Below are 56,248 nucleotides of genomic sequence, written 5' to 3' on the forward strand. Positions count from 1 at the left end.
GGAGTTCGTCATCGGCACTCTTGACGTACGCCAGCCCGTCGATGTCCAGCTCGAAGACCTCGGGTGCGTACTGCGCGCAGATGCCGTCGCCCGTGCACAGGTCCTGGTCGATCCAGACCTCGAGAGCCTCATCGCCGGTGCTGCCGGTGCTCATCCTTGTGCCTGCCGTTCCTGCGCTCGATATCGGAATAGTGCCACCCACGAAGGGTGTTGACCTTCCTGACCATACAACCGGCGGCTTTCCGATGTTGATGGGTGGGTATTCCCCAGGCGTGAGGGAGTGCGCAAGGGTGAAGATCGGACACACCCCGACACGTCTTTGTGATCTAGGGGTTTCAACCCGCACCGGCCCAGGTAGGGTCAGGAAGCGTCCAGCTCCCCCTGGAGGAGGTGAGGACCGTGGCAGCCCACGACGACGACATCAACCGCGGCACCCGGGCCGGTCGAGGTTCCGATGACCCGTCCGCTCAGGTCGCGTATCTAGAGCAGGAAATCGCCGTCCTGCGCCGCAAGCTCGCTGACTCTCCGCGCCATACTCGGATTCTTGAGGAGCGGATCGTCGAGCTGCAGACCAACCTGGCCGGCGTGACCGCTCAGAACGAGCGGCTCTCCAACACGCTCCGTGAGGCGCGCGATCAGATCGTGGCCCTCAAGGAGGAGGTCGACCGGCTGGCACAGCCACCGGCGGGTTTCGGTGTCTTTCTGCAGGCGAACGAGGACGGTACGGCCGACATCTTCACCGGCGGACGCAAACTGCGGGTGAACGTCAGTCCAAGCGTCGAACTCGAAGAGCTCAGGCGCGGCCAGGAGCTCATGCTCAACGAAGCGCTCAACGTGGTCGAGGCCATGGAGTTCGAGCGCGCCGGCGACATCGTCACGCTCAAGGAGATCCTCGAGGACGGCGAGCGCGCCCTCGTCGTCGGGCACACCGACGAGGAGCGGGTCGTACGGCTCGCGGAGCCGCTGCTCGACACCACCATCCGCGCGGGCGACGCGCTCCTGCTGGAGCCGCGCTCCGGCTATGTCTACGAGGTGGTGCCCAAGAGCGAGGTCGAGGAACTCGTCCTCGAAGAGGTCCCGGACATCGACTACACCAAGATCGGTGGACTCGGCGGCCAGATCGAGCTCATCCGGGACGCGGTCGAACTCCCTTATCTCTACCCCGACCTGTTCAAGGAGCACGAACTGCGCCCGCCCAAGGGCGTTCTGCTCTACGGCCCGCCCGGCTGCGGCAAGACGCTGATCGCGAAGGCCGTCGCCAACTCGCTGGCCAAGAAGGTCGCCGAGGTGACGGGCAAGCCCCAGGGGAAGAGCTACTTCCTCAACATCAAGGGCCCGGAGCTCCTCAACAAGTACGTCGGCGAGACGGAGCGGCACATCCGCCTCGTCTTCCAGCGCGCCCGGGAGAAGGCGAGCGAAGGCACCCCCGTCATCGTCTTCTTCGACGAGATGGACTCGCTCTTCCGCACCCGCGGCAGCGGCGTCAGCTCGGACGTGGAGAACACCATCGTTCCGCAGCTGCTCTCCGAGATCGACGGTGTCGAGGGCCTGGAGAACGTCATCGTCATCGGTGCCTCGAACCGCGAGGACATGATCGACCCGGCGATCCTCCGCCCCGGCCGTCTCGACGTGAAGATCAAGATCGAGCGTCCGGACGCCGAGGCCGCGAAGGACATCTTCTCGAAGTACCTGACGCCCAACCTCCCGCTGCACGTGGACGATCTGAGCGAGCACGGCGACAGCAGGGACGCCGCGGTGGACGCGATGATCCAGTCCGTCGTGGAGCAGATGTACGCGGAGTCGGAGGAGAACCGCTTCCTCGAGGTCACCTACGCCAACGGTGACAAGGAAGTGCTCTACTTCAAGGACTTCAACTCCGGTGCCATGATCGAGAACATCGTGGGCCGGGCCAAGAAGATGGCGATCAAGGCCTTCCTCGACCAGAACCAGCGGGGCCTGCGCGTCTCCCACCTTCTCGCCGCCTGCGTCGACGAGTTCAAGGAGAACGAGGACCTGCCCAACACCACCAACCCCGACGACTGGGCCCGCATCTCCGGCAAGAAGGGCGAGCGGATCGTCTACATCCGCACCCTCGTCACCGGGAAGCAGGGCGCGGACACCGGCCGGTCCATCGACACGGTGGCCAACACCGGCCAGTACCTGTAGAGCAGTCACCGTCCGGCTGCGGAGCCGGCGGATCCGCCGCGAGCGGGCCGCCGGGATCCGCAGCCGGACTGTTTAGCAGTCCGAGTGACGTCCGAGAGCAGTCCGAGGACGAGTCCGAGAAGTCCGCCGAGTGATCTCCACACGTCCGCTCGCGCGATTTAGGCTCTGTACCGGGAAGCTCCCCACCTCCGCGGCCCCGGCCGCGGGCGGCGGGGAACGCAGCGGAAGCGGGCCGGTCGTGCGGCGGGACTTGAGCGGTGACCCGGCCGCGGGCCGCCGCCGGGCAAGGAGGGCCGCATGACCGTACGGCGAGTAATGGGCATCGAGACCGAGTACGGGATCTCCGTGCCGGGACATCCGGGCGCCAACGCCATGCTCACCTCGTCCCAGGTCGTCAACGCGTACGCGGCGGCGATGCACCGGGCGCGCCGCGCCCGCTGGGACTTCGAGGAGGAGAACCCGCTGCGGGACGCCCGCGGCTTCGACCTCGCGCGCGAGGCCGCCGACGCCAGCCAGCTCACGGACGAGGACATCGGCCTGGCCAACGTCATCCTCACCAACGGCGCCCGGCTCTACGTCGACCACGCGCACCCCGAGTACAGCGCCCCCGAGGTCACCAACCCGATGGACGCGGTGCTGTGGGACAAGGCGGGCGAGCGGATCATGGCGGAGGCCGCGGAGCGGGCCGCCGAGGTTCCCGGTACCCAGCCGATCCACCTCTACAAGAACAACACCGACAACAAGGGCGCCTCGTACGGGACGCACGAGAACTACCTGATGAAGCGGGAGACCGCCTTCTCGGACATCGTGCGGCACCTGACGCCGTTCTTCGTCTCCCGGCAGGTCGTCTGCGGCGCCGGCCGGGTCGGGCTCGGGCAGGACGGCAGCGAGCACGGCTTCCAGCTGAGCCAGCGGGCCGATTACTTCGAGGTCGAGGTGGGCCTGGAGACGACGCTCAAGCGCCCGATCATCAACACCCGCGACGAGCCGCACGCCGACGCGGAGAAGTACCGGCGCCTGCACGTCATCATCGGTGACGCGAACCTCTCCGAAGTGTCCACCTATCTCAAGCTGGGCACCACCGCGCTGGTCCTGTCGATGATCGAGGACGGCTTCATCGCCGTCGATCTCGCCGTCGACCAGCCCGTACGCACCCTCCACCAGGTCTCGCACGACCCGGGGCTCGGCCGGCTGATCACGCTGCGCAGCGGGCGGACACTCACCGCTGTCCAGTTGCAGATGGAGTACTGCGAGCTGGCCAGGAAGTACGTCGAGGAGCGCTGGGGCGCGGACGCGGACGCCCAGACCCAGGACGTCCTCACCCGCTGGGAAGACGTCCTCACGCGCCTGGAGACCGACCCGATGAGCCTCTCCGGGGAGCTGGACTGGGTCGCCAAGCGGGAGCTGATGGAGGGCTACCGGCGCCGGGACGGCCTCGAATGGGACGCGCCGCGGCTGCACTTGGTCGACCTCCAGTACGCGGACGTACGCCGCGACAAGGGGCTCTACAACCGGCTGGCCGAGCGCGGGAAGATCCAGCGGCTGCTGTCCGAGGAGGACGTCCGCCGGGCCGTGGGCAAGCCGCCGGAGGACACCAGGGCGTACTTCCGCGGCCGCTGCCTGGAGCAGTACGCGGACGACGTCGCCGCCGCGAGCTGGGACTCGGTGATCTTCGACCTGCCGGGCCGCGACTCCCTCCAGCGCGTGCCCACCCTGGAGCCGCTGCGGGGCACCAGGGACCACGTCAAGGCGCTGCTGGACCGCTGTCGCACGGCCGAGGAACTGGTGCGGGTGCTTTCCGGCCACTGAGGGGCAGCGCGCGCACCGGGCGGTACCGATCCGGGGCCGGATCGGGGGCTATCGCGTCCCCCGCGGGGGAATCATCGCTATGGCTTCCGGACGTTGAAGCAGGTGCAGGGAAGTACCGGAAAGTACGGAGCCGAAGTCGGTCCCTGCTTGTAGGGTCTGATCTTGCACGTCTCGCGTACACCGAACCGAGCGGGGTGAGGGAAATGGCGACCAAGGACACCGGCGGCGGTCAGCAGAAGGCGACGCGCCAGACCGAGGAGACCGAGGAACAGGTCGAAGAAACCCAGTCGTCCGAGGACCTCAAGGAACGCCAGGAGGCTCTCTCGGACGACGTGGATTCCGTGCTCGACGAAATCGATGACGTACTCGAGTCCAACGCAGAGGACTTCGTCCGCTCCTTCGTGCAGAAGGGCGGGGAGTAATTCCGCCACCGTCCCTCCCGGCCGCGGGGCCGGAACGGACGGACGTGAGCCGCGAGGCTGACCGAGGAATTCGCCGGGCGGCCTGCCCGCGGGCAGTACCGCTCGCGCGCAGGCCGTCCGGCGTACGGGGCGGGGCCCGGGGTCCCGCTCCGTACGGAAGATCCGAAGCATGTGGATCACGCCAGTCCGAAGGGTAGGGTCCGTGGCGTAATGTGCTTCAGCCGCACCGCGGCCCAGGGGCAGTTCAAGGACCGGCCCGGCCAGTCGATACGGGCCAATTGCCTACGTGGAAGGAAACGTGTGGAAGCCAACACTCGTAGCAACGGGCGTCTGCCAGCTGCCTTCCTGACGCCTGGTTCATCCTCGTTCATGGACTTCCTGTCCGAGCACGCTCCCGAAGTGCTCCCCGGTAACCGGCCGTTGCCGCGCGTGGAGGGCGCCGTGGAAGCACCGCACGGGACGACGATCGTCGCCGCCGCCTTCCCCGGCGGTGTGCTGCTGGCCGGCGACCGGCGGGCGACGATGGGCAACGTCATCGCCCAGCGGGACATCGAGAAGGTCTTCCCCGCCGACGAGTACTCGGCGGTGGGCATCGCGGGCACGGCCGGGCTCGCGGTCGAGATGGTGAAGCTCTTCCAGCTGGAGCTGGAGCACTTCGAGAAGGTCGAGGGCTCGCAGCTCTCCCTGGAGGGCAAGGCCAACCGCCTCTCCACGATGATCCGCAGCAACCTCGGCATGGCCATGCAGGGGCTGGCGGTCGTCCCGCTGTTCGCGGGGTACGACGTCAACCGCGGCAAGGGCCGGATCTTCAGCTACGACGTGACGGGCGGGCGTTCCGAGGAGCCGGGCTTCGCGGCCGTCGGCTCGGGTTCGGTCTTCGCGCGCGGCTCCCTGAAGAAGCTCTACCGCGAGGACCTGACGGAGCAGCAGGCCGCGACGGCCGTCGTGCAGGCGCTGTACGACGCGGCGGACGACGACTCGGCCACCGGCGGCCCCGACCTGACGCGGCGGATCTACCCGATCGTCACCGTCATCACGGACGAGGGCTTCCGGCGGCTGCCCGACGACGAGGTCGCCGGGATCGCGCGCACGGTGCACGAGGGCCGGCTGGAGCTGCCCAACGGGCCGCAGGCCCCGGTCTCCTAGCCACATGCTCATGGGGCCCGTACGCCCTGACGGACAGACAGGAAGGGACGGATAGCCGGTGTCGACGCCGTTCTATGTCTCACCACAGCAGGCCATGGCGGACCGCGCCGAGTACGCCCGCAAGGGCATCGCGCGCGGGCGCAGCGTGGTCGTGTTGCAGTACGCCGACGGCATCGTGTTCGTCGCGGAGAATCCCTCGCGCGCGCTGCACAAGGTCAGTGAGATCTACGACCGGATCGCCTTCGCGGCGGTCGGCAAGTACAACGAGTTCGAGAATCTGCGGATCGGCGGCGTCCGTTACGCGGATCTGCGGGGCTACACCTACGACCGGGAGGACGTCACCGCACGCGGCCTCGCGAACGTGTACGCGCAGACGCTTGGCACGATCTTCTCCAGCAACGGCGAGAAGCCGTACGAGGTCGAGCTGATCGTCGCCGAGGTCGGTCCGGAGCCGGAGGACGACCAGATCTACCGGCTGCCGCACGACGGTTCGATCGTGGACGAGCACGGCTCGGTCGCGGTCGGCGGCAACGCCGAGCAGATCAGCACGTATCTGGACCAGCGGCACCGCGACGACATGTCGCTGAGTGAGGCGCTGAAGCTCGCCGTCGCCTCCCTCTCGCGGGACAACAACGGCGGCGAGCGGAGCCTGACGGGCGACCAGTTGGAGGTCGCCGTGCTGGACCGGAAGCGGCCGCAGCAGCGGAAGTTCAAGCGGGTGCTGGGCACCCAGCTCTCGCGGCTGCTGGACGAGGCGCCCGCGGGCGCGTCCGGTTCCGACGCGGCCGACTCCGGTGCGCAGGAGCCGGGTTCGGGCGCGGAGGACGCGGACGGTTCGGGCGAGAGCGGTGCATCGAAGCCGGACTGAGCCGGCACGTGTGAGGTGCCCCGGCGGGTCAACTCCCGCCGGGGCACGCGTGTTTGGGCGCGCCGTCAGGCGGGCGCCGGGCCGGTGGAGCCGCGCGGGACGAGGGTGACGGGCAGCGCCGCGCCGCCGGGGGCGGGGCCGTGTGCGGGGGAGAGGCCGGCGAGCAGGGCCCGCATGCCGGCGGCGCCGAACTCCTCGGCGGGCAGCCGGACGGTGGTGAGTTCGGGTTCGAGCGCGGTGGCCAGCGTCAGGTCGTCGAAGCCGGTGACGGACACGTCCTCGGGGACGCGCAGGCCGAGCCGTCGCGCCGCCTTGCAGGCGCCGGCGGCGACCAGGTCGTCGTCGCAGACCAGCGCCGTGGGCCGGGGCCCCGGCGCGGTGAGGGCGCGCGTCGCGGCGGCGCACGCCTCCGGGACGGCGAGCGCGGTGCGCTCGGTGCGCAGCAGCGCGGCGCCCGTGCCCGTGAGCGCCCCGGACAGCGCGCGGGCGCGCTCGCGGAACGTCCAGGAGTCGACGGCCGCGGCGAGGTGGGCGAGGCGGCGGTGGCCGAGCCCGGTGAGGTGGGCGACGGTCTGCCGCATGCCGTCGGCGATGTCCAGGTTGACGGTGGCCGCCGCGTCCGGCGCCGCGGGGTCGCTGTCGAGCATCACCAGCGGCAGCCCGGCCTCGCGGAGCGCGGCCAGGGCCTCGGGCGCCATCGAGGAGGCGATGACGCCGTCGAGCGCCGTGCGGGACGAGCCGAAGGGGTCGGGCGCGGGGCCCGTGCCCTCGGGCGACGGGTAGAGGACCACGCCGAAGTCGTGCTCGGCGGCGACGGCGGCCGCGCCGGTGTGCACCCGCGCGAAGAAGTCGCTGCCGAGGACGGGGACGACGAGCAGCGCCGTCCTGGTGCGCCCCAGCCGGAGGCTGCGGGCCGCGAGGTTGGGGCGGTAGCCGAGGGCCTGCGCCGCCGCGGTGACGGCCTCGGCGGTGCGGGCCGAGACGCGGCCCTCGCCCTTGCCGCCGAGCACGAGCGAGACGGTCGCCTGCGAGACGCCCGCCCGCCGGGCCACGTCCCGGCCGGTGACGCGCCGTCCGTCGTCCTGCCGCGGGCTCGCCATGCTCCGGTGTCCTCTCCTGGGGTGCGGCCCGTCCCGGGTGCCGCGGCGGCCTGAACCGTGCGCGCGGGGCTGTGGAACGGGGTGCCGACATGGTACGTATGACCCGCGCGTTATACGTATGACCCCGGTGCGGGGCGGCGAGAGGGGCGGCACGGCATGGCGACGGGATACGGACGACTGCTGCGCGCGAAACACGCGCTCCGGCTGCTCGCGGGGACGCTCGTGGGGCGGCTGCCGAACGCGACGGCGCCGCTGGCGATCGTCCTCTTCACCCGCGCCGAGGGCGGGAGTTACTCGCTCGCCGGCATCCTCTCCGCCGTCTACGGGCTGGCCACGGCGGTCGGCCAGCCCGCGCTGGGCCGGCTCGTCGACCTGTTCGGCCAGCCGCGGGTGATGCTGCCCGCCGCGGTGGTCTCGGCCGTCGGCATGGCGCTGTTCGCGGCCGCGGGCCCCGACCCGGTACCGGTCGCCGCGGCGGCCGTCCTGGTGGCCGGGCTCTTCACGCCGCCGCTGGAGGGCGGGCTGCGCGCGCTGTGGCCGAGCGTCCTGGGCGACGGGTCCGGCGACGAGGAGCGCGGCCAGGGCTCCGGCGCGCACGCCGTGCAGGCCGCGTACGCGCTGGACGCGGTCGCCCAGGAGGTCATGTTCGCCGTCGGCCCGATGCTGGTGACGCTGCTGGTCGCCGGGTGGAGCGAGGCCGCCGCGCTGCTGGTGATCAACGTGCTCGGGGTGCTCGGGGCGCTCTCCGTCGTCGTCTCGCCGCCCTCGCGGGCCTGGCGCTCCGCGCCCCGCGAGGCGCACTGGCTGGGGGCGCTGCGCTCGGGCGGGCTGCTCGTCCTGCTCGGCGCGTTCTTCTTCGTCGGCCTCGCGCTCGGCTCGATCGCCGTCGCCGCCGTCGGGTACGCGGAGGAGCACGGCGGCGGCTTCGTCTCCAGCTACCTGCTGTCCGCGCTGGGCCTCGGCGCGCTCGTCGGCGGCGTCGGCTACGGGGCGCGGCACTGGGCCGGAGTGCCGGAGCGGCGGCTGCGCATCCTGGTCGGCGCGCTGGCCGCCGGGTACCTGCCGCTGGCGTGGACGCCCGGCGTGCCCGCGATGACCCTGCTGGCCGGGGTGTCGGGGGTGTTCCTCGCGCCCGCGCTGGCCTGCGCCTTCGTCGTGGTGGACCGGCACGCGCCCTCGGGGACGGTCACCGAGGCGTTCTCCTGGCTGGTGACCACCTTCGGCGTGGGCGCGGCCGCCGGCACCGCCGTGGTCGGGCCCGTCCTGGAGCGGGGCGGGCCTGCGGCAGCCTTCGGCGTCGCGGGCGCCGGAGGGGTGGCGGCGCTGCTCGTACTGCTGCTCACGGGGCGGGTGTTGTCGTCCGCGCGGACGGGCGCCGGGCCGGTGCGGGCCCGGGCGTACGCGGGCGAAAATGATCGGAACGGGCTCGTCGAACCCGGTTTCAGATCGGGCCGTCAGGCGTAATGTTCAGTCATGGACCGCCGAATCTTCGGGCTGGAGAACGAGTACGGCGTCACCTGCACGTTCCGGGGTCAGCGACGGCTGTCTCCCGACGAGGTGGCGCGGTACCTCTTCCGTCGTGTCGTGTCATGGGGCCGGAGCAGCAATGTGTTCCTGCGCAACGGCGCCCGCCTCTACCTGGACGTGGGGTCGCACCCGGAGTACGCGACTCCCGAATGCGACAACGTGACGGAACTCGTCACGCACGACAAGTCGGGGGAGCGGATTCTCGAAGGCCTCCTCGTCGATGCCGAACGCCGTCTGCACGAAGAAGGAATCGCGGGCGACGTCTACCTCTTCAAGAACAACACCGACTCGGCGGGCAACTCCTACGGCTGTCACGAGAATTATCTGGTGGCACGGCACGGGGAGTTCTCGCGGCTGGCCGACGTCCTCATTCCCTTCCTGGTCACCCGGCAGCTGATGTGCGGCGCGGGAAAGGTCCTGCAGACCCCCCGCGGCGCCGTGTACTGCGTCAGCCAGCGGGCCGAGCACATCTGGGAGGGCGTCTCCTCCGCGACGACCCGCTCCCGCCCCATCATCAACACCCGCGACGAGCCGCACGCCGACGCCGAGCGCTACCGGCGCCTGCACGTCATCGTCGGCGACTCCAACATGTCCGAGACGACGATGCTGCTGAAGGTCGGCGCCACCGACCTGGTGCTGCGCATGATCGAGGCGGGCACCGTCATGCGGGACCTGACGCTGGAGAACCCGATCCGGGCGATCCGCGAGGTCAGCCACGACATCACCGGCCAGCGGAAGGTGCGGCTGGCCAGCGGACGTGAGGCGTCCGCGCTCGAGGTGCAGGAGGAGTACTACGAGAAGGCCGTGGACTTCTGCGAGCGCAGGGGGCTGCGGACGGGCCGGATCGAGCAGGTGCTGGAGCTGTGGGGGCGCACGCTGGACGCGGTGCGCACCCAGCAGCTGGAGAAGGTCGACACCGAGATCGACTGGGTCATGAAGCACCAGCTCATCGAGCGGTACCGGGCGAAGAACAACATGAGCATGTCCCATCCGCGGGTCGCGCAGATAGACCTCGCCTACCACGACATCCACCGCCGTCGTGGGCTGTACTACCTGCTGGAGCGCAGCGGCCAGGCCAAGCGGATCTGCAACGACCTGAAGATCTTCGAGGGCAAGTCCGTGCCGCCGCAGACGACGCGGGCGCGGCTGCGCGGGGACTTCATCCGCCGCGCCCAGGAGCAGCGCCGGGACTTCACCGTCGACTGGGTGCACCTGAAGCTCAACGACCAGGCGCAGCGCACGGTGTTGTGCAAGGACCCGTTCCGGTCGGTGGACGAGCGGGTGGAGAAGCTCATCGCCGGTATGTGAACCGCGCCCGCACACCGCCGACTGCCGCCCCCGTGCGGCGCCGTCCCTCCGGACGGTGCCGCACGGGGGCGGTGTGGTGTGCGGAGAGGGTGAGGACGTCGTGTCGTCGGGGTGCTGGGGTGACAGGGAGGGGTCGTAGGGTTGGGCCCGACCGCCCGGACATCCCTACACCGCGAGTTGGACTCATGCTGCGAACTCCCCGGGGGAAGACCCCCCGTTTCCGGAAGCCCACCGTGCGCCGCGCCGCTGCGGCGGCGGTGGCCGTGCCTCTTCTGATCACCTCCGTGGCGGCCTGCGGCGGCGACGACTCGTCCGACGCGCAGGGCGGCGCCGCCCCGGCCGTCAGCGGCGACTTCGGGAAGACGCCCAAGGTGGAGAAGGGCGAGGGGGACCCGCCGAAGGACCTCCAGGAGAAGGTGCTGAAGGAGGGCAAGGGCCAGAAGGTCGAGAAGGGCGACACGATCAACGTCGACTACCTCGGCCAGCTGTGGAACGGCAAGGAGTTCGACAGCAGCTTCAAGCGCGGCCAGCCCGCGACGTTCCAGATCGGCACCGGCAACGTCATCAAGGGCTGGGACGAGGCGCTGGTCGGCAAGAAGCTCGGCAGCCGCGTCGAGATCGTCGTCCCGCCGGACAAGGGCTACGGCAAGCAGGGCCAGCCGCCGCAGATCCCGGGCAACTCCACGCTGGTCTTCGTCGTCGACCTGAAGAAGGTCATGCCGAGCAAGATCGACGGCAAGCCCTCGGACGAGCCGCAGAACCCGGAGCTTCCCGAGGTCAGCACCAAGATCGACGAGAAGAAGGCGCCCGAGGTCAAGATGCCGAAGGGCGAGGAGAAGGGCCCGGACGAGCTGGTCCGGCAGACGGTCATCGAGGGCGACGGCAAGAAGGTCGACGCGAAGAGCACCGTTCTCGCCAACTTCACCGCCAAGCGCTGGAAGCCGGGCGAGCAGGGCCGTCAGCTGGACGACACCTGGAAGATGGGCGGCCCGCAGGAGATCCCCGTCTCCCAGATCCCGGGCTGGAAGGAAGGTCTGGACGGGGTGAAGGAGGGCAGCCGCGTGGTGTTCTCCGTCCCGAAGGACGACTTCCCCAAGGAGCAGCAGAAGCAGTTCGGTTCGGGCGTCGTCTTCACCGTCGACGTCATCAACGTCAGCTGACGCCCCAGCGCGCAGGTCACGGCTGTGCGTACGGGGGTCACCGGGCGTGGCAGACTGGCGCAGTTGTCCGAAAGATTCGTTCGTAGGAGCCAATTCGTGAGCATCGACAAGCCCGAGGTCGACTTCCCCGAGGGCGCGCCGCCGGCGGACCTGGAGATCGTGGATCTCTGGGAGGGTGACGGTCCGGAGGCCAAGGCCGGGGACAACGTCTCCGTGCACTATGTCGGCGTCTCCTTCTCCACCGGAGAAGAGTTCGACGCGAGCTGGAACCGGGGCAAGCCGCTGCAGTTCCAGCTCGGTTCCGGCCAGGTCATCCCCGGCTGGGACCGCGGCGTCCAGGGCATGAAGGTCGGCGGCCGCCGTCGGCTGACCATCCCGGCTCACCTCGCCTACGGCGAGCGCGGCGCGGGCGGCGGCCGGATCGCACCGAACGAGACGCTGATCTTCGTCTGCGACCTGGTCTCCGTCTGAGCGGACCGCAGCACCCGTGCCGGCCCGTCCGGTACGACGGCTCCGCCACGAGCCACCCCGAGGGCCCCGCCACCGTGCGGGGCCCTCGTCCGTTCCCGCTCCACCGCGCTGCGCGGATCTCCCCCTCCGCCGCCGTACCCTCGCTTTTGCGGGGGACGCGGCGGGCGGTACGGTCAACTGCCCGGCACGGGTGCGAGCGGCGCCGCGCGGGCGCGCCCACGCGTGCGCGCGGGGACGGGCGCGGGGCCCGGCGTGCGGGCGACGGACGGTGAGCGAGCGGCAGCGGAGAGGGCACGAGGATTCCATGGCGATTGCCAAGGCCGAGCGGCTGATGAATCTGGCGCTGTGCCTGCTGAGCGCGCGACGCCCGCTCACCAAGCGTGAGCTGCGCGGCTCCATCGAGGCGTACATCGAGGCCGGCAACGACGACTCCTTCAACCGCAAGTTCGAGCGTGACAAGGACGATCTGCGCGAACTCGGTCTGGTCATCGACACGGTGGAGAGCGTCGAGGGCGAGATCGGCTACGTCGCCCGGCACGACAGCAACCGGCTGCCTCCCGTGACGCTGGACGCCGCCGAGGCCACCGCGCTCGGCCTCGCCGCGCGGGTGTGGCAGCAGGCCAGGCTCGCGGGCGCGGCCAGCGGCGCACTCCAGAAGCTGCGCGCCGCCGGCGGGCTGCCGCAGCAGGGGACGGACGAGGCCCAGGGCCCCGGCCCCGAGGAGGGCCACAGCACGATCGAGCCGTACATCCCGGCCCGTGAGGCGGCGTTCGAGCCGCTGATGCTCGCCTGCCGCGACCGCCGCCCGGTGGTCTTCGACTACCGCAAGTCCAACGCGGCGCAGGCGCAGCGGCGCCAGGTCGAGCCGTGGACGCTGGAGTGCTGGCGCGGCCACTGGTATCTGGCCGGCTTCGACCGGGACCGCGCGGCCGAGCGGGTCTTCCGCCTCTCCCGCATCACCGGCACCGTACGGGCCCGCCAGGGCGGGTTCACCGCGCCGGTTCCGGATCAGGTGACGGTGCGTGAGACGGTCGAGCGCTGGGCGGGCGAGAGCGCCTCGCGTACGGCCCGCATCCGGCTGCGTTCCGGTTCCGGTTACCCGCTGCGGGCGCGCGCGGCCGAGGTGCGCGAACTCGGCGACGGCTGGGACGAGCTGGAGATCCCGTACGGGCACGGACTGGACGCCTGGCTCGTGGAGTTCGGGCCCGACGTGGTGGTGCTGGAACCGGCCGAACTGCGTGCCGATGTCATCGACCGGCTGCGTGCCGTGGCCAAGGGCTGAGGGGGACGAGGACGCCATGGCGACGAACGCCATTGACCAGACCCGCAGGATGCTGTCGCTGGTGACGTACCTGCGCGACCGTCCCGGCGCGCGCGTCGAGGAGGTGGCCCGCGCCTTCGGGATCACCGAGGACGAGCTGATCTCCGACCTGGACGTGCTGCCCATGTGCGGCACCAGCTTCCGCGGCGGGGACCTGCTGGAGATCGACACCGACGGCGAGCGCATCTGGTGGCGGAACGCCGACGCGCTCGGCAGCGACAGCGCGCAGCCGCTGCGGCTGGCGGCCGACGAGGCGACGGCGCTGCTCGTCGCGGCGCGCGCGGTGGCCACCCTCCCCGGGCTGCGGGAGAGCGACCGGGACGCGCTGCGCAGCGCGACGGCGAAGCTGGAGGAGGCCGCGGGGGAGATGGCGGGCGCCAGCTCCCGGCTGTCGGTGACCTTCGAGTCGGAGGGCGGCGTCTTCGCCGCCGTCGACCGGGCGCTCGCGGAGCGGCGGAGGCTGTGGATCAGGTACTACTCGCCCGCGCGTGACGCGCTGTCGGACCGCGAGATCGACCCCGTCCGGCTGTTCGCCGTCGGCCACACCTACGTCGAGGCGTGGTGCCGGAGGTCGGAGGCGCGCCGCACGTTCCGGCTGGACCGGGTGGCCGCGATCGAGCTGCTCGACGAGCCGGCCGATCCGCCGCCGGTCGAACTGCGGGACCTGAGCGAGGAACTGGTGCAGCCGGCGGCCGAGGACCCCGAGGTGGTGGTCGAGGTCGGTCCCGGCGGCCGGTGGGTCGCCGAGTACTACCCGCACGACACCGCGGAGGAACTCCCGGAGGGCGGGCTGCGGATCACGCTGCGCACCCCCGACCCGGCCTCGCTGCGCCGGCTGGCGCTGCGGCTCGGCGGCGACGGCCGGATCATCGCCCCGGCCGAACTCGCCGACAGCGCACGGGAAGCGGCCCGCCGGGCGCTCGCGGCGTACGGGGAGTGAACGGGACGTCTCACGCGTCCGGCGTGACCCCGTTTCGGCCCGTGGGGGGTTGACGGCCTAGGCTCGGCGCATGTTCTGGCCCATGTTCTTTGTCACGCTCGGCTTCTGCTCGATCGCCGTGCTCGGGGTGCTCGCCGTGCGGGTGGGTCTGGAAGTGCGCCGCTTCACGCGGGCCGTGGGGGACAGTTCGGAGCGGATCACGCGCGCGGCCGAGGACCTGGAACGCGCCGCGGCACCGCTCGCGGGCACCGCCTCGCGCACCGCGCAGGGAACGGGAGTACGGCCCGGCACGTTTTCCACAGGGCCGTGACGCCCTCTCCTTGGCCGCGGTCCCGAGCGGTAAGCTGCTGAGGCGGCCGGCGCGGGAGAGGGAGCGCAATCCGGCGTACGCACGGCCATTGCCGCGCGTTTACCCGCCAGGGTTACGATCGTTCTCGGCAAATTCCGCGTGACATCCATGGCCGTGTGCTACAGACGGTCCGAATTCATACGGCAGGCAAAGAAAGACGCCGCCCCGGCGAGAAGGTAGTGGCACATGATCGGCAACCTGAAGCCCCTCGAGATCGTACTGATCGTCCTGGTCATCCTGCTGCTGTTCGGCGCCAAGAAGCTTCCTGACATGGCCCGTTCGCTCGGCAAGTCCGCCCGCATCCTCAAGAGCGAGGCGAAGCAGATGAAGAAGGAGGGCGGCAGCGGCGACGAGGCGCAGGCCGGCGACTCCTCCACCGCGCAGCAGTCCGCTCCGAAGACCATCTCCGCCGCCCCCGGTGATGTGGACAGCTCCCGTCCCGTCGGCGAGCAGGCGCAGGCTTCCACGCAGGCCCAGACGCAGAAGAACTGACGGAACCGCGAAGGACGTCATCCGGCTCGCGGGCGCATCGTGCCAGGCGTCCACCGGCCGGACGGGCGCGCCGCTGATTCACCGACAATTCCGACACATCTGACAAACGAGGACCTGGGTTGCTCAAGTCGGCTCTTAGGCAGGGCAAGCGGGACAAGGATCCCGAAGGGCGGATGCCTCTCGCGGAGCATCTGCGGGAGCTGCGCAACCGTCTGATGAAGGCGGTCCTCGCGATCCTCGTCGTCACCGTCGTGGCGATGATCTACTACAAGCCGATCGCCGAGTTCCTCATGCACCCGGTGCGCGAGGCGGTGGGCTGTACCAAGGGCTTCGGTGAGGCCGCCAAGGACGGCGAGACCTGCGCCGAGATCACCATCAACGGCATGATCGAGCCCTTCACGATCATGCTCAAGGTGTCCCTCACGGCGGGCGTCGTCGCCGCGTCCCCGATCTGGCTGCACCAGCTGTGGGCCTTCCTGGCCCCGGGCCTCCACCGGCACGAGAAGAAGTACGCGCGCTCCTTCGTCGCCGCGGGCTTCCCGCTGTTCCTCGGCGGTGCCTACCTCGCCTACGTCACGCTGCCGACCGCGGCGCAGGCGATGCTGTCCTTCACGCCGGACGGCACGGGCAACCTCATTCCGCTGGACAAGTTCTTCGACATCATCACCCGCCTCGTCCTCGCCTTCGGCCTCGCCTTCGAACTGCCGCTGCTGCTGGTCCTGTTGAACCTCGGCGGGGTGCTGAGCGCGCGGCGGATGCTGAGCTGGTGGCGCGGGATGGTGCTGGGCATCACGGTCTTCGCCGCCGTCGCCACGCCGAGCGGCGACCCGCTGACGATGCTCGTCCTGGCCGCGCCGATCGTCGCCCTGTTCTTCAGCGCCGTCGGGATCTCCTTCTTCAACGACCGCCGCCGCAAGCGCGAGGACCCGAACGACGGCCTGGACGACGACGAGGCCGCCCCGCTGGACCTCACGCCCGAGGCGATCGGCCGCGGCGAGTCCGTCCCGGCCCCGCGCCGCCTCACCGAGGACGGCGAGGGCGACTCCCGGAACGGCGACGGCCGGCGCGGCGACCCCGACGGGTACGGCGACGCGACCTGATCCGGGGCGGAACGGAAACGGCGGTGCCCGCCACCTTCGGGTGGCGGGCACCGCCGTTCCGGCTTCCCCGTGGGGTCAGCGCGTCAGCACTTCTTCAGGCCCTGGAGCGCCCCCGTGCCCCGGTAGTAGAGGCTCTTCTTCGGCTTGATGGTCTTGCAGCTGCTGTCCGGCCACCAGCGTTCCGCGATGCGGATCTTGACGGTCTTCTTGCAGCCGTTGTGCAGGTTCACGGCGTTCTTGTTGAGGTACCAGGTGGCCGTGAGGCACTTGCCGTAGCCTCCCGCCGCGGACGCGGGTGCCGCGGTGACCATGGGCAGTCCGGCGACGGTCACCGCGAGTGCGGCGGTGACCGTGGCGGCCTTGAGCTTCTTCATCGCTCCCCCTTCGGACAGTGGTCGTCCTGTCCTGTGTGGCAGATTCGGATACTGCGGGCATTGCCGTCTTTACGGCGGCAAAAGCGAAGATGATCTTAGAGGGCGCCCGGAACGCTGTAAAAGCGGAGTGAAGGCTTCCGATCGTCGCGGAGGCGAAGACAGTGCGAGTGCGCGGCCCCGGGGGCGTACGGAGCGGTGCGGACGCTCACCGGCCGTGAAACGGACGTGAGCTCTGTCGGTGGTGGCCGGTAGGCTCGTAGCCACGATGACCGAGGATCTGTCCCCAGCAGAGCGCTACGCAGCTGCCCGGAAACGCGCCGCCGAGCAGGCCACCGCTCTCGCCTCCTTCCGTGACCTGTACGACTTCGATCTCGACGAGTTCCAGATCGAGGCCTGTCAATCCCTCGAAGCCGGAAAGGGAGTGCTGGTCGCGGCGCCGACCGGTTCCGGCAAGACGATCGTCGGCGAGTTCGCCGTCCACCTGGCCCTGGAGCAGGGCCGCAAATGCTTCTACACGACGCCGATCAAGGCGCTGTCCAACCAGAAGTACAACGACCTCGTGAAGCGCTACGGCGTGGAGAAGGTCGGGCTGCTGACGGGTGACAACAGCGTCAACGGCGACGCACCCGTCATCGTGATGACCACCGAGGTCCTGCGGAACATGCTGTACGCGGGCTCGCAGGCCCTGCTCGGCCTCGGGTACGTGGTCATGGACGAGGTGCACTACCTCTCGGACCGCTTCCGCGGCGCCGTCTGGGAAGAGGTGATCATCCACCTTCCCGAGTCGGTCGCGCTGGTGTCCCTGTCGGCCACGGTGTCCAACGCCGAGGAGTTCGGCGACTGGCTGGACACCGTCCGCGGGGACACCGAGGTGATCGTCTCCGAGCACCGGCCCGTGCCGCTGTGGCAGCACGTGCTGGCCGGGCGCCGTATGTACGACCTCTTCGAGGAGAAGTCCGGCGGGAAGTCCGAGGCCAAGGCCGACGCGAAGGACGGCAGCCGGAGCGTCAAGCGCGAGGTCAACCCGGACCTGGTGCGGATGGCCCGGATGGAGAACAGCCGGGTCGGCCCGCGCGAGCGCGGCCGCGGCAGGCCCAAGCGGGAGGCCGACCGGGAGCGGGAGCGCCGCGCGCGCAACCGCGTGTGGACGCCGAGCCGCCCCGAGGTGGTGGACCGGCTGGATTCGGCGGGCCTGCTGCCCTGCATCAGCTTCATCTTCAGCCGGGCCGGGTGCCAGGCCGCCGTCCAGCAGTGCCTGTACTCCGGTCTGCGGCTGAACGACCAGGCGGAACGGGACCGGGTCAGGGAGATCGTCGAGGAGCGCACGGCCGACATCCCCGACCAGGATCTGCACGTCCTGGGCTACTTCGAGTGGCTGGAAGGGCTGGAGCGGGGCATCGCCGCGCACCACGCGGGCATGCTGCCGACCTTCAAGGAGGTCGTGGAGGAGCTGTTCGTCCAGGGCCTGGTGAAGGTCGTCTTCGCGACGGAGACCCTGGCGCTGGGCATCAACATGCCCGCGCGTTCCGTGGTGCTGGAGAAGCTCGTCAAGTGGAACGGCGAGCAGCACGCGGACATCACCCCGGGCGAGTTCACGCAGCTGACGGGCCGGGCCGGGCGGCGCGGCATCGACATCGAGGGCCACGCCGTCGTGCTCTGGCAGCGCGGCATGGACCCGGGCGCGCTGGCGGGGCTGGCGGGTACGCGGACGTATCCGCTGCGTTCCTCGTTCAAGCCGTCGTACAACATGGCGGTCAACCTGGTGGGCCAGTTCGGGCGGCACCGGTCGCGTGAGCTGCTGGAGACCTCGTTCGCGCAGTTCCAGGCGGACCGCTCGGTGGTCGGCATCTCGCGGCAGGTGCAGAAGAACGAGGAGGGCCTGGAGGGCTACCGGGCCTCCATGACCTGCCACTTGGGCGACTTCGAGGAGTACTCCAGGCTGCGGCGCGAGCTGAAGGACCGGGAGACGGAGCTGGCCAAGCAGGGCGCGGCGCAGCGGCGGGCCGAGGCGGCGGACGCGCTGGAGAAGCTCAAGCCGGGCGACGTGATCCACGTGCCGACGGGCAAGTTCGCCGGCCTCGCGCTGGTGCTGGACCCGGGAACCCGGGGCCGTGGCGCCCCGCCGCGCGGCGGCCCGCGCGGCCGCGGCGGCGACCGCGGCTGGGACCAGTACGAGGAGGGTCCGCGCCCGCTGGTGCTCACGGCGCAGCGGCAGGTGAAGCGGCTCGGGCCGATCGACTTCCCGGTTCCGGTGGAGCCGGTGGAGCGGATGCGGGTGCCCAAGTCGTTCAACGCCCGCAGCCCCCAGTCCCGTCGGGACCTGGCCTCCGCGCTGCGCACCAAGGCGGGCCACCACACCCCGCCCCGGCACCAGAAGCGCCGCTCCGCGGCGGCGGACGACCAGGAGATCGCGCGGCTGCGCGCCGAGATCCGGCAGCACCCCTGCCACGGCTGCGACGAGCGGGAGGACCACGCGCGCTGGGCCGAGCGCTATCAGCGGCTGCGCCGGGACACCCGCCAGCTGGAGCGCCGGATCGAGGGCCGGACGAACACCATCGCCCGCACCTTCGACCGGGTGTACGCGCTGCTCTCGGCCCTCGGCTACCTCCGCGGTGACGAGGTGACGGAGGACGGCCGCAGGCTCGCGCGGCTCTACGGCGAGCTGGATCTGCTGGCCAGCGAGTGCCTGCGGGACGGCGTGTGGGAGGAGCTCGGCCCGTCCGAACTCGCCGCCTGCGCCTCGGCGTTGGTGTACGAGGCCCGCTCCTCGGAGGAGCCGGTCGCGCCGAAGCTGCCGGGTGGCAGGGCCGCCCGGGCGCTGGACGAGATGGTGAACATCTGGGGCCGCCTGGACGCGCTGGAGGAGGAGCACCGCGTGCACCAGAGCGAGGGCGTCGGCCAGCGGGAGCCGGATCTCGGCTTCGCGTGGACGGCGTTCTGCTGGGCCGAGGGCCAGGGCCTGGACGCGGTGCTGCGGGACGCGGACATGCCGGCCGGTGACTTCGTGCGCTGGGTCAAGCAGTGCGTGGACGTCCTGGGCCAGATCGCGGCGGCGGCCCCCGAGGGCGGCACCGTCGCCCGGAACGCGCGCCGCGCGGTCAACTCGATGGTGCGCGGCGTCGTCGCGTACTCCAGCGTCGGCTGAGTCAGCCCGTCGCGGCCCCCGGTTCCCCGCGGAACCGGGGGCCGCGGTGCGTTCCGGGTGTTGACCGGACGGTCGGGTGCGGGCATGTTCAGCGGGGCGTCAACCGCCGTGCGGGGAACGGTTGTTCCCGTGCGGCAGGGTCGTCGGTCCGAGTCGTCCGCCCGGGGGAGGCCGGTGTGTCGCGTGCCGTGGGACGTGTGGGTGTCCGTCGCCGGGTGGCCCTCGGGCTCGCCGGGTGTCTGCTCGTGGCGCTGGTGCCGGGTGCGGCGGCTCAGGCGCCGTCCGGGGCCGGGGCGCTGCGGATGAACCAGGTGCAGGCCATGGCCACGCACAACAGCTACCACCGTGAAGTGTCCTTCGCCGAGCAGCGGTTGATGGCCCGGCACGACCCGGGTTTCGGCACGCTGCTCTACTCGCACGCCGCGCTCCCGGTGCAGCTGGAGCGGCAGCGGGTGCGCGGCATCGAGCTGGACGTCTTCCCCGACCCGGAGGGCGGGCTGTACGCGGACCCGCTGATCCGCCGCGCCGCCGGGCTGCCGCCCCCGGCCGGCCCGGAGTGGCGGAAGCCGGGCTTCAAGGTGCTGCACTGGGCCGACTTCGACTACCGCACCCACTGCGTGACCCTGCGCGGCTGTCTGCGGCAGGTACGTGACTGGTCGCAGCGGAGCCCGGGCCACGCGCCCGTCCCCGTCCTGCTCGAACTGAAGCGGACCGATCCGGAGTGGGAGCGCCGCGGCGGCGCCGTCAGCCCGCCCTGGGACACGGCGATGCTCGACGCGCTGGACGCCGAACTCCGCGAGGTCTTCCCCGAGTCGGCGACGGTCACCCCGGACGACGTGCGCCGCGCGGGGGAGACGCTGGAGGAGTCGGTGCTCCGGCACGGGTGGCCCCGGCTGGCGGAGGCCAGGGGGTCGGTGATGTTCCTGATGGACAACGACGACGCGTCGCTCCAGGACGCCTACCGCGCCGGAGGCCGGGAGAGCCTACAGGGCCGGATGCTGTTCACGGACGCGGAACCAGGCCGTCCGGACGCGGCGTTCATGAAGGTCAACGACCCGACGGGCGCGGGCCGGGAACGTATCCGGAAGCTCGTCGAGCGGGGCTACTACGTCCGCACCCGCTCCGACGAGCCGCTGACCCAGGCGCGCGGCGGCGGGACGGGAAGGCTGCGGGACGCGCTGGCCTCCGGTGCGCAGATGGTGAGCACCGACTTCCCCGTCCCCGGCCTCGCCGCGCGGTACGGCTCCGACTACGTGGCCGAACTCCCGCCCGGCGAGGGGACGGTGCGCTGCAACCCCGTCACGGCCCCGCCCCGCGCCTGCCCGCGCGGGCACCCGCCGGAGCGCTGAGGCCGGGACGGGCCGCCGGTGATCAGGCCGCGCGGCGCTCCTGCTCGGCCTCGACCTGGGCGTTCCACTCCTGCTTGGACGCCTGCCAGCCGTCCTCGTCGTGGCCCATCCGCCAGTACCCGGAGATGGACAACTGCTCGCGGGGGATGCCCCGTTCGAGCCGGAGGTGGCGGCGCAGCTCCTTCACGAAACCGGCCTCGCCGTGCACGAACGCCTGCACCCGGCCCTCGGGGAAGCCGAGTTCCCGCACGGCCTCGACGAGCAGCTCGCCGGGCTTGGCCTCGCCGCGGTGCAGCCAGACGACGCGGGTGCCCTCGGGCGCGGGCAGCGGCTGCTGCTCCTCGGGCCCGGCGATCTCGATCAGCGCGTCCACCTTCGCGCCGGGCGGCATGCCCTCCAGCGCGGCGGCGATCGCGGGCAGCGCGGACTCGTCACCGGCGAGGAGGTGCCAGTCGGCCCCGGCCTCGGGGGCGTACGCGCCGCCGGGCCCGAGCAGGAAGATCTCGTCGCCCGGCCGGGCCTTCAGGGCCCACGGCCCGGCGAGGCCGGTGTCGCCGTGGACGACGAAGTCGACGGTCAGCTCGCGGGTGGCCGCGTCCCAGTGCCGCACGGTGTAGGTGCGCATCGCGGGCCACTGGTCACGCGGGAACTCGGCGCGGATCACCGCCATGTCGAAGGGCTCGGGGTAGGTCACCCCGGGCACGGGGAAGAGGAGCTTCACGTAACGGTCGGTGTACTCGCCGTCGGGGAACTCCGCCAGGCCCTCGCCGCCGAGCACGACCCGTCGCATGTGCGGGGTCAGTTGCTCGGTGCGCGTGACCTGAGCGCGGTGGAGCTGGGGCTGCTTGCGGGCCGGGCGGTCTGCCACGAGGGCCTCCCTGGGACGCGTTACGGGGAATCACTGGTTAGGTTTGCCTAACCTATCATTCGGGTAAACCTCCGCGCCGGGCGCGATCCGGCCGCCCGGACGCCCGCCCGGCGCGTTTCCCCCGCTCAGGGCCCCTTTCCGTACGCTCCCGATTTTCCGGCCCGGTCAGCTCTCCGCGCGCTCGGCCAGGACCGTCAGCAGCCGCTCCAGCGATCCGCCCAGGCCCCACCGCTCACCGAGCCGGGCCACCGCCTCCGGGTCGCGCGGACCGGCGGGCAGCGCGTCGTCGAAGGCGGGGAGCTGTACGTCGGAGGCGACGCGGACGACCTCGGGGGCGACGGCCAGGTACGCACGGGCCTCGTGCAGCCGCTTGCGCTGGGCCGGGGTGATCTTCGAGACGGGGTCGTCGGCGGCGGCGAGGATGCCCGGCAGGTCGCCGTGCGCGGCCAGCAGCTTCGCCGCGGTCTTCTCGCCGATGCCGGGCACACCGGGCAGGCCGTCGCTCGGGTCGCCGCGCAGCAGCGCGAGATCCGCGTAACCGGAGCCGTCCACCCCGTACTTCTCGCGCAGCGCCCCGGCGTCGTAGGTGTGCAGGGTGCCGACGCCCTTGACCGGGTACAGCACGCGCACCCCCCGGGCGTCGTCGACGAGCTGGAGCAGGTCGCGGTCGCCGGTGACGATGTCGACGGGGCCCCCGGCGCGGGCCGTGAGGGTGCCGATGATGTCGTCGGCCTCGTAGCCGTCCGCGCCGACGCGGGCGATGCCGACGGCGTCGAGCACCTCGTCGATCACCGGGATCTGCGGGGAGAGGGTGTCGGGGACCTCCTCCGCGTCGGCCCCCTCCGGCCGCTCCTCGGCCACCCGGTGCGCCTTGTACGTGGGGATCAGCTCGACGCGCCACTGCGGGCGCCAGTCGAAGTCCATGCAGGCGACGAGCGCCGACGGCTGGTGCTCGCGGACGAGCCGGGCGATGAAGTCGAGGAGCCCGCGCACGGCGTTGACGGGGGTGCCGTCGGGGGCGCGGACGGAGTCGGGGACGCCGTAGTAGGCGCGGAAGTAGAGGGAGGCGGTGTCGAGGAGCATCAGGCGGGGCTGCGGTGTCACGGTCATCACGCCCCGATCATGCCGCACCGGGCGCCGCCGTTCCGCGCCGCCGCCGGGACCGTGCCGGGCCCGCGGAAAACCGGGTGACGGCCGCCCGGCGCCCTTCCTAGGCTGGGGAGCACCACGGGGAGAGCGCCCCCGAGGGGGAAGACGGGGGAGCAACGGGGGACGCGGGGGCGTGAGTTGGGCGTACGGTGCGGGTATGGGCTCTGGGCAGACAGGCCGTACCCGTACCGTGCGGCGCGCCGTGACCTCCGTCGTCTCGCTGGTGCCGTCGCTGACGGAGGCGATCGCGGCCACCGAACCCGGTCTTCTCACCGGCGCGACGGACTGGTGCACGCACCCGCCGGAGCTGCCGGTCACCCGGGTCGGCGGCACCAAGAACCCGGACGTGGAGCGGATCCTGCGGCTCGCGCCCGATCTCGTCGTCGCCAACGAGGAGGAGAACCGGGAGCCCGACCTGGCCGCGCTGCGCGCCGCCGGCACCGAGGTCCTGGTGACCGAAGTCCGCACCCTGGAGCAGTCGTTCGGCGAACTGGACCGGATGCTGACCCGCGGCTGCGGCCTGCCCCGCCCGGCCTGGCTCACCGACGCCGAGGACGCCTGGCGGGACGTACGGCACCGCTTCGACGCGGACGCCGTCGTGCCCGTGTGGCGCAGGCCCTGGATGGTGCTCGGGCGGGACACCTTCGCCGGCTCGGTGCTCGCGCACCTCGGGGTGCGCAACGTGTACGCGGAGCACCCCGAGCGCTATCCGCGCCTCCCGCTCGACGAGCTCAACGGGCCCGCGGCCTCCCGCCGTCCCGGGCTCGTCGTGCTGCCCGACGAGCCGTACCGCTTCACCGCCGACGACGGCCCCGAGAGCTTCCCCGCGCTGCCCGCCGCGCTGGTCAGCGGCCGGCACCTCACCTGGTACGGGCCCTCGCTCACCGAGGCGCCGCGGGAGCTGGCCTCGGCGCTGCGAGCAGCTCTCCGCTGAGCAGCCCGCGCCCGGTGCGGAACAGGGCCACGGCCCAGGCGGTGACCAGCAGCGCGTAGAGCGCCGCGGCCAGCCAGTTCAGCGCGTGCAGCCCGGTGTGCCGGGCCAGGGCCGCCGCCCCGGTGACGCAGGTGCCGACGGGGAAGGTGAACGCCCACCAGGTCATCGTGAACCGCATCCCGTGCCGCAGGGCGCGGAGCACCATCGCCGCCGAGAGCAGCAGCCACATCAGCGCGAAGCCCATCACCGGCACCCCGTACAGCACCGAGGCGGCGGTGAACCCGCCGGGTGCCGCGTCCGCGAGGTTGCCGACGGCGGTGGTGGACTGCCCGAGCGGGCCGAGGACGAGCACCAGCGTCGGCGTCGCGGGGACGGCCGGGGCGCCGTGGTGGACGAGGCCGCTGAAGACGGCGGGCAGGATCAGCAGTGTCGCGAACAGGCTCATGCCGAACAGCGCGAAGCAGCCCAGCAGCATCGCCGACCTGCCCTGCCCGGCGGGCAGTTGCTCCGCGAGCGGCGGCCCGAGCGCGGCCGAGACCATCGGCGCGACGACGGGGAGCAGCCACACGGGCGAGGCCTTCCCCGGCGTGATCTCGTGCCGTACGACCATCAGGTACGGGACGCCCACGGCGGTGACGACGCCCAGCGCGGTGCCGGCCGACCACAGCACGAGGTCGACGGTCGCGCCGCCGGGTATGCCGGTCGCCAGGGCGCCGCCGCCGACCGCGAGCAGCGCCATCGGCAGACAGCCGTAGAACGGGGCGACGGCCGGGTCCCGCAGGTGCGCGCGGGCCTGCTCGGTGTGCCGCAGCCAGTGCCAGGACCTGGCGGTGAGCAGCGCGGCGAGCATGAGCGCGGAGACGGTCCAGACGACGGTCAGCGCGGGGCGCAGCCAGCCCGGGTGCCAGGGCAGCGCGGCACCGGCCCCGGCGATGATCGCGGTGCCCATCACGGCCGCGTACCAGTTCGGGGCGAGGTGGCGGAGCCGGGCGGTGCCCGGGCCGGGCGGGGGGAGCGGCCGCACCGGGGAGTGCGCGAGTGTCGTCATGGCCCTCACGCTCGCAGCGGGGACGCCGCCTCACCAGGGCCCGCCGATCTATGAGGGCATAAGCTGGACTGATGACCGAAGCACCCGAATCCGTGCCCGGGCCCGGTGCGGCCGCGCGGCTGGCGCACCGGGTGCCCGACCTCGGGGCGCTCCAGCTGCTGCTGGCCGTGGCCCGGCTCGGCAGCCTCGGCCGCGCGGCACGGGAGACGGGCGTGACCCAGCCGGCGGCCAGCAGCCGCATCCGCGCCATGGAACGGCAGCTCGGCCTGGCCCTGCTGGAGCGCTCGCCGCGCGGCTCCCGGCTGACGGAGGCCGGGGCCCTGGTCACGGACTGGGCGCGGCGGGTGGTGGAGGCGGCCGAGGCGTTCGACTCGGGCGTCCAGGCGCTGTGCGGACGGCGGGACGCGCGGCTGCGCGTCGCCGCCAGCATGACCATCGCCGAGTACCTGCTGCCGGGCTGGCTGATCGCGCTGCGCGCCGAACGCCCCGGCACCGCCGTCTCCCTGCTCGCCGGGAACTCCCTCGCCGTCGCCGCGCACCTGCGCGCCGAGGAGGCCGACCTGGGCTTCGTCGAGGGCGTCGGCAAGCCCGAGGGCCTGGACGGCACCGTCATCGCCCGCGACCGGCTGCTCGTCGTCGCCGCGCCCGGGCACCCCTGGGCACGGCGACGCGAGCCACTGACGCCGCGGGAGCTCGCCGGGGCGCCGCTGATCCTGCGCGAGTCCGGCTCCGGTACGCGTCAGGTGCTGGACACCGCGCTCGCGCGGCACGGCGGCCCGGCGGCGCCGCTGCTCGAACTCGCCTCCACCACCGCGGTGAAGGCGGCCGTGGTCAGCGGCGCGGGACCCTCGGTGCTCAGCGAACTGGCCGTGGGGGAGGAGCTGTCGGCCGGGCGGCTGGTCGAGGTGCCGGTCGCGGGCGTCCGGCTGCGGCGCGAGCTGCGGGCCGTGTGGCCGCGCGGCACCCGCCCGGCCGGGCCCGCACGGGAGCTGCTGGCCCTCACCCGGCGGGTTCCCGCGCGGCAGCAGCGCGGTTGAGCGCGGTCAGCAGCCGCAGGTCGTCGCCCGCCTCCGGGTGCCACTGGACGGCGAGGACGAAACCGTCGGCGGACGGCAGCTCCAGCGCCTCCACGGTGCCGTCCTCCGCGTGCGCGCCCGGGACCAGCCCCGCGCCGAGCCGGGCGGTGGCCTGGTGGTGGTACGTCGGCACGGTCAGTTCTCCCGGCAGCACCTCGGCCAGCAGCGTGCCGGGCACCTGCCGTACGGGGTGCGCGCCGAAGACGCCGGGCGGGCCCTGGTGGCCCGCCAGGTGCTGGGCGAGGCTGCCGCCGAGGGCCACGTTGAGCAGCTGCATGCCCCGGCAGATGCCGAGCAGCGGCAGCCGCCGCTCCAACGCGGCCTCGATCAGGGCGAGTTCCCAGGCGTCCCGCTCGGGCGCGGGCGGCCCGCACTCGGGCGCGCGCGGCTCGCCGTACCGCGCCGGGTCGACGTCCGGGCCGCCGGAGACGACGAGCGCGTCCAGCCGGGCGACGGCGCGGGCCGCCAGCGCGGGCGCGTCCGGCGGGAGCAGCGCGGCGAGGCCGCCCGCGCGCTGGACGAGCCGGTGGTACCCGGCGGGCAGCACGGCGGCGGGCTGCCGCCACACGCCCCAGCGGACGTCGGCCTCCAGATAGGTGCTGACGCCGACGAGCGGCACGGGGCCGGACGGCTGCGCGGACATGCGGGGCCTCCAACGGGCGGTCGCAGAGGGACGGTTCGGGGTCACGGGGAGAACGGGCCGGGGGCGGCGGGCGTCACGGCCGGTCGGGCGCGGGGACGTCCGCTTCCGGGGCCCCGGGGCCGGGGAGGCCGCCCTCGCGGTCGAGTTCGGCCTCGGCGGCGGCGAGCGCGGCGAACTCCTCCTCGGGCGCCGCGGCCACCAGCCGGTGCCTGCTGTAGAGGGCGAAGTAGCCCACGGCCACCGCGTACAGCACGAGCGCGATCCCGGCCGCCTTCGGGTCCACGAGGAAGGTCGCGACGACGGCCGCGCAGGCCAGGACGAACGCGACGGACGAGGTGAGGACGCCGCCCGGCGTCCGGTACGGCCGGTGCAGCCACGGCTCCCGCCGCCGCAGCACGATGTGCGAGAGCGACATCAGCACGTAGGAGACCGCGGCGCCGAACACCGCGATGTTCAGCATCCGGGCGCCGTCCCCGGTGACCGCGGCGAGCGTGAAGCCGATGCCGCCCGGGACGATCAGCCCCAGGTAGGGCGCCTTGCGGCGGCTGGTGAGCGACAGGAAGCGGGGCAGGTAGCCCGCGCGGGAGAGCGCGAACAGCTGCCGTGAACCGGCGTAGATGAGGGAGAAGAAGGAGGCCACGAGCCCGGCCAGCCCGGCGTAGTTGACCACGCGGCTCAGCGTCGTCGACTGTCCTCCGGCGGCGGCCTCCAGCGCGGCGACGAGCGGGTTGTCGGCGTCCTTGATCGCGTCGGACCCGGCGGCCCCGGCGGCGGGCACCAGCGTCAGCAGGGCCAGCAGCACCAGGACGCCGATCGCGCAGGCCATCGCCTTCGGCAGGCTCCGCGCCGGGTCCTTCGTCTCCTCGGCCGCCAGCGGCACGCCCTCGACGCCGAGGAAGAACCACATGCCGAACGGGAAGGCCGCCCAGATCCCCAGCAGTCCCAGCGGCAGCCACGAACTCGCCCCGAGCGCCCGCTCGTCGACGGCGACGTCGTGCAGCGAGCCCGGGTCGAAGTCGGCCAGCGCGCCGACGCAGAAGACGAGCAGCGCGGCGACGGCGACACCCGTCACGACGAAGCTGAACCGCAGCGCCTCGCCCACGCCCCACAGGTGGATGCCGATGAACAGCGCGAAGCAGGCCAGCGAGACGGGCCAGCCCTGCTCCAGGCCGAACAGGCCGAGGGACTCCACGTATCCGCCGATGAAGACGGAGATCGCGGCGGGCGCGAGGACGTACTCGATGAGGATGGCCGTCCCTGTGAGGAAGCCGCCCCAGGTGCCGAGCGCCCGGCGCGCGAAGCCGTAGCCGCCGCCGGCCGTGGGGAGGACGGAGGAGAGTTCGGCGAGGGAGAAGACCAGGCAGGTGTACATCGTGCCCATCAGCACGGTGGCGATGGCGAGTCCGCCGAAACCGCCCTCCGCGAGACCGAAGTTCCAGCCCGCGTAGTCGCCCGAGACGACGTACGCGACGCCGAGTCCGGTCAGCAGCAGCCAGCCCGCGCTGCCGCGCCGCAGGGTCCGCCGCTGGAGATAGCGCTCCGCGCTCTCCCCGCCGTTCCCGGGACGCGGGTCCGGCCCGCCGTGGGTTCCGTCTGGCATGGGCCACTCCTGTCTGCCGCACGGGCCGCCGCGAGGGCGCGGACATTGGTGTGGCCCCATACCTTTGTGCCACGGCGTGCCGGGCGCAACCCCCTGTGCGCGAGCGCGGGTTGATCCGGAGGCCGCGCGCCCCTCACGCGCCGGAGCCGGTGCCCCCGACGAGGAAGCCGCGCAGCAGCGCCGCCGTGCCCGCGCAGTGCTCCTGGCTGACGGCGCGCGCCAGTTCGGGGTCGCCCGAGAGCACCGCGTCCACCAGGGCCGCGTGCTGGTGCTGCGCGTGTTCGAGGTTGCGGACGAGCAGCGGGATGCGGTCCAGCAGCCCGTTGACCTTGGCGCGCACGGCCGCGTACTGCGCCGTCAGCGAGGGCGAGCCCGCGAGTTCGACCAGGGTGAGGTGGAAGAGCGTGTCCTGTCTGCGGTAGTCCTCGGGCGCCGCGTCCCGCGTCGCGTCCAGCGCCGCGCGGACGCGCTCCGCGTCGTCCCCGGTCAGCGGGCGCGCGGCGCACACCCCGGCGGCGCCGGTCTCCAGCACCTCACGGAGGATCAGCATGTCCTCGACGGCGTGCTCGTCGGGCCCGTCCGGCGGTGCCGGGCTGCCGCCCGGGGGAGCGGCCCTGACGAAGGTGCCGCCGTACCGGCCCCGGCGGCTGACCACGAGGCCCTCCTCGGCCAGCACCCGCAGCACCTCGCGCAGGGTCACCCGGCTGATGCCCAGCCGCTCGGCCAACTCCCGCTCCGCCGGCAGCCGTTCGCCGCCGCCGACCAGGCCGAGCCGGATGACCTGGAGTATCTGCTCCAGCGCCTCCTCGAACCCGTTCCCGGCCCGGACGGGGCGCAGCACCGTCTCCAGCCGGACCGCCGCGTCCCCGTCCGTCATCCCGTCCTCCTGTCCGCCCGCTGCGCGCGACCTCTTCCGTATCAATGGTCTTCGCCACTACCTTATGGCTTCCCGCGGACCGACACGGAGGCAGCCTGTGCTAGACGCCACGCCCCACCGCTCGCCCCTCACCCCACCGCCGCCGTCCGGGAGTTCACCCCCGCTGGCCGTCGCGGAACTGCGCGCGCTCGTCGACGCGGGCGAGATCGACACCGTCGTCCTCGCCTTCACCGACATGCAGGGCCGCCTCCAGGGCAAGCGGTTCGCCGCCCGCTTCTTCCTCGACGACGTGCTGGAGCGCGGCACCGAGGGCTGCAACTACCTGCTGGCCGTGGACGTCGAGCTGAACACCGTCGAGCGCTACGAGATGGCCTCCTGGGAGCGCGGCTACGGCGACTTCGCCATGCGCGGCGACCCCGCCACCCTCCGCCGCGTCCCCTGGCAGCCCGGCACCGCCATGATGACCGCCGACCTCACCTGGCACGACGGCACCCCCGTCGGCCCCTCGCCCCGGCAGATCCTCCGCCGCCAGCTCGACCGCCTCGCCGCCCGCGGCTGGAGCGCCCACGTGGGCACCGAGCTGGAGTTCATGGTCTTCCAGGACACCTACGAGACGGCCTGGGACCGCGCGTACCGCGGCCTGACACCCGCCAACCAGTACAACAACGACTACTCCGTCCTCGGCACGGCCCGCGTCGAGCCGCTGCTGCGCCGCATCCGCAACGAGATGGGCGGGGCCGGGATGACCGTCGAGTCCGCGAAGGGCGAGTGCAACCTCGGCCAGCACGAGATCGCCTTCCGCTACGCCGACGCGCTCACCACCTGCGACCAGACCTCCGTCTACAAGACCGGGGCCAAGGAGATCGCCGCGCAGGAGGGCAAGGCGCTCACCTTCATGGCCAAGTACGACGAGCGGGAGGGCAATTCCTGCCACATCCACCTCTCCCTGCGGGACGCCGAGGGCCGCCCCGTCCTCGCCGACGAGCACGGCCCGTACGGCATGTCCGCCACCATGCGGCACTTCCTCGCCGGACAGCTCGCCGCACTGCGGGAGTTCACCCTGCTCTACGCGCCCAACATCAACTCCTACAAGCGCTTCCGCCCCGGCTCCTTCGCGCCCACCGCCGTCGCCTGGGGCCCCGACAACCGCAGCTGCGCGCTCCGCGTCGTCGGCCACGGGCACGCCCACCGGCTGGAGAACCGGGTGCCCGGCGGCGACGTCAACCCCTACCTCGCCGTCGCCGGGATGATCGCCGCCGGGCTCGACGGCGTGGACCGCGGCCTCGAACTCCCCGAGGAGTGCACCGGAAACGCCTACGAGGGCGACGCCGAGCACGTCCCCGCCACCCTCCGCGAGGCCGCCGACCTCTGGGAGAAGAGCACCCTGGCGCGCGAGGCCTTCGGCGACGACGTCGCCGCCCACTACGCCACGATGGCGCGGGTGGAGCAGGAGGCGTACGACACCGCCGTGACCGACTGGGAGCGTTACCGCTCCTTCGAGCGCATGTGAGGAACCGCCCGTGGAACTGCACGTCGTCAACCCGGCCACCGAGGAACGCGTCGCGACCGTCCCCGCGGCCGGCCCCGAGGAGACCGACGCCGCCGTCGTACGCGCCCGGCGCGCCCAGCGCGGCTGGGCGGCCCTCGCCCCCGCCGACCGGGCCAGGCTGCTGCGGCGGTTCGCCGTCGCCGTCGACGAACACCGCGAGGAACTCGCCCAGTTGGAGGTGCGCGAGGCCGGGCACCCGGTCGCCAACGCCAGAGGGGAGGCGGCCAACGTCCGTGACCTGCTCGACTACGCGGCCGGCGGCGTCGAGCGGCTGACCGGACGGCAGATCCCCGTCGCGGGCGGCATCGACCTCACGTACCACGACCCCCTCGGCGTCGTCGGCGTCATCGCGCCCTGGAACTTCCCCATGCCCGTCACCGCCTGGGGCAGCGCGCCCGCGCTCGCCGCGGGCAACGCCGTCGTCGTCAAGCCCGCCGAGGCCACCCCGCTCACCGCGCTGCGCCTCGCCGAACTCGCCCTGGAGGCCGGGCTCCCCGAGCACCTCTTCCAGGTGCTGCCCGGCGAGGGGCCCGTCGCGGGCACGGCCCTCGTCGAACACCCCGGCGTCGACAAGGTCGTCTTCACCGGCTCCACCGCCGTCGGCAAGGAGGTCATGGCCCGCTGCGCGGCCTCCGTGAAGCCGGTGACGCTCGAACTCGGCGGCAAGAGCCCCAACATCGTCTTCTCCGACGCCGACCTGCCCCTCGCCGCCGCGGCCGCGCCCGCCTCCTTCCTCGACAACACGGGCCAGGACTGCTGCGCCCGCAGCCGCATCCTCGTCCAGGCCCACGCCTACGAGCAGTTCATGGAACTCCTCGAACCGGCCGTGAAGACCTTCCGCGCCGGCGACCCCACCGACCCCGCGACCGAGATGGGCCCGCTCATCTCCGCCGCGCACCGGGACCGGGTACGGGACTTCGTCCCCGAGGACGCCCCCGCCCTCATCCGCGGCACCGTCCCCGAGGGCAAGGGCTACTGGTACCCGGCGACCGTGCTGGAGGGGAAGCCCGGCGAACGCACCGCGGAGGAGGAGATCTTCGGCCCCGTCGCCGTGGTCATCCCGTTCGAGGACGAGGACGACGCCGTACGCCTGGCCAACGGCACCGCCTACGGCCTCGCCGGATCGGTCTGGACCCGGGACGTCAACCGCGCCCTGCGGGTCTCGCGCGCCGTCGAGGCCGGGAACCTGTCCGTCAACTCCCACAGCGCCGTGCGCTACACGACCCCCTTCGGCGGCTTCCGCCAGTCCGGCCTCGGCCGCGAACTCGGCCCCGACGCGCTGTCCGCCTTCACCGAGACCAAGAACGTCTTCATCAGCACGGAGGAGCACCCATGACCGACGGGACCACCGCAGCGCCGCACTCCGACGGGCCGCTCTGCCGCCGCCTCGCCGGCCGCACCGCCGTCGTCACCGGGGCCGGCAGCGGCATCGGCCTCGCCACGGCCCGCAGGCTCGCGTCCGAGGGCGCGAACGTCGTCTGCGCCGACGTCGACACCGTACGCGGCAAGGCCGCCGCCGAGGAGACCGGCGGGACGTACGCGGAGACCGACGTCACCGACAAGGAACAGGTCGAGGCGCTGTTCCGGACGGCGAAGGAGCGGTACGGCTCGGTCGACGTCGCCTTCAACAACGCGGGCATCTCGCCGCCCGACGACGACTCGATCCTCACCACCGGGCTCGACGCCTGGAAGCGGGTGCAGGAGGTCAACCTCACCTCCGTGTACCTCTGCTGCCAGGCCGCGCTGCCCTACATGCGGGAGCAGGGCCGGGGCAGCATCATCAACACCGCCTCCTTCGTCGCCGTGATGGGCGCCGCCACCTCGCAGATCAGCTACACCGCGTCCAAGGGCGGGGTGCTGGCCATGTCCCGCGAACTGGGCGTGCAGTTCGCCCGCGAGGGCATCCGGGTCAACGCGTTGTGCCCCGGCCCGGTCAACACCCCGCTGCTCCAGGAGCTGTTCGCGAAGGACCCGGAGCGGGCGCAGCGCCGCCTGGTGCACGTGCCCGTCGGACGCTTCGCCGAGGCGACCGAGATCGCGGCGGCGGTCGCCTTCCTCGCCAGCGACGACTCGACGTTCGTCAACGCGACCGAGTTCCTCGTCGATGGGGGTATCGCGGGGGCGTACGTGACGCCGGTGTGAGGGGCTTCTCGGGGCGACCCCCGCTTCTCGGGCCCGCCCCGCTTGGGAGAACTGCGCCGAGGCGCAGGGCTGGCAAGCGCAGCCGCCCAGCCCCGGCGCGGGGTGCTCAACTGCCGTCGCCGGGCCGCCCCGTACGCCGTGGCCGTTCGCGCAGTTCCCCGCGCCCCCAAGAGGCGCAGTTCCCCGCGCCCCCAAGAGGCGCAGTTCCCCGCGCCCCTTTCGGGGCCGTCCCTCACAGGAAGGTGTGTCCCTCGCCGCGGTAGGTGGGGAGGGTGCCCGTGACCCGGTCGCCCTCCACCACGTGCAGTTCGGCGAACCGCTCGCACAGCTCGCCGGACTTGGCGTGCCGGAACCACACCTTGTCCCCGAGCAGCAGATCGTCCGCGGCGGGGCCCAGCAGCGGGGTCTGCACCTCGCCGGGCCCCTCCTGCGGGTCGTAGGCGAGGCCCCGGGGCAGGTACGGCTGCGGCAGCCGGTCCCGGCCCGCGACGCCCGAGGCCGGGTAGCCCCCGCCGAGCACGGTGACGGACCCGATCCCGGGACGCCGCACCACCGGCATCGCGAACAGCGCGGCCGGCCGGGCCGTGAACGAGGTGTAGTGGTCGAACAGCCGCGGCACGAACAGGCCCGAGCCCGCGGCCACTTCCGTCACCGCCGCCTCGGCCGCCGTGTGCTGCACGCTGCCCGTACCGCCGCCGTTGACGAACTCCAGGCCGGGGGCGACGGCCCGCACCGCGCGGACCGCGTCGGCCCGCCGCACCGCCAGCTCCCGCCGCGCCGCCGCCTGCATCAGCCGCACCGCGCGCGAGCGCACCGGGCTGCCCGGCACCGCGTCGCCGACGCCCGCCACGTGCCCCTCGTAGCCCATCAGCCCGACCAGCCGGAAGCCGGGCCGCCGGGTCACCGAGCGGGCCAGTTCGGCGAGTTGGGCGGGGGAGTGCAGCGGGGAGCGGCGGGCGCCGACCCGTACCCGGCCGCCCAGCAGCCGCAGCGAGGTGTCCAGCTCCAGACAGACCCGGATCTCCTCGCGGCCGCCGTCCCGGGCCGCGTCGATCAGCGCCAGCTGCGCCGGGTCGTCGACCATCACCGTGACCGCGCGGGCCAGCTTCGGGTCGGCGGCCAGCTCGGCGTACCCGGCCCGGTCGGGGGAGGGGTAGGCGAGCAGCACGTCCTCCACACCCGCGCGCGCGAGCCACAGCGACTCGTCGAGGGTGAAGCTCATGACGCCGCTGAACCCGTCCTTGGCCAGCACCCGCTCCAACAGGCCCCGGCAGCGCAGCGACTTGCTCGCCACCCGGACCGGCTTGCCGCGGGCCCGGCGGCGGAGCAGCTCGGCGTTCGCGTCGAACGCCTCCAGGTCGACGATCGCGAGCGGCGCGTCCAGATGCGCGGTGGCTCGGTCGTAACGGGCGCGAACGGATGCCTCGGCGGCGGTGCCGGATGTCGTATCGAACACCCGGGCAGCTTGCCAGAGCCGCGCCCCCGGGCACAGCCCCGTTCACGCCCCGCCCGCCTCCGGCACCCGGTCCCCCCGCAGTTCGCGGGCGTGCGCCCGGCCGGCCGCCCGCCCCTCGCCGGGGCTTTCCGCCGGACCGGAGGCGGTTCCGGCCGGGTTGCCGGACATACCTGTTCGCCCCGTAGAGTGACGGCGCACGCTGCACCGTGCTGACCTGCGGCGTGTTGTCCGATACGAACCGGCATGCCCCGAAAGGCATTCGTGTGGGGTGGCACTGCGCGCGGGGAGGGTGCAGATGAGCGCTGACGCCGACCGCACCCGCGTACCGTCGCCGCCGTCCGCCCCGCCGCGCCCCACCTCCCCGCCCCGCCCGGCCGCGGCTCCGCACGCGCACGTCCCCCCGAAACCCCAGTCGCCGCCGCCGTCCCCCGGCGCGGCCGGGCAGACGGAAGCGGAACCCGCCGGGACCGAGCCGATCCAGGAAGACGAGTCCACCGCACAGATGCCGCAGCCCACGGACGCGGACCGGCACCGGCCGCCGCGGCGGCCCGAGTCCCCCTCCCTCCCGGCACAGCAGGCGACGGCGCCCACCCAGCCCCCGCCGCCCACCGGGAAGCCGCTCACCTCCACCGCTCGCCCCGCTCCCCGCCCCGCGCCGCCCCGCCGGGAACTCCCCGCCGAGGTCCCCGGCGCCTTCGGCCCCCCGCCGCCGCCCCGGGACACCCCCGAGGCCCCCGAGCCCAACCGCCCCGCGAAACCCGCTAGTTCGGCCACCCCGGGCACCGGCGCCCCGTACGCGCACGGCGCGTACGGCCCGGCCCCCGCGTACCCGCCCGGCACCTACGACACGACCGGGCCCGCGCGCATCGGCCGCCCCCAGGCCGCGTACGGCAACGCCCGGCACGAGACGCCCGGTGACGGGACGTCCGGTCACGGCGCCCCCGGCTACGGCGGCGAAGGCGCGCACCAGGGCGGCACGTTCGGCGGCGGAGCCTTCGCCGGGACCTTCGGCCAGGGCCCGCACGGCACCGACACCTTCGGGACGCCGCCGAAACCCGCGCGCCCGCGCCCCCGGACGCGCAAGCTCGCCGCCGCCGTCTGCCTCGTGCTCGGCATAGGCCTGCTCGGCGGGGCCCTCGCGGGCGCGGTGCTCAGCGGCGACTCCGGCGAGAAGACGGCCGCCGAGGCCGAGTTCGACCGCACCCGCGAGCTGTGGCACAGCACCCCCGTCGACGAGCTGTTCCCCAAGACCCTCAAGGGCGCGGCGGCCGGGCCCGGCGGGGCCGACCGCCGCTGGTTCCGCGTCGCCGTCGCCCCCGACAGCGGCTGTGCGAACGCCTTCGACCCGATGCTCACCAAGGCCCTCTCCCCGGCCGGCTGCCAGCGGCTGCTGCGCGCCACCTACGTGGACGAGACGACGAGCAGCGTCACCACCGTCGGCATGCTCTTCACCCGCACCGACAAGTCCGGGATGTCGGCGCTGCGCGAGCGGTTCGCGAAGGAGAGCCTCACCGAGCGCACCGATCTGATGCCGCGCGCCCAGCCCGCGCGCGGCACCGTCGCCGCCGACTTCGGCGACGCGCAGCGCGCCAGCTGGACCCTCCGCGTCCTCGCCGACGAGCCCGTCGTCGTCTACGCCGTCACCGGCTTCGCCGACGGCCGCGTCGTCAGCGACCCGCAGGCCGCCGCCGAGGCCACCGAGCAGGGCGAGACCTCGGCCGCGGCGCAGGCCGGGCTCGGCCACGACGCGCAGGGCATCGCGGACCGCGTCGAGCACCGGATGCGCAAGGCGGCGGCCGCCGCACGGGCGGAGGACGAGTGAACCTCCCCGCCCGACGCGCCAACTCCCGCGCCCCGCACCCGAATCCGGCCCCCCACCCCACCCCAGGCACCGTGACCCCACACCCCGTACCCTCGCAGCGCCCGTCCCGCCGCGCCCGCGCGCGTGCCCGTTCCGCCGTGACGGCCCTGCTCGCCGCGGGGCTGGTGCTGCTGCCCGCCGCCGGGACGGCGGCCGCGGCCGAGGGCTCGGGCGTCCAGGAGCGGCAGTGGGGCCTGAAGGAGATCCACGCCCCCGACGCCTGGAAGACCACCAAGGGCAAGGGCATCACCGTCGCCGTCCTCGACACCGGGGTGGACACCGAGCACCCGGACCTGAAGGACAACACCCTGCCCGACAAGGACTTCGTCCGGATGGGCGCGGAGAAGGGCGACCGCCCCTGGGCCCGGCACGGCACCTCCATGGCCGGGATCATCGCGGGCCACGGGCACGGCAAGGGCGGCAGGCTCGGCGTCCTCGGCGTCGCGCCCGAGGCGAAGATCCTCCCCGTGCGCGTGCTGCTGGAGGACACCGACCCCGAGCGCAGGACCGCCCGCCACCAGCGCTCCGGAGCCCTCGCCGAGGGCATCCGGTACGCCGCCGACCAGGGCGCCGACGTGATCAACATGTCGCTGGGCGACGACAGCCGCTCCGCCCATCCCGACCCCCGCGAGGACGCCGCCGTCCGCTACGCGCTCCGCAAGGGCGCGGTCGTCGTCGCCTCGGCCGGCAACGGCGGTGAGAAGGGCGACCACGTCTCCTACCCGGCCGCGTACCCCGGCGTCATCGCCGTCGCCGCCGTCGACCGGAACGGCAGCCGCGCCCCCTTCTCCACCCGCCGCTGGTACGCCACCGTCGCCGCACCGGGCAAGGACGTGCTGATAGCGGACCCGGACCGCACCTACTACGAGGGCTGGGGCACCAGCGCCGCCTCCGCCTTCGTCTCCGGCTCGGTCGCGCTCGTCCGGGCCGCGCACCCGGACCTCAGCCCCGCGCAGGTCAAGGAGCTGATCGCGGACACCGCGCAGAACACCCCGGCGGGCGGCCGCAGCGACGCCCTCGGGACGGGCCTGGTCGACCCGGCCGCCGCCATCGAAATGGGCTCCAACGTCACCCCGCGCAAGCAGCAGCCCGGCCAACTCCCGTACGCGCACGAGTACTTCGGCTCCGGCCCGGACGACGGCATCAGCCCGGGCTGGACCGCGTTCCTGGCCGCCGTCGCGGGCGCGCTGCTGATCGCCGCCGCCGTGGCCCTGCGCCGCGGCGCGGGCCCCGGCGCCCCGGACGTCCCCGGGCCCCCGCCCGCCCGCTGACCCGCCCCGGCCCGGTCCCCGCGACCGGGCCGGATAGGGTCGACGCGTGGCGCTCAAGAACATCCCCGACTCCGGCTACTCCACCGACGACGGCTCCGCCGACCCGGCCCTCGCCGAGGCGCTCGCCGCCTGGCACGCGTCCCCGGACGCACCGGACGCCGGCCGCCGCGTCCTCGCGGCGCTGACCGGCACCCGGCTACTCGTCCCCGTCGTCGCCGTCCTGGGGGAGAGCGAGACGGGCGAGGACGGGCTGCGCCGCGAGAAGAGCAGCGACATGGCCGTCCCCACGCTCACCGCGCCCGGCGGCCGCCGCGCCCTCCCCGCCTTCACCTCGACCGAAGCGCTGGCCCGCTGGCGCGCGGACGCCCGCCCCGTCGCCGTGCCCGTGCACCAGGCGCTCCAGGCCCTGGCCCACGAGGGCGCCGACACCCTCGTCCTCGACCTCGCCGGCCCCGTCACGTACCAGGTCACCGGCGCCGCGCTCTACGCCCTCGCCGACGGCCGCACCGGCACGGCCCCCCTCGCACAACCCGCCGTCGCCGAGGCCCTCCGCACCGTCCTGGCCGCCGAACCCGAGGTGCTCGGCGCCCACCTCGTCCCCGGCGACGGCGACAGCGACGGCACCCTCGCCCTCTCCCTCGCGCCCGCCGAGGGCAGCGCCGAGGAGGCGGCCCGCGCCGCCGCGCAGCGGATCGCCGGCGCGCTCGCCGCCGACGAGACGCTCCGCACCCACCTCGTACGCGGCCTGAACCTCGCCCTGCTCCCGCCCGGCACGGCGCTCCCCGACGGGGCCCTCTACCGCCGCTGAGGCCGCCGGCCCGCCGCGCGCCCGACATGCGCCGCGGACGGGAGCGGCGGACACTCGGGGAGAAGATCGTCACCCCGACGTGACAGGAGGCGGCATGTCGAGCATGTCGACGTCTGACTTCTCACGGTCCGTCGAAGCGGCGGAGCGGGAAGCCCAGCCCTACGCGGCGGAATTCCTCGGGACGCTGTTTCTCGTCTTCTTCGGTGCCGGCGCGGTGGTCCTGGCCGGCGAGTACATCGGCACCCTCGGCATCGCGCTCGCCTTCGGGTTCGTCCTGCTGGCCCTCGCCTACGCGATCGGCCCGCTCTCCGGCTGCCATGTGAACCCGGCCGTGACGCTCGGGATGCTGCTGGCCCGGCGCATGGACCTGCGCGAGGCGTGCATCTACTGGATCTGCCAGGTGATCGGCGGCATCGTCGGCGCGGCCCTGCTGTTCCTCGTCGCCAAGCAGATCCCGGGGCTCCAGACCAGCGAGTCCTTCGGCAGCAACGGCTTCGGCGACCGCTCGGCCGTACAGATCAACGCCTGGGGCGCCCTGATCGCCGAGATCATCCTGACCGCGCTGCTCGTGTACGTGGTGCTCTCGGTGACCCACAAGGTCGCCCTGGTGGGCTTCGACGGACTGCCGATCGGCATGGCCCTCGGCGTCGTCCACCTCGTCGGCATCCCGCTGACGGGCACCTCCGTCAACCCGGCCCGCAGCATCGGCCCGGCCCTCTTCGCGGGCGGCGCCGCGATCACCCAGCTGTGGATGTTCATCGTCGCCCCGCTGCTGGGCGGCGCCCTCGCCGCGGTCCTGCACCGCCTCACCCACCCGCAGACCGGCTACGGCAACCTCGCGGCGAACGCCGAGCCCACCGAGTCCCACGACGACTGACCGCCCCCGCATGCCGCCGCACACGACGGTGCCCGCCGGAGCGTCTCCGGCGGGCACCGTCACGTGCAGGGGGAGGGGTCAGCCCAGGACCGGGCCGGTGTACTTCTCGCCGGGGCCCTGGCCCGGCTCGTCCGGCACGGTCGACGCCTCGCGGAAGGCCAGCTGCAGGGACTTGAGCCCGTCCCGCAGCGGCGCCGCGTGGTACGAACCGATCTCCGTGGCCCCGGCGGTGACCAGCCCGGCCAGCGCGGTGATCAGCTTGCGGGCCTCGTCCAGGTCCTTGTGCTCGGCGCCCTCCTCGGCCAGGCCGAGGTTGACGGCGGCGGAGCTCATCAGGTGCACCGCTACGGTGGTGATCACCTCGACCGCGGGAACGTCCGCGATGTCACGGGTGAGGCTGTCGAAATCGGGGTTCTGCTCGGCGGGCCCGGCGGGCCCGGAGGAGGCGGCGTCGCTCATGCGCCCCAGACTATGTCCCCGGCGGAGCCCGGGCCCCGCGCCCTCGCGTGTGGGGGCTGTCCCGCAGCCCTGCTATGCTGGGACATCGACCGGCCGAGGACAGCCAACCACACGAGAGCCACACCAGCACTCGCCGTGGAGCAGCTGACCTCAGGCCCACAAGTGGAGGCTCCGACTTCCCACCTGACGGCCCTCAGGGCTGCGGGTCACTGGTCAGGCTGCGCCCCGCGGTTCACCGCGGCGGTGCTCCCGTACCGAGGAGCCCCGCCTGTGTCCCGTCCGGGGCGTTTTTTGCGTCACGGCGCGGTGGTCACCACTTATCTAAGACTCATGCGCGGCCGTTCGCCAGACTGCCGCGCGGTGTACCCGAGGAGGCCCCATCAGCGCCGAGCCCCGCATCAACGACCGGATTCGCGTCCCCGAGGTGCGACTCGTCGGTCCCAGTGGCGAGCAGGTCGGCATCGTGCCGCTTGCCAAGGCCCTGGAGCTCGCACAGGAGTACGACCTCGACCTCGTCGAGGTGGCGGCCAATGCCCGCCCGCCCGTGTGCAAGCTCATGGACTACGGGAAGTTCAAGTACGAGTCGGCCATGAAGGCCCGTGAGGCGCGCAAGAACCAGGCGCACACGGTCATCAAGGAGATGAAGCTCCGGCCGAAGATCGATCCGCACGACTACGACACCAAGAAGGGTCACGTCGTCCGGTTCCTCAAGCAGGGTGACAAGGTCAAGATCACGATCATGTTCCGTGGTCGCGAGCAGTCGCGCCCCGAGCTGGGATTCCGGCTGCTGCAGCGGCTCGCTGACGATGTGGCCGACCTGGGCTTCGTGGAGTCCAACCCGAAGCAGGACGGCCGGAACATGATCATGGTTCTCGGTCCGCACAAGAAGAAGACCGAGGCGATGGCCGAGGCCCGCGAGGCGCAGGCCGCCCGCAAGGCCGGACGGCAGAGTGACTCCGCCGCCGCCGAGGAGTCCGCTGAGGAGCCCGCGGAGGCGTGATCCTCTGGGGCGCCTGCCTCGGACAGTCCATACCGAACCAATGACGCTTCCCCATGCCCGGCCCGGCCCGGACCGGTGTCAAGGGGAAGCGCCACGACGAGGAGAGAACGGCGACATGCCGAAGAACAAGACGCACAGCGGTGCCAAGAAGCGCTTCAAGGTCACCGGCTCGGGCAAGGTGATGCGCCAGCGTGCCGGTCGCCGCCACCTTCTCGAGCACAAGCCGTCCACGCTGACGCGCCGCCTTGAGGGCAAGATCGAGATGGCCCCGGCCGACGCCAAGAAGATCAAGAAGCTTCTCGGCAAGTAAGACCCGCTAGACCGGGACCCCACCGTTCCGGGCCGGACACCGCACACGTCCGGCCCCGCCAACAAGGAGAATTCACGTGGCACGCGTCAAGCGGGCAGTCAACGCTCAGAAGAAGCGCCGGGCGATCCTCGACCAGGCCAGCGGCTACCGCGGCCAGCGTTCGCGCCTGTACCGCAAGGCGAAGGAGCAGGTCACCCACTCCTACGTCTACAACTACAACGACCGCAAGAAGCGCAAGGGCGACTTCCGTCAGCTGTGGATCCAGCGGATCAACGCCGCTGCCCGCGCCAACGGCATCACCTACAACCGCTTCATCCAGGGTCTGAAGGCCGCCAACATCGAGGTGGACCGCAAGATGCTGGCCGACCTCGCGGTCAACGACATCAACGCGTTCGCGCAGCTCGTCGAGGTGGCCCAGAAGGCCCTGCCGAGCGACGTCAACGCCCCGAAGGCCGCCTGACGTCAGGCCCTTCGAAAGCGCGTCGAGCGTCTGGCGGACCCGTGGGCACTGCCCGCGGGTCCGTTGCTTTGTGTGCGTGCCGGTCGCGAGCCCGGAGCGTACGGCCCCCTCGGACAACGAACGAAGTGAGCAGCCTCCCATGGGCACCCCCGAACTGATCTCCCCGCGCTCCGCCCGCGTCGGCGCGGCCCGCCGGCTGGTACGCCGCAACTTCCGCGGCAAGGAACGCCGGTTCCTCGCCGAGGGGCCGCAGGCCGTCCGTGAGGCCGTGGCGCACAGCGACGGCGACGTGCCCACGCTGGTCGAGCTGTTCGCGACCCCGGAGGCCGCGGCCCGGCACGAGGAGATCGTGTCCCGGGCGCGGGAGACGGGGGCGCTCGTCCACCTCGCCTCCGAGGCGACGATGGGGGACATCTCGCAGACGGTCAGCCCGCAGGGCCTGATCGGCGTCTGCCGGTTCCTGGACCGTCCCTTCGAGGAGATCGTCCGCGCCCGGCCCCGGCTCGTCGCGGTGCTCGCGCACGTCCGCGACCCCGGGAACGCGGGCACCGTTCTGCGCTGCGCCGACGCCGCGGGCGCCGAGGCGGTCGTACTGACCGACGCCTCCGTCGACCTGTACAACCCCAAGGCGGTCCGCGCGTCCGTCGGTTCGCTCTTCCACCTGCCGGTCGCCGTGGGCGTCCCCGTCGAGCAGGTGGTGCGCGAGCTCGGCGGCGCCGGGGTGCGGCTGCTCGCGGCGGACGGCGCGGGCGAGAGCGACCTGGACGAGGAGCTCGACGCGGGCGGCATGGCCGGGCCCACCGCCTGGGTCTTCGGCAACGAGGCGTGGGGCCTGCCCGAGGAGACCAGGGCGCTGGCCGACGCGGCGGTCCGGGTGCCGGTGTACGGCAAGGCCGAGAGCCTCAACCTCGCCACCGCGGCCGCCGTGTGCCTCTACGCCTCGGCCCGAGCACAGCGAGCGGCCGGAGGGTGCCGCTCCGTCACCTCGGCCTAGTAGGGTGTCCTGCCCGGGGGCGGAGCCCGAAAAGGGTCAGGGGGGATGGAAGTGAGACGTTCGGGTACCGGCACACGCGAGGCGACGACCGGCACCCGTCCTTCCGGTGCCCGGACACCGGCGCACCCCGCCGACCCCCCGGAGCACCCGCAGTGCCCCGAGCCCGGTACGGACCTGATGCCCGAGCTGTCGGGGCAGCGCGAGGCGCTCGGCCTGCACCCCGACGACCTGCCCGACGGGCTGGTCGTCGCCGACCGCACCGGCCGCGTGATCTGCTTCAACGCCGAGGCCGAGCGGATCACCGGCACCGCGCAGGCGGAGGCGCTGGGCCGTCCCGTCCAGGTGGTGCTGCCGCTGGAGGATCTCGACGGCTGCCGCTGGTGGCGGATGACGGACCCGTACGGCGGGCTCGTCACGCGCCGCGGCCAGCCCGAGCGGAATCTGCTGCTGCCCGGCGGCCGGGAGGTGCTGGTCTCCGCGCGGTACGTGCGCACCTGCCCGAAGGGCCCGGTGCACCGGCTGGTGGTGACGCTGCGCGGCACCGAGGCGCGGCGCCGGAACGAGCGCTCGCACGCCGAGCTGATCGCCACCGTCGCGCACGAGCTGCGCTCCCCGCTGACCAGCGTCAAGGGGTTCACGGCGACCCTGCTGGCGAAGTGGGAACGGTTCACCGACGACCAGAAGCGGCTGATGCTGGAGACCGTCGACGCGGACGCGAACCGCGTCACCCGGCTCATCGCCGAGCTGCTCGACATCTCCCGGATCGACGCCGGACGGCTCGAACTGCGCCGCCAGCTCGTCGACATGGCCGCCGCCGTGCGCCGGCACGTCGAGGCGCACACGGCGGCCGGCCAGCCGCCCAGCCGCTTCCGGCTGCGGATCACCCAGGAGCTGCCGCAGCTGTGGGCCGACCCGGACAAGGTCGACCAGGTGCTGGGCAACCTGCTGGAAAACGCGGTGCGGCACGGCGGCGGAACCGTCACCATCGACGTCGCACCCGCACGGACGCGCACCGGGGACGAAGGGACGGCGGTGACCGTGAGCGACGAGGGCCCGGGCATCCCCGAGGAGTCGATGAGCCGCGTCTTCACCCGCTTCTGGCAGGGCAGCAAGCGCGGCGGCACCGGGCTCGGCCTCTACATCGTCAAGGGCATCGTCGAGGTGCACGGCGGGACGATCACGGTGGGCCGCTCGGCGGCCGGCGGCGCCGAGTTCCGATTTATCCTGCCTGTGAGTGCGCCGGCCTTCATGGCCTGACGGCACCCACAGGCTTCCGCACGGCGGGCGGCCCGGGCCGCTGCGCCGCCCGCGGCCCACGTCCGCGTCATCGGGATCATCCACGCCCCTTTAGACTCGACCTTCGGCACCTTTGGCACCAACGTCGTGGGACACAGCGCACGCCCGGCCCCGTCCGCGGCTTCCGGCCGCCGGGACCGGGGCGGGGCGCAGCGGAGCAAGGGGGCACCTCCCAGCGAAAGCTGGGGGACAATCGGAAGTACGGGAAGAGATGTCGGCACCGAATAAGTCGTACGACCCTGTCGAGGTCGAGGCACTGAAACCAGAAGAGATCGACCGCGCGAAGAGCGAGGCGCTGGACGCCGTCGCCGCCGCGGACTCTCTCGAAGCCCTGCGCGAGGTGAAGGCCGCCCACGCGGGCGACCGGTCGCCGCTGGCCCTGGCCAACCGCGAGATCGGCGCCCTGCCCCCGCACGCGAAGGCCGAGGCGGGCAAGCGCGTCGGCCAGGCGCGCGGCGCGGTCAACAAGGCGCTGGCCGCCCGGCAGGAGCAGCTGGAGCACGAGCGGGACGAGCGGGTGCTCGTCGAGGAGGCAGTGGACGTCACCCTGCCCTACGACCGCGTGACGCCCGGCGCCCGCCACCCGCTGACGACGCTGTCCGAGCGCATCGAGGACATCTTCGTCGCCATGGGGTACGAGGTCGCCGAGGGCCCCGAGGCCGAGACCGAGTGGTTCAACTTCGACGCGCTCAACCTCGGCCCCGACCACCCGGCCCGCTCCATGCAGGACACCTTCTTCGTGGAGGCCGGGAAGCAGGCCGCGGGCGAGGACTCCGGCGTCGTCCTCCGGACGCACACCTCGCCGGTGCAGATCCGCAGCATGCTCGACCGCGAGCCGCCGCTGTACGTGATCTGCCCGGGCCGGGTGTTCCGCTCCGACGAGCTGGACGCCACCCACACCCCCGTCTTCAACCAGGTCGAACTCCTCGCCGTGGACGAGGGGCTGACCATGGCCGACCTCAAGGGCACGCTCGACCACATGGTCGCCGAGCTGTTCGGCGAGGGCGTCCACACCCGGCTGCGGCCGAACTACTTCCCGTTCACCGAGCCGTCCGCCGAGATGGACATGGTCTGCTACAAGTGCCGCGGCGCCTCGGTCGGCGACCCGGACAACCCCTGCCGTACCTGCTCCAGCGAGGGCTGGATCGAGCTCGGCGGCTGCGGCATGGTCAACCCCCGGGTCCTGACGGCCTGCGGCGTCGACCCGCAGAAGTACAGCGGGTTCGCCTTCGGGTTCGGAATCGAGCGGATGCTGATGTTCCGCCACAACGTCGAGGACATGCGAGACATGGTCGAAGGTGACGTGCGCTTCACCCGGCCGTTCGGGATGGAGATCTGATGCGGGCCCCGCTTTCGTGGCTGCGCGAGTACGTCGACCTGCCGGCATCGGAGACCGGCCGGGACGTCGCGGCGAAACTGATCGAGGCCGGGCTGGAGGTCGAGACCGTCGACCAGCTCGGCGCGGGCCTCACCGGCCCGCTCGTGGTCGGCCAGGTCCTCGCCATCGAGGAGCTGACCGAGTTCAAGAAGCCGATCCGCTACTGCCAGGTGGACGTCGGCACGGCCAACGGCACCGGTGAGCCGCAGAACATCGTCTGCGGCGCCAGCAACTTCGCCGTCGGCGACAAGGTCGCCGTGGTCCTGCCCGGCGCCGTGCTGCCCGGCGACTTCCGGATCGCCGCGCGGAAGACCTACGGCAAGGTCTCCGAGGGCATGATCTGCTCCACGTCCGAGCTCGGCATGGGCGAGGACGGCGGCGGCATCCTGGTGCTGCCCCCCGAGTACGAGCCCGGCACCGACGCGATCGAGCTGCTCCAGCTCGTCGACGAGGTCCTGGACATCGCCGTCACCCCGGACCGCGGCTACTGCCTGTCCATGCGCGGCCTCGCCCGCGAGACGGCCACCGCGTACGGACTCCAGCTGCGCGACCCCGCGCTGCTGGACGTGCCCACGGCCAACTCCTTCGGCTACCCGGTGCGGGTCGCCGACCCGCGTGCGTGCAGCCGCTTCACCGGCCGCACCGTCACCGGCGTCCGGCCGGACGCGCGCTCGCCGCTCTGGCTGACGCGGCGCCTGCAGAAGGCCGGGATGCGCCCCGTCTCGCTGCCCGTCGACATCACCAACTACGTGATGCTGGAGCTCGGGCAGCCGCTGCACGCGTACGACAGCAGCCGCGTCGAGGGCCCCGTGGTGGTCCGCCGTGCCGAGGCCGGCGAGAAGCTCACCACCCTCGACGGCACCGTCCGTGAGCTGGACCCCGAGGACCTGCTCATCACGGACGACCGCGGTCCCATCGGCCTGGCCGGTGTGATGGGCGGCGCCAACACCGAGATCGCCGACGCCACGGCCCACCCGGAGACGGGCGAGGCCCAGGGCACCCGGGACATCTTCGTCGAGTCGGCGAACTTCGACGCCGTGTCCGTCGCCCGCACCGCGCGCCGGCACCGGCTGACGTCCGAGGCCTCCAAGCGCTTCGAGCGCGGCGTCGACCCCGAGGCCGCCTCGGCCGCGGCGCAGCGCACCGTCGACCTGCTGGTCCTGCTGGCCGGCGGCACGGCCGAGGCCGGGGTCACCGAGGTCGTCGCCCCGTCCGGGCCGCGCACCATCCTCATCCCGGCGGACCACCCGGACCGGGTCGCGGGCGTCGACTTCGGCCGCGAGACGGTCGTGCACCGGCTGCTCCAGGTCGGCTGCGACGTCTACGGCCAGGACGAGCTGACCGTCACGGTCCCGTCCTGGCGCCCGGACCTCACCGACCCGAACGACCTCGCCGAGGAGGTCATCCGGCTGGAGGGGTACGAGAACCTCCCCTCGACGCTGCCCAAGCCCCCCGCGGGACGCGGGCTCAACCGCCGTCAGCGGCTGCACCGCCGCGTCGGCCGCGCCCTGGCCGGGGCCGGTTACGTCGAGGCGCGCAGCTACCCGTTCGTCGGGGACGCCGCGTTCGACGAGCTGGGCCTGGAGGCGGACGACCCGCGCCGCCGCACCGTCCGGCTGGCCAACCCGCTCTCCGACGAGGAGCCCGGGCTGACCACCACGCTGCTGCCCGGCCTGCTCGGCGCGCTGCGCCGCAACGACGGCCGCGGCAGTCACGATCTGGCGCTGTTCGAGACGGGCATGGTCTTCCTCCCCTCGGGCGAGGAGCGGCCCGCCGAGCGGCTGCCCGTCGACCACCGTCCGGACGCGGCGGAGATCGCCGCGCAGCAGGCCGCGCTGCCCCGGCAGCCCCGGCACGCCGCCGTCGTCCTCGCGGGCGGCCGCGAGCAGGCCGGCTGGTGGGGCAAGGGCCGCCCGGCCGACTGGGCGGACGCCGTCGAGGCCGCGCGGAGCATCGCGCGCGAGGCCGGTGCCGAACTCGTCGTGGAGAACACGCAGTTCGCGCCCTGGCACCCGGGCCGCTGTGCGGCGCTGTCGGTGCTGGTGGACGGCGAGAAGACCCTCGTGGGGCACGCCGGTGAGCTGCACCCGCGCGTCGTGAAGGCGATGGGCCTGCCGGAGCGGACCTGCGCGATGGAGCTGGACCTGGACGCCGTCGAGGCGGCCGGCAGCGAGCTCGTCCCCGCGCCGCACGTGTCCACCTTCCCGGTCGCCACGCAGGACGTCGCGCTCGTCGTGGACACCTCGGTGCCCGCGGCGGACGTGGAGTCCGCGCTGCGCGAGGGTGCGGGCGAACTCCTGGAGTCGCTGCGGCTGTTCGACGTCTTCACGGGTGAACAGCTCGGCGAGGGCCGCAAGTCGCTGGCCTACGCGCTGCGTTTCCGCGCCTCGGACCGCACGCTCAAGGCGGACGAGGCGTCCGCGGCCCGCGACGCCGCGGTGGCCGCCGCCGTCGAGCGCACGGGCGCGGCGCTCCGCGGAGCCTGACGGGCAGAAGCCCAACCGACGAGGGACGCACGGCAGTTGCCGTGCGTCCCTCGCGTGTGTCCGGCCCCGGGTCGTACTGCTGCGCGACCGGGCCCCGGGTCACGCCGTCGCCGCTCACTCGATCGGGTGAGCGGAGGGCGGTCTCCGGGCTGCCCGGGCGCGGGGTCGTTCACCATCGACGTGATCGCGGCCCGTCGCACCACGGAGCCGGAGCGCGTGGCCCGGCGGCGGTGCCAGGGCGCGGAGAGGGGGCGGCCGCATGCGGGAGAGCCGGACGGGCGGCGGGGCCACGGACTGCACGGCCGGGCGGATGCTGCTCCTCGCGGCGCCGGGTCTGCTCGTCCTCGGTGTCCTGCTGTGGGAGTGGCGCGTCCCCGACGAGGGCGCGCATCTCGCGCCGCTGCTCGCGGCGGCCCCCGCCGTCGGCGCCGCGGCGACCGGCCGGAGCAGCGCCCTCCTGGCGAGCGGCGCCTGCGCCCTCCTCGCGCTCGGCCCGCTCGGGCTGACCGGCCCGTACGAGGACGTGGCGGCGCGGGCCGGGGTCTGCCTCGCGATCCTGTCCGTGCTGGCCGCGGCGCAGCTCGGCATCGTCCGGCGCAAGCGGCTCACCCGGGAGCTGTCGCGGGCCCGCGAGGTGGCCACCGTCACCCAGGAGGCCCTGCTGCGCCCGCTGCCCCCGCGGCTGGAGGGCTACAGCCTCGCGGCGGGCCATCTCTCCGCGGTGGACGGCGCGTTGGTGGGCGGCGACCTGTACGACGTGGTGTCCACCCCGTACGGCGTGCGCGTGATCATGGGGGATGTGCGGGGGCACGGGCTGGAGGCGGTGGGGACGGTCGCGGCCGTGCTGGGCAGCTTCCGGGAGGCGGCGTACGACGAGCCGCGGCTGGGCGGGCTGCTGCGCCGGCTGGAGCGCGGTCTGGTGCGCCAACAGGCGGACACCGGCGAGGAGTTCGTCACCGTCCTGCTGCTGGAGCTGGGGCCGGACGGGCTGGTCACGGCGCACAGCTGCGGGCACCCGTGGCCGTACCGGCTGTCCGGGCAGGAGCGCGGGTACGCGCGCGTCGAGCCCGTCGGGGAGGCGGAACCGCTGCCTCCGCTGGGGCTGTTCCCGCTGCCGCCCCGGCTGCCCGAGCCGCTGCGGCTCTGCCCCGAGCCGGGCGAGGTCCTCTTCCTCTACACCGACGGTGCCGAGGACGCGCGGAACACGGACGGCGACTGCTTCGCGCTGCGCGAGACCCTCGGCGTCCTGCTGGCCCGCCGCCCCGCCCCCGCGCCCGCCGAACTCGTCGACGGGGCGCGCTCCGCGCTGCTGCGGCACACCGGCGGCGCCGTCGGCGACGACGTGGCGCTGCTCGCGCTGCGCGACGAGCGCGCGCGGGTACCGGCCCAGGCGGCCGCCGGCGCGGAGGCGGACGCACGCGGGCCCCGGCCGGGTGACGACCGGGGCCCGTCGCGGAAGTCCGTGAGCGCCGAGGCCCGTTGAGCAACGGGCCCGGCGGCGGGGCGGGAGGCTCAGTAGGCGTAGAAGCCCGCGCCCGCCTTCCGGCCGATCCGGCCGGCGTCGACCATCCGCTGCAGCAGCGGGGGAGCGGCGTACAGCGGCTCCTTGAACTCGGCGTACATCGAGTCGGCGACCGAGGCGACGGTGTCGAGGCCGATGAGGTCGGCCAGCTTCAGCGGGCCCATGGGGTGGGCGCAGCCCATCTCCATGCCGTTGTCGATGTCCTCGCGGCTGGCGATGCCCGACTCGAACATCCGGATCGCGGAGAGCAGGTACGGGATCAGCAGCGCGTTGACCACGAAGCCGGAACGGTCCTGGGCGCGGATCGTGTGCTTGCCCAGGATCTGGCCGACGGCCGCCTCGGCGCGCTTGATCGTCTCCTCGCCGGTGGTGAGCGCCGGGATGAGCTCGACGAGGTTCTGCACCGGGGCCGGGTTGAAGAAGTGGATGCCGATGACCTGGTCCGGACGGGAGGTCGCGACGGCCAGCTTGACCAGCGGGATGGAGGAGGTGTTCGAGGCGAGGATCGCGTCCGGCCGGGTCACCACCTGGTCGAGCACCTGGAAGATCTCCGTCTTCACCTGCTCGTTCTCGATGACCGCCTCGATGACGAGGTCACGGTCGGCGAAGTCGCCCAGGTCGGTGGTGAACGACAGCCGGTCCAGCGTCGCGTCCCGCTCCTCCTCGGTGAGCTTGCCGCGCTCGGCGGCCTTGCCCAGGGAGTTCACCAGCCGGGTACGGCCCAGCTCCAGAGCTTCGCCCGTGGTCTCGGCGACCATGACGTCGAGCCCCGCCCGCGCGCACACCTCGGCGATTCCCGCGCCCATCTGGCCGCAGCCCACGACTCCGACGCGCTCTACGTCGGCCTTGGAGTCCGTCACATCGTGCCTTTCGCTGATCTTCCGGTCACCGGCGGCACGGGCAGTCAGCCTGGCCGTACCGCTTCGGCGCCCGACGTTACCTGTGCGGGTGCGCCCCGTGCGGGCCGGGTGGGACAGCGCTCGTTCCGGGGGTCTGATCATTTCGGTGTCAATACGCCGAAACGGCGCGCGGGCCCGGCAGGCTGAGGCCCGCGGGGCATCTTGTGCGGCTGCGGCGCCCGCCCCGACGATCGGCGGAGCGCTCCGCACATTCCCGGCGCCCCACCGCACCACGGCCCACGGGACCACAGGCTCGCGGTGAGCCGCGGTCGGCCCACCGCAGACGGGAGGCAGAGGCGAGATGCGGCGCACCACACACGGCGGCACCCGGCAGGACGGCCCCGGCGACGAGGACGAGGGCGGCACCCGGCACGACACCGGCGGGCTGAGCCGCCGGGGCTTCGCCGTCGCGGCGGCCGGTGCCCTGGCCGGATCGCTGGCGGCGGGGGACACGGCGGCGGCCGCGCGGACCGCGCCCGTGCGCGCGGCGGGCCCAGGCCCGGTGCTCGGGCGCTGGCCGGGCGGGGACGCGCACGAGATGCGCGGCATGTGGCTGGCCACGGTCGACAACCGGGACTGGCCCAGCGAGGCGGGGCTGAGCCCGGACGCGCAGCGGCGGGAGCTGACCGCGTCCCTGGACGCGGCGGCCGACCGGCGCCTCAACACCGTCTTCTTCCAGGCCCGTCCGACGGCGGACGCGCTCTGGCCGTCCCCGCACGAGCCGTGGTCGGAGTGGCTCACGGGCGAGCAGGGCCGGGACCCGGGCTGGGACCCGCTGGACTTCGTCGTCCGTGAGGCCAGGCGCCGGAAGCTGGAGGTGGAGGCGTGGTTCAACCCGTACCGGATCGCGCTGCACGACGACCCGGGGCGGCTCGTGGCCGGGCATCCGGCGCGTGAGCATCCGGAGTGGGCGGTGCGCTACGGCGGGCAGCTCTACTACAACCCGGGGCTGCCCGAGGTCCGCCGGTTCGTGCAGGACGCGATGCTGCACGCCGTCGAGCGTTACGACGTCGCGGGGGTCCACTGGGACGACTACTTCTACCCGTACCCGGTGCTCGGCGAGGTCTTCGACGACGGCGCCGCGTACCGCGAACACCGGGGAGACTTCCCGGACTTGGCGTCCTGGCGACGGCACAACATCGACACCCTGGTCCGCGAGATGTCGGCCCGGGTGCACCGCGCGAAGCCGTGGGTGCGCTTCGGCGTCAGCCCGTTCGGGGTGTGGCGGAACGAGGAGACCGACCCGGCGGGCTCGGCCACCCGCGCGGGGGTGCAGACGTACGACGACCTCTACGCGGACAGCCGCAAGTGGGTCCGCGAGGGCTGGCTGGACTACGTCACCCCGCAGCTGTACTGGCACCTGGGCTTCCCCGCCGCCGACTACGCCGAGCTGACCCGCTGGTGGTCGCGGACGGTGCGCGGTACGCGGGCCCGGCTGCACATCGGCGAGGGGCTGTACAAGGCGGGGGACCGGGCGCAGCCCGCGCCCTGGCAGGACCCGGCCGAGCTCTCCCGGCACCTCACCCACTGCCGGGACCTGCGCGAGGTGCGCGGGCACGTCTTCTTCTCCGCGAAGGAGGTCGCCGAGGACCGCGCCGGGGCGATGGCCCGCGTCGTCCGGGACCACTACGAGCGGCGTTCCGCACCGGCCGGGCGGTAGCCGGACGGACGACGAGGCGGCCCCGCGGTGTGCGGGGCCGCCTCGTCGGTGCTGGGGGTGCCGGCCGGGCTGAGGGTCAGCCCTGGTGCGGCTCGTTGGTGTCCTTGTCCCTGACCACGGAGTCGGGGCCGGGGGACATGACGGTCTCGTGGCCGTCCTCGAAGCGGACCCGGTACGGCGGTTCGCCGTTCGCGCCCAGGACCTCGACGATTTCCGCGTTCCTGTCGTGCTCGCCCACGACGCGTCCGTGCGTCTGGAGACGGTCGCCCGCGCTAGCTCGCATGGGACTGCCCTCCTGTGCGGTGCCGTGCCTTCTCTCAAGCCTACGGCGCCACCCCGCCCGCGGGCCTGCCGCGCGTTCAGGCCCGGGAGCGCTGGACGACGACGATGCAGACCAGGACGGCGACGGCCGCCACCGGCGCCGCGGGCGCGAGCTGCTCGCCGAGCAGCAGCACCGACCACACGAGCGTCAGCAGCGGCTGCGCCAGCTGCGTCTGGCTGGCCCGCGCGACGCCCGCGATGCCCATCCCGCGGTACCAGCACAGCAGTCCGGCGAGCTGGCTCCCGGCCGCGACCCACAGCAGCCCGGCGACGGAGTGCGGGGTGAGCTCGGCGCCGCCCTCCAGCCAGAGGGCGAGCGCGGCACCGGGCACGGCCAGCGGCAGGCAGCCGAGCAGGGCCCAGCCGATGATCTGGATACCGGGGAGTTCGCGGGCCAGCCGCCCGCCCTCCGCGTACCCGGCGGCGCAGACCAGCAGCGCGACGAGCAGGTAGAGGTCACCGGTGGTGGGGACGCCGCCGCTCTGCACGAGCGTGAACCCGATGACGACCACGGCACCGGCCACCGCCGCTGCCCAGAACAGCCGGGACGGCCGGGCGCCGGTGCGCAGGCAGGAGTAGACGGCGGTGGTCAGCGGCAGCAGGCCGACGACGACCGCCGAGTGGGAGGTGGTGGACGTCTGGAGCGCGAGCGTCGTCAGCAGCGGGAAGCCGAGGACGACGCCGGTCGCGGCGACGGCGATGCCGCCCCAGTGCCGCCGCTCCGGTACCGGGACGCGGAGGATCAGCATCGCCACGCCCGCGATCGCGGCGGCGATGACCGTGCGGAGCGCCGTCGAGCTCCACGGGCCGAAGCCCTCCAGGGCCCACACGGTGCCGGGGAAGGTGAGGGAGAAGCAGCAGACGCCGACGGCGGCGAGCAGCAGCCCGCGCCGGACGCTCGGGGCGGCGCCGGGCGTCCCGTCCGTGCGGCCCGGCGGTCCCTCCGAGGTTCCGGGAACTGCTATTCGTTCCGGCGCGATAGCGCTATCCTGAGTTGTCATGCATCACAGTAGCAGTGTGGCCGGTCTGGTGAGCTCCCTGCGGAAGGACCTGGACCGCTACTCGCCGGGGGAGAAGCTTCCGTCGAGCCGGGCGCTGGTGGAGGCGCACCGCGTCAGCCCCGTCACCGTCTCCCGCGCCCTCGCCGCGCTCGCCGCCGAGGGCCTCGTCGTCACCCGCCCCGGCTCCGGCGCCTTCCGGGCCGAGCCGCGCGGCGGCGGGCCCGCCGCCGGGGACACCTCCTGGCAGGAGATCACCCTCAGCGCCGACCCCTCCGGCGACCCGGTCCCGCGCAGCGTGGACGCCGGGGGCGTCTTCGCCACGCTCCAGGCGCCGCCGCCCGGCGTCATCGAGCTCAACGGCGGCTATCTGCCGCCCGGGCTCCAGCCCGAGCGGGCCCTGTCCGCCGCGCTCGCCCGCGCCGGGCGCCGCCCGGGCGCCTGGGGACGGCCGCCGCTCGAAGGGGTCGAGGAGCTGCGCAGCTGGTTCGCGCGGGACATCGGCGGCGCCTCGGGCGCGGTCTCCCCGTCCGAGATCCTGATCACCGCGGGCGGTCAGAGCGCCCTCACGGCCGCGCTGCGCGGGCTGGCCCCGCCGGGGGCCGCGGTGCTCGTCGAGTCGCCGACCTACCCCGGCGTCCTGGCCGCGGCGCGCGCCTCGGGGCTGCGGCCGGTGCCCGTACCCGTCGACACCGAGGGGGTGCGCACCGAGCTCCTCGCGCAGGCGTTCCGGGCCAGCGGGGCGCGGGTGTTCGTCTGCCAGCCGCTGTTCCAGAACCCGACGGGTGCGGTGCTCGCCGCCTCCCGCCGGGCCGAGGTGCTGCGGGCCGCGCGCGAGGCCGGTGCCTTCGTGGTGGAGGACGACTTCGCCCGGCACCTCGGGCACGAGGACGCGGGTCCGCTGCCGCCGACGCTGCGCGCCGAGGACCCCGACGGCGTGGTCGTGCACCTGCGCTCGCTCACGAAGATCACCTCGCCGAGCCTGCGGGTCGGCGCCCTCGCGGCGCGCGGGCCCGCGCTGGAGCGGCTGCGTGCGATCCAGGTCGTCGACAGCTTCTTCGTGCCCAGGCCGCTCCAGGAGGCCGCGCTCGAACTCGTCGGCGCTCCCGCCTGGCAGCGCCATCTGCGCACGGTGGCCGGGCAGTTGCGGCAGCGCCGCGAGGTGACGCTCGCCGCCCTCGCCTCCCGGCTGGACACGCTGCCCCTCCCGCACGCCCCGCGCGGCGGCTACCACCTGTGGCTGCGGCTGCCCGAGGGCACCGACGAGGGCGTGCTCACCGCGGCCGCCCTGCGCGCGGGGGTCGCCGTCGCGCCGGGACGCCCGTACTTCGCCGCCGAGTCGGCGGCCCCGCACCTGCGGCTCACCTTCGCGCCGGCCGCCGCCGAGTCCGACATCACCGAGGGCGTCCGGCGGCTGGGCCTCGCCTGCGAGGACGTCCTCGGCCGGGCGGGCGACGGGAGTTCCTGACCCGGCGTACGAACTCCCTTGGTCCCGCCGGGAGTTCACAGGAACTTCTGACGGACTGTCGAACAACAGCGCGTCTTCACCATACGCTCACCGAATGCGCCTCCGACTCACGCTGCTCGCCTCCGCACGCAGCTCCTCGGTGCTCGACACCCGCTTCGGGGACGACCGGCCGCTCGACCACGAGGGCCGGTCCGCCGTCCTGCGCAGGGCGCCCGCGTTCACCGCCCTCGCCGCCGCCGAGCTGCGCTACTGCTCCCCGTCGGCCCGCTGCCGGGAGACCGGCGAGCTGCTCGGGCTGGCCCCGCTCGCCCAACCGGCCCTGCGGGACTGCGACATGGGACGGTGGCGCGGCCGGACCCTCCCCGAGGTCACCCGGCACGACCCCCGCGCCGTCGACGCCTGGCTCACCGAGCCGCGCGCGGCGCCGCACGGCGGCGAGTCGCTGCTCGCCTTCATCCGGCGCGTCGGCGCCTGGCTCGACACCCGCCCGCCGGACGGCGGCTGGGCCGTCGCCGTCACCGAGCCGGCGGTCCTGCGGGCCGCGCTCTGCTACGTGCTCAAGGCGCCGCCGCACGCCTACTGGCACGTCGACCCGCAGCCGCTCGCCGCCGTCACCCTGCACGGCGCGGCCGGGACCTGGAGCCTCGCCCTCGCGGGCTGATCCCGAACGGGAGGCCGGAGTAGGGAAGTTGGCCCCGCCGTCACCGCCCCCGGATGAGATGCTGCCTCGCACGTCCGTGCGCTCCGCGCCGGACACGGGATGCGAGTCGGGGGAGGTGCCGGAGCGATGTGGGCGGACGCCGCTGTGCTGACGGGGGTGCTGCTCGGGTTCGCCGCGCTGGTCGTCGCGGTGGTCTGCGGGGCGGTGGCGGTGCGGTCCTGGTTACGGGCGCGGGCGCTCCAACGGTGCGCCGTCGTCCCCGTGGGTGAGCTGCGGGCGGAATCCGTGCAGCCCTGCCAGATCGCGGGCCGGGCGTGGCCGTACGGGGACGGGGAGTTGACGTCCCCGCTCACCGGCCTGGACGCCGTCTGGTACCGGCAGCGGGTCACCCGCCGGTACGAGCAGACCTACCGCGACAGCGACGGCAACCGGAAGCGCCGCACCCGGTACGAGACCCTCGCGGAGGAGTCCAGCACGGCCCCCTTCCGGGCCGGGGACGCCACCGGGAGCGTGCTCGTCCGCCCGGGGGAGCACCGGGTCACGGGCGCGGAGAAGGTCCTCGACCGCTTCGAGCCGCACCCCGCCGAGGAGCCCTCGGCCCCGCGCCCGGGGGCCCGCCGCGAGCGGACGCTCGGCCACCGGCGGGAGGAGTGGATCGTCCGCCCCGGCGCGCCGCTCTTCGTCCACGGCGTCTGCGCCGAGGGCGAAGTCACCGGCGGGGACGGCCTGTTGGAGATCGGCGCCCCGGCGGGCGGCGGCACCTTCGTGCTGTCGGTACGCCCGAAGGACCAGCTGCTGCGCGCCGGCCGCCGCAGGGCCTACGGCTTCGCCCTCACCGCCGCCACCGCGGCCCTCGCGGGCGCGGCGCTGCTGACCGGGCTCACCTGAGGCGCCGCTCCAGCCGTTCGTCCAGGTGCACGGTGACGGTGTCGCCCTCCTCCTTGCCGATGGCCTTCCGCACGTCGGCCTTCACGGGCAGCTTGTGCGTGCCGTCGCCCAGGGCCATGAAGGAGCCGTGGAACGGGTGGCCGTCGATGGCGCCCCGGATCCGTACCAGCCCCCGGGTGCGGAAGAACGCCGCGGACTCGGGCCAGACCAGATACGTCCACCCTCCTCGCGCCGGGCTCTTC

The 56,248-nt window shown here is 73.4% G+C and carries 52 protein-coding genes (2 of these 52 running past the window's edge); 37 read left to right on the forward strand and 15 right to left on the reverse strand.

Going from position 1 to position 56,248, the window contains the following annotated elements; genetic code table 11:
• Positions 1 to 154, reverse strand: the 5' portion of a protein-coding gene (locus tag HCC30_RS02850) for a ferredoxin (protein ID WP_169440330.1). 143 nt of this gene lie to the left of the window's left edge; only the first 154 of its 297 coding nucleotides appear in the window; it begins with the start codon at positions 152 to 154; its stop codon lies beyond the left edge, outside the window.
• Positions 155 to 399: 245 nt separating this feature from the next.
• On the opposite strand from HCC30_RS02850, the gene arc reads away from it, so the two are divergent.
• The 5 genes from arc to prcA all read left to right on the forward strand — a co-directional run bounded on the left by arc (position 400) and on the right by prcA (position 6,411).
• A complete protein-coding gene (gene arc, locus HCC30_RS02855; protein WP_169440331.1) occupies positions 400 to 2,166 on the forward strand; it encodes a proteasome ATPase in 1,767 nt (588 codons plus the stop codon).
• Positions 2,167 to 2,463: 297 nt separating this feature from the next.
• Positions 2,464 to 3,975 carry a depupylase/deamidase Dop gene (dop, locus tag HCC30_RS02860; protein ID WP_169440332.1) on the forward strand — a complete coding sequence of 504 codons (1,512 nt, stop codon included), beginning with the start codon at positions 2,464 to 2,466 and terminating at the stop codon, positions 3,973 to 3,975.
• Between the two features lie 203 nt (positions 3,976 to 4,178).
• Positions 4,179 to 4,397 (forward strand): ubiquitin-like protein Pup, encoded by a 219-nt coding sequence (locus tag HCC30_RS02865; RefSeq protein WP_169440333.1) that lies wholly within the window; start codon positions 4,179 to 4,181, stop codon positions 4,395 to 4,397.
• A gap of 300 nt (positions 4,398 to 4,697) precedes the next feature.
• Positions 4,698 to 5,543 (forward strand): proteasome subunit beta, encoded by an 846-nt coding sequence (gene prcB, locus HCC30_RS02870; protein ID WP_169440334.1) that lies wholly within the window; start codon positions 4,698 to 4,700, stop codon positions 5,541 to 5,543.
• A 58-nt stretch (positions 5,544 to 5,601) separates the two neighbouring features.
• Positions 5,602 to 6,411, forward strand: a complete 810-nt coding sequence (gene prcA, locus HCC30_RS02875; RefSeq protein WP_169440335.1) for a proteasome subunit alpha — start codon at positions 5,602 to 5,604, stop codon at positions 6,409 to 6,411.
• 65 nt (positions 6,412 to 6,476) lie between these two features.
• On the opposite strand, the gene HCC30_RS02880 is transcribed toward prcA, so the two are convergent.
• The gene (locus HCC30_RS02880; protein ID WP_169440336.1) at positions 6,477 to 7,511 is read right to left on the reverse strand and encodes a LacI family DNA-binding transcriptional regulator; all 1,035 of its coding nucleotides are present in this window, start codon (positions 7,509 to 7,511) and stop codon (positions 6,477 to 6,479) included.
• A gap of 156 nt (positions 7,512 to 7,667) precedes the next feature.
• Here HCC30_RS02880 and HCC30_RS02885 point away from each other — a divergent pair, with 156 nt between their 5' ends.
• The 9 genes from HCC30_RS02885 to tatC all read left to right on the forward strand — a co-directional run bounded on the left by HCC30_RS02885 (position 7,668) and on the right by tatC (position 16,179).
• Positions 7,668 to 8,975 (forward strand): MFS transporter, encoded by a 1,308-nt coding sequence (locus tag HCC30_RS02885; RefSeq protein ID WP_169440337.1) that lies wholly within the window; start codon positions 7,668 to 7,670, stop codon positions 8,973 to 8,975.
• Between the two features lie 9 nt (positions 8,976 to 8,984).
• Positions 8,985 to 10,346 (forward strand): Pup--protein ligase, encoded by a 1,362-nt coding sequence (gene pafA, locus HCC30_RS02890; protein ID WP_169440338.1) that lies wholly within the window; start codon positions 8,985 to 8,987, stop codon positions 10,344 to 10,346.
• 263 nt (positions 10,347 to 10,609) lie between these two features.
• Positions 10,610 to 11,506, forward strand: a complete 897-nt coding sequence (locus HCC30_RS02895; protein WP_346776464.1) for an FKBP-type peptidyl-prolyl cis-trans isomerase — start codon at positions 10,610 to 10,612, stop codon at positions 11,504 to 11,506.
• A gap of 96 nt (positions 11,507 to 11,602) precedes the next feature.
• Complete coding sequence (locus tag HCC30_RS02900; RefSeq protein WP_169440340.1) at positions 11,603 to 11,977, forward strand: FKBP-type peptidyl-prolyl cis-trans isomerase; 375 nt, start codon at positions 11,603 to 11,605, stop codon at positions 11,975 to 11,977.
• A gap of 304 nt (positions 11,978 to 12,281) precedes the next feature.
• Entirely contained in the window at positions 12,282 to 13,259 is a 978-nt protein-coding gene (locus HCC30_RS02905) for a WYL domain-containing protein (protein ID WP_169440341.1), read from the forward strand.
• A gap of 16 nt (positions 13,260 to 13,275) precedes the next feature.
• Positions 13,276 to 14,238, forward strand: coding sequence for a WYL domain-containing protein (locus HCC30_RS02910; protein WP_169440342.1), 963 nt, complete (start codon positions 13,276 to 13,278; stop codon positions 14,236 to 14,238).
• A gap of 70 nt (positions 14,239 to 14,308) precedes the next feature.
• Complete coding sequence (locus tag HCC30_RS02915) at positions 14,309 to 14,548, forward strand: hypothetical protein (protein WP_169440343.1); 240 nt, start codon at positions 14,309 to 14,311, stop codon at positions 14,546 to 14,548.
• A gap of 225 nt (positions 14,549 to 14,773) precedes the next feature.
• Positions 14,774 to 15,079, forward strand: a complete 306-nt coding sequence (gene tatA / locus HCC30_RS02920; protein ID WP_169440344.1) for a Sec-independent protein translocase subunit TatA — start codon at positions 14,774 to 14,776, stop codon at positions 15,077 to 15,079.
• Positions 15,080 to 15,198: 119 nt separating this feature from the next.
• Positions 15,199 to 16,179 (forward strand): twin-arginine translocase subunit TatC, encoded by a 981-nt coding sequence (gene tatC / locus HCC30_RS02925; RefSeq protein ID WP_206323230.1) that lies wholly within the window; start codon positions 15,199 to 15,201, stop codon positions 16,177 to 16,179.
• An 83-nt stretch (positions 16,180 to 16,262) separates the two neighbouring features.
• Here the strand turns inward: tatC and HCC30_RS02930 are convergent, their stop codons facing one another.
• Positions 16,263 to 16,553, reverse strand: coding sequence for a hypothetical protein (locus HCC30_RS02930; protein WP_169440346.1), 291 nt, complete (start codon positions 16,551 to 16,553; stop codon positions 16,263 to 16,265).
• Between the two features lie 265 nt (positions 16,554 to 16,818).
• Between HCC30_RS02930 and HCC30_RS02935 the strand changes: the two genes are divergently transcribed.
• Together HCC30_RS02935 and HCC30_RS02940 are read left to right on the forward strand one after the other, a co-directional pair.
• Entirely contained in the window at positions 16,819 to 19,698 is a 2,880-nt protein-coding gene (locus HCC30_RS02935) for a DEAD/DEAH box helicase (RefSeq protein WP_169440347.1), read from the forward strand.
• Between the two features lie 197 nt (positions 19,699 to 19,895).
• A complete protein-coding gene (locus HCC30_RS02940; protein WP_346776465.1) occupies positions 19,896 to 21,047 on the forward strand; it encodes a phosphatidylinositol-specific phospholipase C1-like protein in 1,152 nt (383 codons plus the stop codon).
• Between the two features lie 22 nt (positions 21,048 to 21,069).
• On the opposite strand, the gene HCC30_RS02945 is transcribed toward HCC30_RS02940, so the two are convergent.
• A complete protein-coding gene (locus tag HCC30_RS02945) occupies positions 21,070 to 21,915 on the reverse strand; it encodes a siderophore-interacting protein (RefSeq protein WP_169440348.1) in 846 nt (281 codons plus the stop codon).
• Between the two features lie 165 nt (positions 21,916 to 22,080).
• Positions 22,081 to 22,998 carry a 5'-3' exonuclease gene (locus HCC30_RS02950; RefSeq protein WP_206323331.1) on the reverse strand — a complete coding sequence of 306 codons (918 nt, stop codon included), beginning with the start codon at positions 22,996 to 22,998 and terminating at the stop codon, positions 22,081 to 22,083.
• 223 nt (positions 22,999 to 23,221) lie between these two features.
• Between HCC30_RS02950 and HCC30_RS02955 the strand changes: the two genes are divergently transcribed.
• Positions 23,222 to 23,998: a helical backbone metal receptor gene (locus HCC30_RS02955; protein WP_169440349.1), complete on the forward strand. Its 777-nt coding sequence runs from the start codon at positions 23,222 to 23,224 to the stop codon at positions 23,996 to 23,998.
• On the opposite strand, the gene HCC30_RS02960 is transcribed toward HCC30_RS02955, so the two are convergent.
• On the reverse strand, positions 23,946 to 25,046 hold the full coding sequence (locus HCC30_RS02960) for a TDT family transporter (RefSeq protein ID WP_169440350.1): 1,101 nt from the start codon (positions 25,044 to 25,046) through the stop codon (positions 23,946 to 23,948). The two genes, HCC30_RS02955 and HCC30_RS02960, sit on opposite strands and share 53 nt — an antisense overlap.
• Before the next feature lie 71 nt (positions 25,047 to 25,117).
• On the opposite strand from HCC30_RS02960, the gene HCC30_RS02965 reads away from it, so the two are divergent.
• Positions 25,118 to 26,083 carry a LysR family transcriptional regulator gene (locus HCC30_RS02965; protein ID WP_169440351.1) on the forward strand — a complete coding sequence of 322 codons (966 nt, stop codon included), beginning with the start codon at positions 25,118 to 25,120 and terminating at the stop codon, positions 26,081 to 26,083.
• On the opposite strand, the gene HCC30_RS02970 is transcribed toward HCC30_RS02965, so the two are convergent.
• From HCC30_RS02970 to HCC30_RS02980, 3 genes are all read right to left on the reverse strand, one after another.
• Entirely contained in the window at positions 26,046 to 26,765 is a 720-nt protein-coding gene (locus tag HCC30_RS02970; protein WP_169440352.1) for a gamma-glutamyl-gamma-aminobutyrate hydrolase family protein, read from the reverse strand. The two genes, HCC30_RS02965 and HCC30_RS02970, sit on opposite strands and share 38 nt — an antisense overlap.
• Before the next feature lie 73 nt (positions 26,766 to 26,838).
• On the reverse strand, positions 26,839 to 28,365 hold the full coding sequence (eat, locus tag HCC30_RS02975) for an ethanolamine permease (RefSeq protein WP_169440353.1): 1,527 nt from the start codon (positions 28,363 to 28,365) through the stop codon (positions 26,839 to 26,841).
• 133 nt (positions 28,366 to 28,498) lie between these two features.
• Positions 28,499 to 29,242, reverse strand: coding sequence for an FCD domain-containing protein (locus HCC30_RS02980; protein WP_169440354.1), 744 nt, complete (start codon positions 29,240 to 29,242; stop codon positions 28,499 to 28,501).
• 97 nt (positions 29,243 to 29,339) lie between these two features.
• On the opposite strand from HCC30_RS02980, the gene HCC30_RS02985 reads away from it, so the two are divergent.
• The 3 genes from HCC30_RS02985 to HCC30_RS02995 are packed head-to-tail and all read left to right on the forward strand — an operon-like array spanning position 29,340 to position 32,933.
• Entirely contained in the window at positions 29,340 to 30,752 is a 1,413-nt protein-coding gene (locus HCC30_RS02985; protein WP_346776466.1) for a glutamine synthetase family protein, read from the forward strand.
• Between the two features lie 10 nt (positions 30,753 to 30,762).
• Complete coding sequence (locus HCC30_RS02990) at positions 30,763 to 32,127, forward strand: aldehyde dehydrogenase family protein (RefSeq protein WP_169440356.1); 1,365 nt, start codon at positions 30,763 to 30,765, stop codon at positions 32,125 to 32,127.
• Positions 32,124 to 32,933 carry a 3-oxoacyl-ACP reductase gene (locus HCC30_RS02995; RefSeq protein WP_169440357.1) on the forward strand — a complete coding sequence of 270 codons (810 nt, stop codon included), beginning with the start codon at positions 32,124 to 32,126 and terminating at the stop codon, positions 32,931 to 32,933. Before HCC30_RS02990 ends, HCC30_RS02995 begins: the two co-directional genes overlap by 4 nt.
• 232 nt (positions 32,934 to 33,165) lie before the next feature.
• Here the strand turns inward: HCC30_RS02995 and HCC30_RS03000 are convergent, their stop codons facing one another.
• Positions 33,166 to 34,389, reverse strand: coding sequence for an amino acid deaminase/aldolase (locus HCC30_RS03000; RefSeq protein ID WP_169440358.1), 1,224 nt, complete (start codon positions 34,387 to 34,389; stop codon positions 33,166 to 33,168).
• Between the two features lie 295 nt (positions 34,390 to 34,684).
• Here HCC30_RS03000 and HCC30_RS28380 point away from each other — a divergent pair, with 295 nt between their 5' ends.
• The 4 genes from HCC30_RS28380 to HCC30_RS03020 all read left to right on the forward strand — a co-directional run bounded on the left by HCC30_RS28380 (position 34,685) and on the right by HCC30_RS03020 (position 39,206).
• Positions 34,685 to 36,211: a hypothetical protein gene (locus tag HCC30_RS28380; protein WP_240979257.1), complete on the forward strand. Its 1,527-nt coding sequence runs from the start codon at positions 34,685 to 34,687 to the stop codon at positions 36,209 to 36,211.
• A 137-nt stretch (positions 36,212 to 36,348) separates the two neighbouring features.
• Entirely contained in the window at positions 36,349 to 37,521 is a 1,173-nt protein-coding gene (gene mycP, locus HCC30_RS03010) for a type VII secretion-associated serine protease mycosin (RefSeq protein ID WP_169440529.1), read from the forward strand.
• Between the two features lie 46 nt (positions 37,522 to 37,567).
• Positions 37,568 to 38,329 carry an SseB family protein gene (locus HCC30_RS03015; RefSeq protein WP_169440359.1) on the forward strand — a complete coding sequence of 254 codons (762 nt, stop codon included), beginning with the start codon at positions 37,568 to 37,570 and terminating at the stop codon, positions 38,327 to 38,329.
• Positions 38,330 to 38,432: 103 nt separating this feature from the next.
• The gene (locus HCC30_RS03020) at positions 38,433 to 39,206 is read left to right on the forward strand and encodes an MIP family channel protein (RefSeq protein ID WP_169440360.1); all 774 of its coding nucleotides are present in this window, start codon (positions 38,433 to 38,435) and stop codon (positions 39,204 to 39,206) included.
• 78 nt (positions 39,207 to 39,284) lie between these two features.
• Here HCC30_RS03020 and HCC30_RS03025 read toward each other — a convergent pair whose 3' ends face one another.
• Positions 39,285 to 39,665: a DUF1844 domain-containing protein gene (locus HCC30_RS03025; RefSeq protein ID WP_169440361.1), complete on the reverse strand. Its 381-nt coding sequence runs from the start codon at positions 39,663 to 39,665 to the stop codon at positions 39,285 to 39,287.
• 379 nt (positions 39,666 to 40,044) lie between these two features.
• Between HCC30_RS03025 and infC the strand changes: the two genes are divergently transcribed.
• The 8 genes from infC (at position 40,045) to HCC30_RS03065 (ending at position 49,072) form a co-directional block, all read left to right on the forward strand.
• On the forward strand, positions 40,045 to 40,665 hold the full coding sequence (gene infC, locus HCC30_RS03030; protein ID WP_169440530.1) for a translation initiation factor IF-3: 621 nt from the start codon (positions 40,045 to 40,047) through the stop codon (positions 40,663 to 40,665).
• A gap of 115 nt (positions 40,666 to 40,780) precedes the next feature.
• Positions 40,781 to 40,975: a 50S ribosomal protein L35 gene (gene rpmI / locus HCC30_RS03035; protein WP_169440362.1), complete on the forward strand. Its 195-nt coding sequence runs from the start codon at positions 40,781 to 40,783 to the stop codon at positions 40,973 to 40,975.
• 76 nt (positions 40,976 to 41,051) lie between these two features.
• Positions 41,052 to 41,435, forward strand: a complete 384-nt coding sequence (gene rplT, locus HCC30_RS03040) for a 50S ribosomal protein L20 (RefSeq protein WP_169440363.1) — start codon at positions 41,052 to 41,054, stop codon at positions 41,433 to 41,435.
• A gap of 139 nt (positions 41,436 to 41,574) precedes the next feature.
• Complete coding sequence (locus tag HCC30_RS03045; protein ID WP_169440364.1) at positions 41,575 to 42,429, forward strand: RNA methyltransferase; 855 nt, start codon at positions 41,575 to 41,577, stop codon at positions 42,427 to 42,429.
• A gap of 177 nt (positions 42,430 to 42,606) precedes the next feature.
• The gene (locus tag HCC30_RS03050; RefSeq protein WP_169440365.1) at positions 42,607 to 43,686 is read left to right on the forward strand and encodes an ATP-binding protein; all 1,080 of its coding nucleotides are present in this window, start codon (positions 42,607 to 42,609) and stop codon (positions 43,684 to 43,686) included.
• A 250-nt stretch (positions 43,687 to 43,936) separates the two neighbouring features.
• Positions 43,937 to 45,064, forward strand: a complete 1,128-nt coding sequence (pheS, locus tag HCC30_RS03055; protein ID WP_169440366.1) for a phenylalanine--tRNA ligase subunit alpha — start codon at positions 43,937 to 43,939, stop codon at positions 45,062 to 45,064.
• Complete coding sequence (gene pheT, locus HCC30_RS03060; protein WP_169440367.1) at positions 45,064 to 47,589, forward strand: phenylalanine--tRNA ligase subunit beta; 2,526 nt, start codon at positions 45,064 to 45,066, stop codon at positions 47,587 to 47,589. Before pheS ends, pheT begins: the two co-directional genes overlap by 1 nt.
• 259 nt (positions 47,590 to 47,848) lie before the next feature.
• Positions 47,849 to 49,072: a PP2C family protein-serine/threonine phosphatase gene (locus HCC30_RS03065; RefSeq protein WP_240979258.1), complete on the forward strand. Its 1,224-nt coding sequence runs from the start codon at positions 47,849 to 47,851 to the stop codon at positions 49,070 to 49,072.
• 29 nt (positions 49,073 to 49,101) lie between these two features.
• On the opposite strand, the gene HCC30_RS03070 is transcribed toward HCC30_RS03065, so the two are convergent.
• Positions 49,102 to 49,971 (reverse strand): 3-hydroxybutyryl-CoA dehydrogenase, encoded by an 870-nt coding sequence (locus HCC30_RS03070; RefSeq protein ID WP_169440368.1) that lies wholly within the window; start codon positions 49,969 to 49,971, stop codon positions 49,102 to 49,104.
• A 340-nt stretch (positions 49,972 to 50,311) separates the two neighbouring features.
• Here HCC30_RS03070 and HCC30_RS03075 point away from each other — a divergent pair, with 340 nt between their 5' ends.
• Positions 50,312 to 51,670 (forward strand): family 10 glycosylhydrolase, encoded by a 1,359-nt coding sequence (locus HCC30_RS03075; protein ID WP_169440369.1) that lies wholly within the window; start codon positions 50,312 to 50,314, stop codon positions 51,668 to 51,670.
• Positions 51,671 to 51,746: 76 nt separating this feature from the next.
• On the opposite strand, the gene HCC30_RS03080 is transcribed toward HCC30_RS03075, so the two are convergent.
• Complete coding sequence (locus HCC30_RS03080; RefSeq protein WP_169440370.1) at positions 51,747 to 51,953, reverse strand: DUF1918 domain-containing protein; 207 nt, start codon at positions 51,951 to 51,953, stop codon at positions 51,747 to 51,749.
• Positions 51,954 to 52,029: 76 nt separating this feature from the next.
• Positions 52,030 to 52,992: a DMT family transporter gene (locus HCC30_RS03085; RefSeq protein WP_169440371.1), complete on the reverse strand. Its 963-nt coding sequence runs from the start codon at positions 52,990 to 52,992 to the stop codon at positions 52,030 to 52,032.
• Here HCC30_RS03085 and HCC30_RS03090 point away from each other — a divergent pair.
• The 3 genes from HCC30_RS03090 (at position 52,991) to HCC30_RS03100 (ending at position 56,006) form a co-directional block, all read left to right on the forward strand.
• Entirely contained in the window at positions 52,991 to 54,457 is a 1,467-nt protein-coding gene (locus tag HCC30_RS03090; protein WP_169440372.1) for a PLP-dependent aminotransferase family protein, read from the forward strand. The genes HCC30_RS03085 and HCC30_RS03090 overlap by 2 nt on opposite strands.
• Before the next feature lie 94 nt (positions 54,458 to 54,551).
• On the forward strand, positions 54,552 to 55,118 hold the full coding sequence (locus HCC30_RS03095; protein ID WP_206323232.1) for a histidine phosphatase family protein: 567 nt from the start codon (positions 54,552 to 54,554) through the stop codon (positions 55,116 to 55,118).
• Positions 55,119 to 55,244: 126 nt separating this feature from the next.
• Positions 55,245 to 56,006, forward strand: coding sequence for a GIDE domain-containing protein (locus HCC30_RS03100; protein ID WP_169440373.1), 762 nt, complete (start codon positions 55,245 to 55,247; stop codon positions 56,004 to 56,006).
• Here the strand turns inward: HCC30_RS03100 and HCC30_RS03105 are convergent.
• On the reverse strand, positions 55,999 to 56,248 hold the 3' portion of the coding sequence (locus HCC30_RS03105) for a DUF1905 domain-containing protein (RefSeq protein ID WP_169440374.1). It continues 56 nt past the right edge of the window; the window shows 250 of its 306 coding nt (coding positions 57-306); its start codon lies beyond the right edge, outside the window; it ends in the stop codon at positions 55,999 to 56,001. The two genes, HCC30_RS03100 and HCC30_RS03105, sit on opposite strands and share 8 nt — an antisense overlap.

Origin of the sequence: Streptomyces sp. HNM0574 (genome assembly GCF_012726235.1) — a bacterium.
GTDB lineage: Bacteria > Actinomycetota > Actinomycetes > Streptomycetales > Streptomycetaceae > Streptomyces.

Excerpts from the sequence above, each read along its gene's own strand:
- dop (WP_169440332.1), top strand. The coding sequence starts at position 2,464 with ATGACCGTACGGCGAGTAATGGGCATCGAGACCGAGTACGGGATCTCC.
- HCC30_RS02865 (WP_169440333.1), top strand. The coding sequence starts at position 4,179 with ATGGCGACCAAGGACACCGGCGGCGGTCAGCAGAAGGCGACGCGCCAG.
- HCC30_RS02880 (WP_169440336.1), bottom strand. The coding sequence starts at position 7,511 with ATGGCGAGCCCGCGGCAGGACGACGGACGGCGCGTCACCGGCCGGGAC.
- HCC30_RS02885 (WP_169440337.1), top strand. The coding sequence starts at position 7,668 with ATGGCGACGGGATACGGACGACTGCTGCGCGCGAAACACGCGCTCCGG.
- pafA (WP_169440338.1), top strand. The coding sequence starts at position 8,985 with ATGGACCGCCGAATCTTCGGGCTGGAGAACGAGTACGGCGTCACCTGC.
- HCC30_RS02905 (WP_169440341.1), top strand. The coding sequence starts at position 12,282 with ATGGCGATTGCCAAGGCCGAGCGGCTGATGAATCTGGCGCTGTGCCTG.
- HCC30_RS02910 (WP_169440342.1), top strand. The coding sequence starts at position 13,276 with ATGGCGACGAACGCCATTGACCAGACCCGCAGGATGCTGTCGCTGGTG.
- HCC30_RS02915 (WP_169440343.1), top strand. The coding sequence starts at position 14,309 with ATGTTCTGGCCCATGTTCTTTGTCACGCTCGGCTTCTGCTCGATCGCC.
- tatA (WP_169440344.1), top strand. The coding sequence starts at position 14,774 with ATGATCGGCAACCTGAAGCCCCTCGAGATCGTACTGATCGTCCTGGTC.
- HCC30_RS02930 (WP_169440346.1), bottom strand. The coding sequence starts at position 16,553 with ATGAAGAAGCTCAAGGCCGCCACGGTCACCGCCGCACTCGCGGTGACC.
- HCC30_RS02935 (WP_169440347.1), top strand. The coding sequence starts at position 16,819 with ATGACCGAGGATCTGTCCCCAGCAGAGCGCTACGCAGCTGCCCGGAAA.
- HCC30_RS02950 (WP_206323331.1), bottom strand. The coding sequence starts at position 22,998 with ATGCTCCTCGACACCGCCTCCCTCTACTTCCGCGCCTACTACGGCGTC.
- HCC30_RS02955 (WP_169440349.1), top strand. The coding sequence starts at position 23,222 with ATGGGCTCTGGGCAGACAGGCCGTACCCGTACCGTGCGGCGCGCCGTG.
- HCC30_RS02960 (WP_169440350.1), bottom strand. The coding sequence starts at position 25,046 with ATGACGACACTCGCGCACTCCCCGGTGCGGCCGCTCCCCCCGCCCGGC.
- HCC30_RS02965 (WP_169440351.1), top strand. The coding sequence starts at position 25,118 with ATGACCGAAGCACCCGAATCCGTGCCCGGGCCCGGTGCGGCCGCGCGG.
- HCC30_RS02970 (WP_169440352.1), bottom strand. The coding sequence starts at position 26,765 with ATGTCCGCGCAGCCGTCCGGCCCCGTGCCGCTCGTCGGCGTCAGCACC.
- eat (WP_169440353.1), bottom strand. The coding sequence starts at position 28,365 with ATGCCAGACGGAACCCACGGCGGGCCGGACCCGCGTCCCGGGAACGGC.
- HCC30_RS02980 (WP_169440354.1), bottom strand. The coding sequence starts at position 29,242 with ATGACGGACGGGGACGCGGCGGTCCGGCTGGAGACGGTGCTGCGCCCC.
- HCC30_RS02995 (WP_169440357.1), top strand. The coding sequence starts at position 32,124 with ATGACCGACGGGACCACCGCAGCGCCGCACTCCGACGGGCCGCTCTGC.
- HCC30_RS28380 (WP_240979257.1), top strand. The coding sequence starts at position 34,685 with ATGAGCGCTGACGCCGACCGCACCCGCGTACCGTCGCCGCCGTCCGCC.
- HCC30_RS03020 (WP_169440360.1), top strand. The coding sequence starts at position 38,433 with ATGTCGACGTCTGACTTCTCACGGTCCGTCGAAGCGGCGGAGCGGGAA.
- HCC30_RS03025 (WP_169440361.1), bottom strand. The coding sequence starts at position 39,665 with ATGAGCGACGCCGCCTCCTCCGGGCCCGCCGGGCCCGCCGAGCAGAAC.
- rpmI (WP_169440362.1), top strand. The coding sequence starts at position 40,781 with ATGCCGAAGAACAAGACGCACAGCGGTGCCAAGAAGCGCTTCAAGGTC.
- HCC30_RS03045 (WP_169440364.1), top strand. The coding sequence starts at position 41,575 with ATGGGCACCCCCGAACTGATCTCCCCGCGCTCCGCCCGCGTCGGCGCG.
- HCC30_RS03050 (WP_169440365.1), top strand. The coding sequence starts at position 42,607 with ATGCCCGAGCTGTCGGGGCAGCGCGAGGCGCTCGGCCTGCACCCCGAC.
- pheS (WP_169440366.1), top strand. The coding sequence starts at position 43,937 with ATGTCGGCACCGAATAAGTCGTACGACCCTGTCGAGGTCGAGGCACTG.
- pheT (WP_169440367.1), top strand. The coding sequence starts at position 45,064 with ATGCGGGCCCCGCTTTCGTGGCTGCGCGAGTACGTCGACCTGCCGGCA.
- HCC30_RS03065 (WP_240979258.1), top strand. The coding sequence starts at position 47,849 with ATGCGGGAGAGCCGGACGGGCGGCGGGGCCACGGACTGCACGGCCGGG.
- HCC30_RS03075 (WP_169440369.1), top strand. The coding sequence starts at position 50,312 with ATGCGGCGCACCACACACGGCGGCACCCGGCAGGACGGCCCCGGCGAC.
- HCC30_RS03080 (WP_169440370.1), bottom strand. The coding sequence starts at position 51,953 with ATGCGAGCTAGCGCGGGCGACCGTCTCCAGACGCACGGACGCGTCGTG.
- HCC30_RS03090 (WP_169440372.1), top strand. The coding sequence starts at position 52,991 with ATGCATCACAGTAGCAGTGTGGCCGGTCTGGTGAGCTCCCTGCGGAAG.
- HCC30_RS03085 (WP_169440371.1), bottom strand. The coding sequence starts at position 52,992 with ATGACAACTCAGGATAGCGCTATCGCGCCGGAACGAATAGCAGTTCCC.
- HCC30_RS03095 (WP_206323232.1), top strand. The coding sequence starts at position 54,552 with ATGCGCCTCCGACTCACGCTGCTCGCCTCCGCACGCAGCTCCTCGGTG.
- HCC30_RS03100 (WP_169440373.1), top strand. The coding sequence starts at position 55,245 with ATGTGGGCGGACGCCGCTGTGCTGACGGGGGTGCTGCTCGGGTTCGCC.